Source organism: Dichotomicrobium thermohalophilum, assembly GCF_003550175.1.
Lineage (GTDB): Bacteria > Pseudomonadota > Alphaproteobacteria > Rhizobiales > Rhodomicrobiaceae > Dichotomicrobium > Dichotomicrobium thermohalophilum.
Genome location: NZ_QXDF01000006.1, coordinates 1 through 56,728, shown reverse-complemented (window position 1 = coordinate 56,728; position 56,728 = coordinate 1). Strand labels below are relative to the sequence as shown.

General features: G+C 64.9%; 52 protein-coding genes and 1 tRNA gene (1 of these 53 cut by a window edge). 40 read left to right on the top strand and 13 right to left on the bottom strand.

Annotated features, from left to right (window positions below; all coding sequences use genetic code 11):
- The 7 genes from hemC to BXY53_RS13860 all read left to right on the top strand — a co-directional run.
- A protein-coding gene (gene hemC, locus BXY53_RS13890; RefSeq protein ID WP_245410484.1) for a hydroxymethylbilane synthase crosses the window boundary here: on the top strand, window positions 1–361 show its 3' end. 572 nt of this gene lie to the left of the window's left edge; 361 of the gene's 933 nt are visible here — the last part of the coding sequence; its start codon lies off the left edge, out of view; its stop codon occupies window positions 359–361.
- The gene (locus tag BXY53_RS13885) at window positions 361–1,083 is read left to right on the top strand and encodes a uroporphyrinogen-III synthase (protein WP_119062648.1); all 723 of its coding nucleotides are present in this window, start codon (window positions 361–363) and stop codon (window positions 1,081–1,083) included. Before hemC ends, BXY53_RS13885 begins: the two co-directional genes overlap by 1 nt.
- A 135-nt stretch (window positions 1,084–1,218) precedes the next feature.
- Window positions 1,219–2,376 carry a COG4223 family protein gene (locus BXY53_RS13880; RefSeq protein WP_119062647.1) on the top strand — a complete coding sequence of 386 codons (1,158 nt, stop codon included), beginning with the start codon at window positions 1,219–1,221 and terminating at the stop codon, window positions 2,374–2,376.
- 39 nt (window positions 2,377–2,415) lie between these two features.
- Complete coding sequence (locus BXY53_RS13875) at window positions 2,416–4,113, top strand: heme biosynthesis protein HemY (protein WP_119062646.1); 1,698 nt, start codon at window positions 2,416–2,418, stop codon at window positions 4,111–4,113.
- Window positions 4,114–4,278: 165 nt separating this feature from the next.
- Window positions 4,279–5,121 (top strand): DUF3108 domain-containing protein, encoded by an 843-nt coding sequence (locus BXY53_RS13870; RefSeq protein ID WP_170144463.1) that lies wholly within the window; start codon window positions 4,279–4,281, stop codon window positions 5,119–5,121.
- A gap of 282 nt (window positions 5,122–5,403) precedes the next feature.
- On the top strand, window positions 5,404–8,355 hold the full coding sequence (locus BXY53_RS13865) for a helicase-related protein (protein ID WP_210209253.1): 2,952 nt from the start codon (window positions 5,404–5,406) through the stop codon (window positions 8,353–8,355).
- Window positions 8,356–8,838 (top strand): RNA-binding S4 domain-containing protein, encoded by a 483-nt coding sequence (locus BXY53_RS13860; RefSeq protein ID WP_342634980.1) that lies wholly within the window; start codon window positions 8,356–8,358, stop codon window positions 8,836–8,838.
- 196 nt (window positions 8,839–9,034) lie between these two features.
- Here the strand turns inward: BXY53_RS13860 and moaA are convergent, their stop codons facing one another.
- From moaA to BXY53_RS13845, 3 genes are all read right to left on the bottom strand, one after another.
- Window positions 9,035–10,063 carry a GTP 3',8-cyclase MoaA gene (moaA, locus tag BXY53_RS13855; RefSeq protein WP_245410483.1) on the bottom strand — a complete coding sequence of 343 codons (1,029 nt, stop codon included), beginning with the start codon at window positions 10,061–10,063 and terminating at the stop codon, window positions 9,035–9,037.
- A gap of 119 nt (window positions 10,064–10,182) precedes the next feature.
- Window positions 10,183–11,103, bottom strand: coding sequence for an oxygen-dependent coproporphyrinogen oxidase (hemF, locus tag BXY53_RS13850; protein ID WP_119062643.1), 921 nt, complete (start codon window positions 11,101–11,103; stop codon window positions 10,183–10,185).
- Entirely contained in the window at window positions 11,100–11,570 is a 471-nt protein-coding gene (locus BXY53_RS13845; protein WP_119062642.1) for a tRNA (cytidine(34)-2'-O)-methyltransferase, read from the bottom strand. Before BXY53_RS13845 ends, hemF begins: the two co-directional genes overlap by 4 nt.
- Window positions 11,571–11,768: 198 nt before the next feature.
- Between BXY53_RS13845 and petA the strand changes: the two genes are divergently transcribed.
- Genes petA through BXY53_RS13830 form a run of 3 tightly spaced genes read left to right on the top strand, consistent with a single transcriptional unit; the run spans window position 11,769 to window position 14,557 of the window.
- Window positions 11,769–12,341, top strand: coding sequence for a ubiquinol-cytochrome c reductase iron-sulfur subunit (petA, locus tag BXY53_RS13840; RefSeq protein ID WP_119062641.1), 573 nt, complete (start codon window positions 11,769–11,771; stop codon window positions 12,339–12,341).
- A gap of 12 nt (window positions 12,342–12,353) precedes the next feature.
- Complete coding sequence (locus BXY53_RS13835) at window positions 12,354–13,643, top strand: cytochrome b (protein WP_119062640.1); 1,290 nt, start codon at window positions 12,354–12,356, stop codon at window positions 13,641–13,643.
- A 20-nt stretch (window positions 13,644–13,663) separates the two neighbouring features.
- On the top strand, window positions 13,664–14,557 hold the full coding sequence (locus tag BXY53_RS13830; protein ID WP_119062639.1) for a cytochrome c1: 894 nt from the start codon (window positions 13,664–13,666) through the stop codon (window positions 14,555–14,557).
- An 81-nt stretch (window positions 14,558–14,638) separates the two neighbouring features.
- On the opposite strand, the gene BXY53_RS13825 is transcribed toward BXY53_RS13830, so the two are convergent.
- The gene (locus tag BXY53_RS13825; RefSeq protein ID WP_119062638.1) at window positions 14,639–15,688 is read right to left on the bottom strand and encodes a crotonase/enoyl-CoA hydratase family protein; all 1,050 of its coding nucleotides are present in this window, start codon (window positions 15,686–15,688) and stop codon (window positions 14,639–14,641) included.
- Window positions 15,689–15,991: 303 nt separating this feature from the next.
- Between BXY53_RS13825 and BXY53_RS13820 the strand changes: the two genes are divergently transcribed.
- Both BXY53_RS13820 and BXY53_RS13815 read left to right on the top strand, forming a co-directional pair.
- A complete protein-coding gene (locus tag BXY53_RS13820; RefSeq protein ID WP_119062637.1) occupies window positions 15,992–17,638 on the top strand; it encodes a hybrid sensor histidine kinase/response regulator in 1,647 nt (548 codons plus the stop codon).
- Window positions 17,635–20,172 (top strand): ATP-binding protein, encoded by a 2,538-nt coding sequence (locus tag BXY53_RS13815; RefSeq protein ID WP_119062636.1) that lies wholly within the window; start codon window positions 17,635–17,637, stop codon window positions 20,170–20,172. Before BXY53_RS13820 ends, BXY53_RS13815 begins: the two co-directional genes overlap by 4 nt.
- Here the strand turns inward: BXY53_RS13815 and BXY53_RS13810 are convergent.
- Together BXY53_RS13810 and BXY53_RS13805 are read right to left on the bottom strand one after the other, a co-directional pair.
- On the bottom strand, window positions 20,169–20,783 hold the full coding sequence (locus BXY53_RS13810; protein ID WP_119062635.1) for a TIGR04282 family arsenosugar biosynthesis glycosyltransferase: 615 nt from the start codon (window positions 20,781–20,783) through the stop codon (window positions 20,169–20,171). The two genes, BXY53_RS13815 and BXY53_RS13810, sit on opposite strands and share 4 nt — an antisense overlap.
- The gene (locus tag BXY53_RS13805; RefSeq protein ID WP_342634979.1) at window positions 20,776–21,495 is read right to left on the bottom strand and encodes a TIGR04283 family arsenosugar biosynthesis glycosyltransferase; all 720 of its coding nucleotides are present in this window, start codon (window positions 21,493–21,495) and stop codon (window positions 20,776–20,778) included. The genes BXY53_RS13810 and BXY53_RS13805 overlap by 8 nt, the downstream gene beginning before the upstream one ends.
- A gap of 67 nt (window positions 21,496–21,562) precedes the next feature.
- On the opposite strand from BXY53_RS13805, the gene BXY53_RS13800 reads away from it, so the two are divergent.
- From BXY53_RS13800 to BXY53_RS13780, 5 genes are all read left to right on the top strand, one after another.
- Window positions 21,563–22,687, top strand: coding sequence for a PA0069 family radical SAM protein (locus BXY53_RS13800; RefSeq protein ID WP_119062634.1), 1,125 nt, complete (start codon window positions 21,563–21,565; stop codon window positions 22,685–22,687).
- Between the two features lie 53 nt (window positions 22,688–22,740).
- On the top strand, window positions 22,741–23,358 hold the full coding sequence (locus BXY53_RS13795; protein WP_119062633.1) for a ribonuclease HII: 618 nt from the start codon (window positions 22,741–22,743) through the stop codon (window positions 23,356–23,358).
- Window positions 23,359–23,493: 135 nt separating this feature from the next.
- Window positions 23,494–23,682 carry a hypothetical protein gene (locus tag BXY53_RS13790; protein WP_119062632.1) on the top strand — a complete coding sequence of 63 codons (189 nt, stop codon included), beginning with the start codon at window positions 23,494–23,496 and terminating at the stop codon, window positions 23,680–23,682.
- A gap of 119 nt (window positions 23,683–23,801) precedes the next feature.
- Window positions 23,802–25,661 carry a hypothetical protein gene (locus BXY53_RS13785; RefSeq protein ID WP_119062631.1) on the top strand — a complete coding sequence of 620 codons (1,860 nt, stop codon included), beginning with the start codon at window positions 23,802–23,804 and terminating at the stop codon, window positions 25,659–25,661.
- A complete protein-coding gene (locus BXY53_RS13780; RefSeq protein ID WP_119062630.1) occupies window positions 25,658–25,993 on the top strand; it encodes a YbjQ family protein in 336 nt (111 codons plus the stop codon). The genes BXY53_RS13785 and BXY53_RS13780 overlap by 4 nt, the downstream gene beginning before the upstream one ends.
- Window positions 25,994–26,066: 73 nt before the next feature.
- Here BXY53_RS13780 and BXY53_RS13775 read toward each other — a convergent pair whose 3' ends face one another.
- Genes BXY53_RS13775 through BXY53_RS13760 form a run of 4 tightly spaced genes read right to left on the bottom strand, consistent with a single transcriptional unit; the run spans window position 26,067 to window position 28,658 of the window.
- Window positions 26,067–26,657, bottom strand: a complete 591-nt coding sequence (locus BXY53_RS13775; protein ID WP_119062629.1) for a thiamine phosphate synthase — start codon at window positions 26,655–26,657, stop codon at window positions 26,067–26,069.
- A complete protein-coding gene (locus BXY53_RS13770) occupies window positions 26,650–27,462 on the bottom strand; it encodes a thiazole synthase (RefSeq protein ID WP_119062628.1) in 813 nt (270 codons plus the stop codon). The genes BXY53_RS13775 and BXY53_RS13770 overlap by 8 nt, the downstream gene beginning before the upstream one ends.
- Window positions 27,463–27,484: 22 nt before the next feature.
- The gene (gene thiS, locus BXY53_RS13765; protein WP_119062627.1) at window positions 27,485–27,682 is read right to left on the bottom strand and encodes a sulfur carrier protein ThiS; all 198 of its coding nucleotides are present in this window, start codon (window positions 27,680–27,682) and stop codon (window positions 27,485–27,487) included.
- Window positions 27,666–28,658 carry an FAD-dependent oxidoreductase gene (locus tag BXY53_RS13760; protein WP_119062626.1) on the bottom strand — a complete coding sequence of 331 codons (993 nt, stop codon included), beginning with the start codon at window positions 28,656–28,658 and terminating at the stop codon, window positions 27,666–27,668. The genes thiS and BXY53_RS13760 overlap by 17 nt, the downstream gene beginning before the upstream one ends.
- Window positions 28,659–29,144: 486 nt before the next feature.
- On the opposite strand from BXY53_RS13760, the gene BXY53_RS13755 reads away from it, so the two are divergent.
- A tRNA-His gene (locus BXY53_RS13755) sits at window positions 29,145–29,221 on the top strand.
- Here the strand turns inward: BXY53_RS13755 and BXY53_RS13750 are convergent.
- The gene (locus BXY53_RS13750) at window positions 29,185–30,111 is read right to left on the bottom strand and encodes a LysR substrate-binding domain-containing protein (RefSeq protein WP_119062625.1); all 927 of its coding nucleotides are present in this window, start codon (window positions 30,109–30,111) and stop codon (window positions 29,185–29,187) included. The genes BXY53_RS13755 and BXY53_RS13750 overlap by 37 nt on opposite strands.
- A gap of 131 nt (window positions 30,112–30,242) precedes the next feature.
- Between BXY53_RS13750 and BXY53_RS13745 the strand changes: the two genes are divergently transcribed.
- The 15 genes from BXY53_RS13745 to BXY53_RS13675 all read left to right on the top strand — a co-directional run bounded on the left by BXY53_RS13745 (window position 30,243) and on the right by BXY53_RS13675 (window position 44,224).
- The gene (locus tag BXY53_RS13745) at window positions 30,243–31,865 is read left to right on the top strand and encodes a thiamine pyrophosphate-binding protein (RefSeq protein ID WP_119062624.1); all 1,623 of its coding nucleotides are present in this window, start codon (window positions 30,243–30,245) and stop codon (window positions 31,863–31,865) included.
- A 3-nt stretch (window positions 31,866–31,868) separates the two neighbouring features.
- A complete protein-coding gene (locus BXY53_RS13740; RefSeq protein WP_119062623.1) occupies window positions 31,869–32,618 on the top strand; it encodes a succinate dehydrogenase/fumarate reductase iron-sulfur subunit in 750 nt (249 codons plus the stop codon).
- 1 nt (window position 32,619) lies between these two features.
- Entirely contained in the window at window positions 32,620–32,955 is a 336-nt protein-coding gene (locus BXY53_RS13735; protein ID WP_119062622.1) for a succinate dehydrogenase/fumarate reductase transmembrane subunit, read from the top strand.
- Window positions 32,952–33,296, top strand: coding sequence for a succinate dehydrogenase, cytochrome b556 subunit (sdhC, locus tag BXY53_RS13730; RefSeq protein WP_119062621.1), 345 nt, complete (start codon window positions 32,952–32,954; stop codon window positions 33,294–33,296). Before BXY53_RS13735 ends, sdhC begins: the two co-directional genes overlap by 4 nt.
- A complete protein-coding gene (locus tag BXY53_RS13725) occupies window positions 33,296–35,026 on the top strand; it encodes an L-aspartate oxidase (RefSeq protein ID WP_119062620.1) in 1,731 nt (576 codons plus the stop codon). The genes sdhC and BXY53_RS13725 overlap by 1 nt, the downstream gene beginning before the upstream one ends.
- A gap of 14 nt (window positions 35,027–35,040) precedes the next feature.
- Entirely contained in the window at window positions 35,041–36,006 is a 966-nt protein-coding gene (locus BXY53_RS13720; protein WP_119062619.1) for a fumarate hydratase, read from the top strand.
- Window positions 35,967–36,647, top strand: a complete 681-nt coding sequence (locus BXY53_RS13715; RefSeq protein WP_119062618.1) for a fumarate hydratase C-terminal domain-containing protein — start codon at window positions 35,967–35,969, stop codon at window positions 36,645–36,647. The genes BXY53_RS13720 and BXY53_RS13715 overlap by 40 nt, the downstream gene beginning before the upstream one ends.
- Before the next feature lie 39 nt (window positions 36,648–36,686).
- Window positions 36,687–38,189, top strand: coding sequence for a CoA-acylating methylmalonate-semialdehyde dehydrogenase (locus BXY53_RS13710; RefSeq protein WP_119062617.1), 1,503 nt, complete (start codon window positions 36,687–36,689; stop codon window positions 38,187–38,189).
- Window positions 38,190–38,317: 128 nt separating this feature from the next.
- Window positions 38,318–39,298 (top strand): Bug family tripartite tricarboxylate transporter substrate binding protein, encoded by a 981-nt coding sequence (locus tag BXY53_RS13705; RefSeq protein WP_119062616.1) that lies wholly within the window; start codon window positions 38,318–38,320, stop codon window positions 39,296–39,298.
- Between the two features lie 42 nt (window positions 39,299–39,340).
- Window positions 39,341–39,850, top strand: coding sequence for a tripartite tricarboxylate transporter TctB family protein (locus tag BXY53_RS13700; protein WP_119062615.1), 510 nt, complete (start codon window positions 39,341–39,343; stop codon window positions 39,848–39,850).
- Window positions 39,847–41,385, top strand: coding sequence for a tripartite tricarboxylate transporter permease (locus BXY53_RS13695; RefSeq protein ID WP_119062614.1), 1,539 nt, complete (start codon window positions 39,847–39,849; stop codon window positions 41,383–41,385). Before BXY53_RS13700 ends, BXY53_RS13695 begins: the two co-directional genes overlap by 4 nt.
- 90 nt (window positions 41,386–41,475) lie before the next feature.
- Window positions 41,476–41,832 (top strand): ArsR/SmtB family transcription factor, encoded by a 357-nt coding sequence (locus BXY53_RS13690; protein ID WP_119062613.1) that lies wholly within the window; start codon window positions 41,476–41,478, stop codon window positions 41,830–41,832.
- Complete coding sequence (locus BXY53_RS13685) at window positions 41,825–42,355, top strand: arsenate reductase ArsC (RefSeq protein ID WP_119062612.1); 531 nt, start codon at window positions 41,825–41,827, stop codon at window positions 42,353–42,355. Before BXY53_RS13690 ends, BXY53_RS13685 begins: the two co-directional genes overlap by 8 nt.
- On the top strand, window positions 42,352–43,431 hold the full coding sequence (gene arsB, locus BXY53_RS13680; protein ID WP_119062611.1) for an ACR3 family arsenite efflux transporter: 1,080 nt from the start codon (window positions 42,352–42,354) through the stop codon (window positions 43,429–43,431). Before BXY53_RS13685 ends, arsB begins: the two co-directional genes overlap by 4 nt.
- A 115-nt stretch (window positions 43,432–43,546) precedes the next feature.
- Window positions 43,547–44,224, top strand: a complete 678-nt coding sequence (locus BXY53_RS13675) for a cupin domain-containing protein (RefSeq protein ID WP_119062657.1) — start codon at window positions 43,547–43,549, stop codon at window positions 44,222–44,224.
- Here BXY53_RS13675 and BXY53_RS13670 read toward each other — a convergent pair.
- A complete protein-coding gene (locus BXY53_RS13670) occupies window positions 44,221–45,273 on the bottom strand; it encodes a LacI family DNA-binding transcriptional regulator (RefSeq protein ID WP_119062656.1) in 1,053 nt (350 codons plus the stop codon). The two genes, BXY53_RS13675 and BXY53_RS13670, sit on opposite strands and share 4 nt — an antisense overlap.
- A gap of 114 nt (window positions 45,274–45,387) precedes the next feature.
- Between BXY53_RS13670 and BXY53_RS13665 the strand changes: the two genes are divergently transcribed.
- The 5 genes from BXY53_RS13665 to BXY53_RS13645 all read left to right on the top strand — a co-directional run bounded on the left by BXY53_RS13665 (window position 45,388) and on the right by BXY53_RS13645 (window position 51,458).
- Window positions 45,388–46,902 carry a tripartite tricarboxylate transporter permease gene (locus tag BXY53_RS13665; RefSeq protein WP_119062610.1) on the top strand — a complete coding sequence of 505 codons (1,515 nt, stop codon included), beginning with the start codon at window positions 45,388–45,390 and terminating at the stop codon, window positions 46,900–46,902.
- Window positions 46,899–47,372, top strand: a complete 474-nt coding sequence (locus BXY53_RS13660; protein WP_210209251.1) for a tripartite tricarboxylate transporter TctB family protein — start codon at window positions 46,899–46,901, stop codon at window positions 47,370–47,372. The genes BXY53_RS13665 and BXY53_RS13660 overlap by 4 nt, the downstream gene beginning before the upstream one ends.
- Window positions 47,373–47,413: 41 nt before the next feature.
- On the top strand, window positions 47,414–48,391 hold the full coding sequence (locus BXY53_RS13655; RefSeq protein WP_119062609.1) for a tripartite tricarboxylate transporter substrate binding protein: 978 nt from the start codon (window positions 47,414–47,416) through the stop codon (window positions 48,389–48,391).
- A 68-nt stretch (window positions 48,392–48,459) separates the two neighbouring features.
- Window positions 48,460–49,905 carry an acylating sulfoacetaldehyde dehydrogenase gene (sauS, locus tag BXY53_RS13650; protein WP_425359191.1) on the top strand — a complete coding sequence of 482 codons (1,446 nt, stop codon included), beginning with the start codon at window positions 48,460–48,462 and terminating at the stop codon, window positions 49,903–49,905.
- 41 nt (window positions 49,906–49,946) lie between these two features.
- Complete coding sequence (locus BXY53_RS13645; protein WP_119062654.1) at window positions 49,947–51,458, top strand: AMP-binding protein; 1,512 nt, start codon at window positions 49,947–49,949, stop codon at window positions 51,456–51,458.
- A gap of 2 nt (window positions 51,459–51,460) precedes the next feature.
- Here the strand turns inward: BXY53_RS13645 and BXY53_RS13640 are convergent, their stop codons facing one another.
- Window positions 51,461–52,951, bottom strand: a complete 1,491-nt coding sequence (locus BXY53_RS13640; RefSeq protein WP_119062607.1) for a sigma-54-dependent transcriptional regulator — start codon at window positions 52,949–52,951, stop codon at window positions 51,461–51,463.
- A gap of 280 nt (window positions 52,952–53,231) precedes the next feature.
- Between BXY53_RS13640 and BXY53_RS13635 the strand changes: the two genes are divergently transcribed.
- Complete coding sequence (locus tag BXY53_RS13635; protein WP_119062606.1) at window positions 53,232–55,127, top strand: M3 family oligoendopeptidase; 1,896 nt, start codon at window positions 53,232–53,234, stop codon at window positions 55,125–55,127.
- Window positions 55,124–56,545 (top strand): ABC1 kinase family protein, encoded by a 1,422-nt coding sequence (locus tag BXY53_RS13630; protein WP_119062603.1) that lies wholly within the window; start codon window positions 55,124–55,126, stop codon window positions 56,543–56,545. The genes BXY53_RS13635 and BXY53_RS13630 overlap by 4 nt, the downstream gene beginning before the upstream one ends.
- The last annotated feature ends 183 nt before the right edge of the window (window positions 56,546–56,728 follow it).

The following is a 56,728-nucleotide window of genomic DNA, read 5'->3' as shown; positions in this document are numbered from 1 at the left end:
CCCCGACGAAATGCTGCCCGCCATCGCGCAAGGGGCTATCGGCATCCAGATCCGCAAGAAGGATGATGAACGGCGCGAACTGCTTTCCGCCATCCATGACCGGCCGACCCATGTCCGCGTCATCGCCGAGCGCGCATTCCTCGCCGAGCTGGACGGCTCTTGTCGCACGCCGATTGCGGGGCTCGCTGACCTGGACGGCGACCAGATGCGTTTTCGAGGACAAATCCTGCTCCCCGACGGGTCAGAAGCGCATGCGACTGCGCGCAGTGGCCCGGTCAGCGACGCTGAGGCAATGGGCAAGGATGCCGCCCAGGAGCTGTTGCAGCGCGCCGGCCCGGACTTCATGGCGCAGATCGTGTGATGCGCGTCCTGGTCACGCGTCCGCTCGACGACGCCAAAGCCACGGCCGAAGCAGTGCGGACACGCGGGCATGAGCCGATCATCGCGCCGCTGAGCGTGATCCGCTACGAGACACCCGAGCCGCCAGGGCAGCGCCCGGCCGCAGCCATTTTCACAAGCCGCAATGCAGTGCGCGCACTGCGCGATGTGGAATGGGCGAAGACGCTACACCGCGTGCCAGCCTATTGTGTCGGCGCGGCGACGGCGGAAGCGGCGCGGCAGGCCGGTTTCCTGCACGTGATCGCAGGCGGCGGCACGGGCGCGCAACTCGCCGAGCACATCGCCTATACGCACAGCCCGGAAAACGGCCCCCTGCTCTACCTTACCGGTGATCACCTTGCCTTTGACATGGCGGCGGCGTTGGGCGCGCGCGGCTTCACCGTTCTCCGGCATATCGTCTATCGCAGCGAACTGGTTACCGCGCTGCCCGAGCAGGCAGAGCGCGCACTGGGCGCCGGGCGGGTCGACGCGGTCATCCTGATGTCGCCGCGCACGGCAGGACATTTTGTTGACCTCGTAAAGCAGGCGGGCATAAGCGAACAGGCTGCGCGCCTTCGCTTTCTCTGCTTGTCCACGCGGGTTGCAGAGCGGCTGGCGCCGCTCCGGGCAGAGCAGATCAGGATTGCAGCCCGGCCCACGCAACGGGCGCTCCTCGACTTGTTGGGGCCATCAACGGCCGCGTAGATCGCGACACCGCTTGCGACCTTCTCGCGAAACGTTAACCAAAGCCGGATATGGCGGTGATCAGGCAGCATTTGCGCGGCGCGGTCTTTCCGGCGATCATGTTACCAGGGCCTGCGGCCTGGCATGGAGAAAGCAATGTCTGACGAGACGAAATCCGAGACCGGAGGTAGCGCGCAGCGGCCGCACGCGACGCTCGATCTGAAGGCCGAGCGCATCGACGAGCCGTCCGCGGAAGAAAAGTCCGACAACCAGGCCGAAACCGGCGCCGATGACACCGAAGCCCCGGAACAAACCCCGCCCCCGCGTGAAGGAGGCAGCGCAGCCGGTTTCCTGACGCATCTGGCGGCTGGCCTTCTGGGCGGGCTGATCGCGCTCGTGGTCGGCTATTATGCAATGGGAACTTTCCGCGACCGTCTGCCGTTCGTTTCCGAGACCAGTGCCGAGCAGATCAAGGCGGCCCAGGACAGGCTCGAACAGCGTATCTCGGCGGTTGCCGAAAATAGCAGCGAAGCACGCGCACAACTTGCCGACCGCGTTTCCGCGCTTAACGCGCGCACCGAGGGGCTGGCCCAAACGGACGAGGAGGCCGTGGCCTCGTTGACCGCGCGCGTGGACGCGCTGGAGCAGCAGCTCCAGACGGCAACCGAAGCGACGGACGAGACGGCGCGCGCCGAGCAGATCGCCAGCGTCCGGGAACGACTCGCCGGACTGGAGGAAAGCCTGAACACGGTGCGTGCCTCACTCGAAGAGGTGCGTGCCCAGAGCCAGAAAAACGTCGCCGCCGCGCGAGCTTCGGCTCTTGCGGTTGCCCTGAACAATCTCCAGCGCGCGGTGGACAGTGGCACGGCCTACGCCACGGAGTTGCAGGCCGTCCGCGACCTGTCAACCGAGGCGCTGGAAGCCGAAACGCTGGCCGCCGCGGCGCAGGATGGCGTGCCGACCTTGCGCGACCTCCGCGAGAGCTTCCCGCGCTTCGCCAACAAGGCACTGGACGCCGTCGGGGCAACCGGCGACGACTCGATTATCGGGCAGATCGTCGAAAGCGCGCGCTCGGTCGTGAATGTCCGGCCGGTCGGCGAGATCGAAGGCGACTCCCCCAGCGCCATCATCGCGCGCATGGAAAACCGGCTGAAGGCGGGCGACCTGCCGGGCGTCGTTGCGCAGAGTGACCAGCTCTCGGGCGAAGCGGCGGTCCAGCTACTGCCATGGATCGAACAAGTAAAGACGCGGATCAACGCGAACAAGGAACTGGACGCCATGGAGTCCCGCATGCTCGCCGCCATCCAGCAATAGGACGCGCCGCGCCCGACGAAGCCCGGAAGAGAGACCGTCATGCTGAGACTGCTACTTTATCTGATCGTTGTCGGCGTTATCGGTGCGGGCGCCGCCTGGCTGGCTGGAAATCCGGGCGAGCTGGCGATCACTTGGCTGGGCTACCGGATCGAGACGAGCGTGTTCATCGCCATCGCGGTTGTGCTGCTTGGCTTCGCGGTGGCGCTGTTGCTGTGGAGCGCACTGCGCGGCATCTTCGGGGCGCCCGCGCGGCTGCTTGCGCGGATGCGCGAACGCCGAGAGGAGCGCGGCCGCGATGCGCTGCGCCAGGGCATCTTCGCCGTCGGCGCGGGCGACGCGCAGCTCGCCGCGCGTTATGCCAGTGAGGCGCGGCAGGTTCTGGACAATGAACCTCTGACGAAGCTGTTGCGCGCGCAGGCTGCGCAGATCAGCGGCGACCACGCCACCGCCAAGCGCATCTTCGAGACCATGCTCGATGACGACGAAACGCGGCTTATGGGGCTGCATGGTCTGTTCCTCGAAGCCCGGCGCGAAAACAGGATCGAGGCGGCCGAGCAGCTTGCCGCCGGCGCCGTCGAAATCAAGCCCGCCCTTCCCTGGGCTGCCGAGGCGCTGTTCGAACTGCAGTGCCGCAAGGGCGATTGGGCCGGCGCGCTCAAAACACTCGGCTCCATGCGCCAGAACAAGCTCGTCGATCGCCAGACCGCCGACCGCCGCCGCGCGGTGTTGCTGACCGCGCAGGCTCAGGCCATCGAACTGACCGATCAAGAACAGGCCGGCAAGCTGGCGCAGGAAGCGCACAGCCTCGCGCCTGATCTGGTCCCGGCGGCGGAAATCGCCGGGCGCGTGCTGGCGGCACAGGGCTACGTCTCGCGGGCGGCGCGCCTGCTGGCCAAGACCTGGGAGCTGTCGCCGCATCCAGACATCGCCCTCACCTACGCCTATGTGCGACCGGGAGACTCCCCGCGCGACCGGCTGAACCGCGTGCGGGCGCTGACGCGGAACAACCCGGATCACGTCGAAAGCCGCGTGGCCGTGGCAGCCGCCGCAGTCGATGCGCATGAATGGGACGAGGCCCGCAAGGCGCTGGAACCGCTGCTGGCCGAGCGGCCCTCCCGCCGGGTCTGCACGCTGATGGCGCGGATCGAAGCGGGCGACACGCGCAACGCCGGGCGGGTGCGCGAATGGTTGGCGCGGGCGCTTCGGGCCCCGCGTGATCCGGCTTGGGTAGCTGACGGCGTGGTGTCCGACCGCTGGGCGCCACTCTCGCCGGTGACCGGCCAGCTCGACGCGTTCGAATGGCGCATTCCCATGGAGCGGATCGCCCCGGCTGATCAGGATGCGCTTCCGCTGGAGATCGCCGAGCTGGATCGACTCGAACGGCTCGAACAGGCCGAGGACGTTCATGTCGAGCAGCCGGACGAGAGCGTGAGCCAACCGGCCAGGCTGGCGGCCGTGGATTCGTCCGAACCAGCGAGCGAGACCGCCGAGAAGAGCAGCCACGCGGAAACGGACGAGCAGACGGCCCCCGACAACGGAAAGGCCACCGGAAAGGCCACCGCTGCAGCCACGCAGCCCGACGCCAGTCCACAACGCGCCGAAAAGCCAAGCGCATCGGGTGGCGAAACTGTGGTTTTTCCGCTACGCGCCCCCGATGATCCCGGCCCGCACGGCGGTGAAATCGATGAAGACAGGACATCGCCACTCTACGGCGTGCCGGCGAAAAACACACGTTAAGATTTAGCGTGTATGAATGCTTTCAACGCAGGCACGATTGCGGGTTGCAATGCCTTGGAATTGACGTATAGCGGGTATTGGCTGGTCAACGGCTGAATGCTTCAGACCGGCAGTGTCGCGAAACGCTCAGGCGGTCCGCGGCGGAGGATCATGGAGTCGAACGAGATGTCTGTCAGGTTCATGCGTTACGCAATCCCGGCCCTGGCGCTGCTCCTCGCGGCGGGCGGGCTCAGCGGCCCCGCGACGGCCGGCGACTCCAAGATTTTCGCCCGCTACGACATCGCCTACAACGGCCTGAGCATCGGCACCTTCCGCTTCCACTCAAACTGGAACGGCACCGGTTATCACCTGCGCGCCGGCGCCCGCATCAGCCTGCTCAACGGCATCCTGTTCGAGTGGAATGCCCGGACCGAGAGCGCCGGCCGCCTCACCTCGAAGGGCCCCAAGCCCGAGCGCTACAACTTCGGCTACGAGTCGGGGGACAAGGCCGGCTCCGTGCGCCTGCGCTTCAATGGCTCGGGGGTCAGCGACGTCAACATCGACCCGCCGCCCAATAGCAACCGTGTACCCATCGAGAGCCATCACATGCGGGGGGTCATCGACCCGCTGAGCGCGGTGATCGGCCTTTCGAAATTCCGTCGGCCGGCCCGGGGTGCGCAGTCCTGCAACGAGGAGCTTCAGATCTTCGACGGAAAGATGCGGTATGATATCACGCTGCGCTACAAGACCACCCGCCGGGTCACCAGCGCGGGGTATAATGGCCCCGCCTATGTCTGCCGCGCGAGCTTCCGCGCCATCGCCGGCCACAAGCCGAACAAGGAAGAGACCGGCTTCCTGGAGCGTACCAACGACATCGAAGTGTGGCTGATCCCGGTGAGCAAGGCGCAGCTTTACGTGCCCTACCACATTCACCTGCCGCTTCCGATCGGTTCGGCATCCATGACCACCGAAGAGTTCCGGCTGGAATCGGCCCGCGAAGGCGAGCTGACGGTTATCGGGTCCAGCTAAACGCCCGCGAGCGGTCAATCTGCGCAGACTCCGTGCTAATGGGGTCGATTTCACATTGCCATCATGTTTTCCTGCTCCTAATTGTGTGAATGGGCGGCGCGCTGTTTTAAGGGCTTTTCCTTGCCGCAGCGGCCGCCATATCTGTCTTGCGCTTCGGAGCTGATGTACCGTGCGCAGCGTCTTCGCCCGCGCTGGCGGCTTGCGAAGACCATTGAGACCGAAATTTTGGAGCGCGCCCGCGGCGCGGATGCGCTCTAGCGACCCTCCGGCAATGGGGAAAACATGCCGCAGACCTCTCCCGCCTCCGCTTCCGCCCCCCGTGCCGTTTCCAGCCGACCGGACTGCGCCCGCAACGTCTCTGCGGTGCTCGGCCCGACGAACACCGGCAAGACGCATCTCGCGATCGAGCGGATGCTGGGCCATGAGACGGGCGTGATCGGCCTGCCGCTGCGCTTGCTGGCGCGCGAGGTCTATGAAAAGGTCGCCGCCCGCGCAGGCGCCGAGAATGTCGCGCTGATCACCGGCGAGGAAAAGATCAAGCCCGCGGAACCGCGCTATCATGTCTGCACCGTCGAATCGATGCCGCAGAACGCCGATGTCGATTTCCTGGCCGTGGACGAAATCCAGCTTGCCGGCGACCCGGAACGCGGGCATGTGTTCACCAATCGGCTTTTCCACGCCCGCGGACGCCTCGAGACGCTGTTGCTTGGCGCACAGACCATGCAGGGCGCGATCCGCGATCTGCTACCCGAAGCGAATTTCATTTCACGCCCACGCCTGTCGAAGCTGACCTATGCCGGGCAGAAAAAGATCAGCCGGCTGCCGCGCCGCTCGGCCATTGTGGCGTTTTCCGCGAGTGACGTTTACGCCATCGCCGAACTGATCCGCCGCCAGCGCGGCGGCGCGGCGGTCGTCCTCGGCGCGCTGAGCCCGCGCACGCGCAACGCTCAGGTTGAGCTTTATCAGTCTGGCGACGTCGACTTCATGGTGGCGACCGACGCGATCGGCATGGGCCTCAACCTGGAGGTCGATCACGTCGCCTTCGCCGGCCGGCGCAAGTTCGACGGCCGGGTCCACAGGATGCTGACCCCGGGCGAAACCGGGCAAATCGCCGGACGCGCTGGCCGCTACATGAATGACGGCACCTTCGGCGTGACGGGTGAGTGTGATCCGTTCGACGCTGATCTGGTGGCCAAGCTGGAAGACCACGACTTCGAGCCGGTCAAGATCCTCCAGTGGCGTAACAGCAATCTCGACTTCTCGACGCTGGAAGCGCTGCAGAACAGTCTGAACGAAATCCCGGCCTCCCATCGGCTGCAGCGCACGCGTGAGAACGATGACGTAGCCGTGCTGGAGCGCCTCGCCGGCGATCACGAGATCATTGATCTGACGACCACGCCCGAGCACGTCGCACGGCTTTGGGATGCCTGCCAGGTCCCCGACTACCGCAAGATTTCTGCGGCTACCCATGCGGAGCTGGTCGCCAGCCTTTACCGCTTCCTCATCAGCGACAACGGCCTGATCCCCGAGGACTGGATCGAGAAGCAGGTCCAGCAGGCCGCCTCGACCGAGGGCGACATCGACACGCTGGCTAACCGCATCAGCCTCATCCGCACCTGGACCTTCGTGTCGAATCGGCAGGGCTGGCTCGCCGACCCGGAGCACTGGCAGGCGCGCACGCGAGAGATTGAGGACAATCTGTCCGACGCGCTGCACCAACAGCTTGCCCAGCGCTTTGTCGACAGGCGCACCAGCGTGCTGATGAAGCGCCTGCACGACAAGAGCGCGCTCGACGCCGAGATCGAGGACGACGGCAAGATCTTTGTAGAGAACCACTACGTGGGGCAGCTCCACGGTTTTCGCTTCACGCCCGACACGCACGCCTCGGGCGCTCAAGGCAAGGCAGCGCGGCACGCGGCCTCAAAGGTGCTCGCGCAAGAGCTTGCGCGGCGCGCCGACCAGCTTGTCGCGGCAAAGCCGGAAACGCTCGCGCTCACGCGTAACGGTGCGATCACGTGGAACGGCGAGGAGGTGGCGCGTCTCGAAGGCGGTGAGGATGGTCTGAAGCCCGGCGTCCAGCTTCTCGCCGATGAGCACATGAACGCGCCGGACCGGGACAAGGTCATCGCGCGGCTGCGCACCTGGGTCGACCATCACATCAGCCAACGGATCAAGCCGCTCGTCGACCTGGCGGCCGCAGCTGATCTTGACGGTATCGCGCGGGGAATCGCCTTCCGGATGGTTGAGAATTTCGGCTCGTTGAAGCGCGATACGGTCGCCGAGGAGGTGCGCGGGCTGGACCAGACCGCCCGGGCGGGACTGCGCAAATATGGCGTGCGCTTCGGCGCCTATAACATCTTCTTCCCGGCGCTGATGAAGCCGGACGCGGCAGAGTTGCTTTTGCTGCTCTGGGGGCTGAAACACGGCGCGGAAGGCGGACTCGACCCTTATGCGCTGCCCGAGATGCCGCGGCCGGGCCTGACCTCGGTGACGGCAGACCTGACGCTGCCGGAAGCCTTTTACCGCGCCTGCGGGTTCCATGTTTGCGGCGGCCGCGCGGTGCGCATCGATATTCTCGAGCGGCTCGGTGACCAGATTCGGCCGCTGGTGTCCTGGAAGCCGGACGGCGAGAATGCTGAACCGCCGGCCGGCGCGCTCGGCGGCGGGGCCTTCAAGGTGCAGCCTGACATGATGGCAATCCTGGGCTGCTCCCAGGAGGAACTGAACGGCGTCCTGAAGGCGCTCGGCTACCGCCTGGAACGCCGGCCTGTGACGCCCCCGTCGGCGAACGCGCCGGCTGCGCCGGAGAATGGTGAAAAAGCGCCAGGCGAAGCGCCACCGGCTACGGACGGCGAAGCGCCACAGAAGGAGATGGCGGCCGAAGTCTCCGATGGCGAAACACAATCGACCGAGCCGGAATATGAGGAAATCTGGCGCCCGCGACGCCGGCCAGAACGGCGCAAGCGCCCGCGCCAGCAGGACCGCGCCGCACATAGCGAGTCGCACGGTGCGCAGCGCAAGTCCCGCCAGGCCGACCGCGAACAGGCTGGCAGCACCAAGCCGGCCAACGACAAGCGCGGTCCGAAGAAGAAACGCGCCGCGCCGGGCAAGGCGCAACCGAAGCCCGCAGCAAATGCCGGCAAGCGTCAGCCCGCCGTGGATCCTGACTCGCCCTTCGCCGCGCTGCAGGGGCTGAAGGAGAAAATGGAACGCGACATGCAGGAGCGCGCCTGAGTGCCGCGTCAGGGCCGAAAACGCTCAGCCCGGCAACAGCCAAAGCCGGAGGCGGCGGCTCCGCAGCACGCGGACGCTGACGAGGTTCCCATCCAGAGACTGGACAAGTGGCTATGGTTCGCCCGCTTTGCGCGGACCCGGAGCCTTGCCGCGCGGCTGGTGGAGGATGGCAAGGTTCGCGTCAATCGTGAGAAAATCCTGAAACCCGCGCAGAGCGTGCGCCCCGGGGACGTGATTACAGCCGCGATCGGCGGTCGCGTGCGTATTGTCAGGATCGCGGACCCTGGTGCGCGCCGCGGCCCGGCACAGGAAGCGCGAGCCCTCTACGAAGATCTGACACCACCGGCCGAACCTCAGACTGGCGGGTCAGAGAGAACGGCGACCGCCCCGACGCGCGCGCCAGGTGCCGGCCGCCCTACGAAGCGCGAGCGGCGCAAGCTGGATGCTGCCCGCGCCCAGACTGACGACGGCGACAGCCCATAAACCAACCCGTCCGCAAACGCGACGCAAAACGCGCCGACTTTAACCTTCCGTCAACACGTGTAGGGCACAAAGGATACAACCGAAACGCGCATTGTCTCGCGAACGGGTCGCGTTTCGGCCTGCTCCCGCACCCGAAGGAGCCCCGGCATTCCCCGTGTCGGGGCTCCGCCCCTTTCTAGGGGGGCCTTCCGAGCCATCACCCCCCGGTCACGCTCATGTGCCGGCTGACGGCGGGCTGGTTGTTGCGCCGGTCGATGACGAAGTCATGTCCCTTGGGCTTGCGCGAAATGGCTTCGTCGATTGCGGCGTTGAGCAACTCGTTGCCCTCGCTGGCGCGCAACGGCGCACGCAGATCCGCCGCGTCTTCCTGACCGAGGCACATATAGAGCGTGCCCGTACAGGTCAGGCGCACACGGTTGCAGCTCTCGCAGAAGTTATGCGTCAGCGGGGTGATGAAACCAAGCCGTCCGCCGGTCTCGGCCACCTGCACATAGCGCGCCGGACCGCCCGTCTTGTACGGGATGTCCTCCAGAGTGAACTTTTCGGCCAGCCGCGCGCGCACGGTTGAAAGCGGCAGATACTGGTCGGTGCGGTCGCCGTCGATGTCGCCCAGCGGCATCGTCTCGATGAGCGTCAGGTCCATGCCGCGGCCATGCGCCCAGCGCAGCATCTCCTCAATTTCGTGCTCGTTGACGTCCTTCAGCGCGACGGCGTTGATCTTGACATGGAGACCCGCCTCCTGCGCGGCATCGATACCCGCCATGACCTGCTCCAGCCGGCCCCACCGCGTGATCTGCTGAAACTTTTCGGGGTCGAGCGTGTCCATCGAGATATTAACGCGGCGCACGCCGGCGTCGGCCAGTTCGTGGGCGAAGCGGGTGAGCTGGCTGCCGTTGGTCGTCAGGGTCAGCTCATCCAGCGCGCCGCTTTCCATGTGCCGGGACAGCGAGCGGATCAGCCACATGATGTTGCGGCGCACGAGCGGCTCCCCGCCGGTCAGCCGGAGCTTGCGCACGCCCTTGGCAATGAAGGCCGTGCAGACGCGGTCCAGTTCCTCCAGCGTCAGCAAGTCCTTTTTCGGCAGGAAGGTCATGTTTTCCGCCATGCAGTAGACGCAGCGGAAATCGCACCGGTCCGTCACCGAGACCCGCAGATAGGTGATCTTGCGCCCGAACGGATCGATCATCGGGCTTTGTCCGCTAGCCATGTGAGCGTCAATATCCATGCTTCGCGCCTCCTCCCATGCGCGGTGTGCTTATTCCTGACCTTTGCGGTCTGACATTGGACTGTAACACCCGTGCCCGATCATGCAAGAGTTTGCCGGGACAAACAGCTTTTCGGATATCACGGCCATTTCACGACCGGCGGCATCGAAGACAGGATTGCATCGACATTTCCGCCGGTTTTCAGCCCAAAGATCGTCCCGCGGTCATAAAGCAGGTTGAACTCGACATAACGCCCGCGCCTGATCAGTTGTTCCTCGCGCTGCTCATCAGTCCAGGGCGTGTGCATGTTGCGGCGGACCAGTTCAGGATAAATGTCGAGGAAGGCGCGTCCCACATCCTGTGTGAAGGCAAAGTCGGCCTCCCAGTCGCCGCTGTTCAGATAGTCGTAGAAGATGCCGCCGATGCCGCGCATCTCGCCGCGGTGCTTGAGGTAGAAGTACTCGTCACACCACTGCTTGTACCGGTCATAATCGGCGACCTCATGCGCCTCGCAGGCCGCGCGCATCGCGGCGTGAAACGCCTGCGTATCCGGGTCCTCCTGCGTTCGGCGCGCTTCGAGCACTGGGGTCAGGTCCGCACCGCCGCCGAACCAGCTTTTCGTCGTGATGACAAATCGCGTGTTCATGTGGACGGCCGGCACGTTCGGATTCTGCATATGGGCGATCAGCGAAATGCCGGAGGCCCAGAAGCGCGGGTCCTCGGCCGCGCCGGGGATCTGGTCGGCGAATTCCGGCTTGAAGGTGCCGAACACGGTGGAGGTGTGCACCCCCACCTTCTCGAACACCCGTCCCTTCATGATCGACATCACACCACCGCCGCCCGGCTCGCCCGTGTGGTCGGTGCGGTTCCAGGGCGTGCGCTCGAACCGGCCCGGCTCCAGGTCGGAGAGCGGCCCGTCCCTCAATTCGTCCTCAAGCTGCTCGAACGCCGCGCAAATCTGGTCGCGCAGGTCCGAGAACCAGGCGCTGGCACGTGCGCGCTCCTGTTCCAGCGCGTCACGGATTGACGGGTCTTCAGGCACCGCGGGCTGCAGGCTCATGGCATTTCCCGTGTTGGAAAACTGTTAGTCTGCCGTAGTCCTTCACCTAACACCATCGCAGCCGCAACCGCAACGTTCAGCGAGCGCAGCTCCGGGCGCATCGGAATTGTGACGCGGGCCGCGGCGGCGTCGTGAACTGCATCGGGCACGCCCGCGCTCTCGCGGCCGAGCAACAGGACATCGCGCGACTGGAAGGCGAAATCCACATAGGCGCGATCAGCTTGACGGGTCAGCAGCACGATTCGCGCGCCCTGTATCTGCATTTCTTCCTGGAACGCCTCGAAGCTCGGATGCCTGTCGATCGTCACGTGCTGCAGGTAATCGAGCCCGGCACGGCGCAGCGCCCTGTCCGACATGTCGAAGCCGGCCGGCGCGATGATGCTCACCGGCACGCCGACGCAGGCCGCCAACCGGAGGATTGTCCCCGTATTCTGAGCGATATCCGGTTGATAGAGAGCGAGCCTCATGTCCTGACCTGTCCGCCGTCGATACGCCCAAGACAACCTCAACGGTGTGTCCTATGCGCCACTTTGTCACCGCATTTGACCTAGACTCGCCGCGGCCTCTGACAATATAAGGCCGTGCTGGTATCCAGCAGCCGCGCATGCGCTGTCACGGGCGCGCGCGTCATATCCGGATAAAAGGTAAGCGCGAAAGGACGATTCATGGCAACTGTCGCCGACGAGCCGAACAGGCGTGACTTCATCCACATCGCGACGACGGCATTCCTTGTGATCGGCGGGGCAGCGGCGCTCTGGCCGGCGATCGACCAGATGAACCCGAGTGAGGCGACCCTGGCAACCGGCACGATCGACGTCGACATCGCGCCCATCGAGCCTGGTCAGGCCATCACGGTCATGTGGCGCGGCAAGCCGGTCTTCATCCGCCACCGCACGCCGGAGGAGATCGAGGCGGCCAAGTCGGTCGACGTGGCCGAGCTGAAGGATCCCAACGTCTTCGCCATGGGCGACAACGCCGGCCTGCCGGCGACAGACGAGAATCTCACGCGCCCCGGGCACGAACAGTGGCTCGTCGTGATCGGCATCTGCACGCATCTCGGCTGCATCCCGAAGGGCAACAAGCCGAGCGAAAACCGTGGCGAATACGGCGGCTGGTTCTGCCCGTGCCATGGCTCGCACTACGACACCGCCGGACGCATTCGCAAAGGGCCCGCAGCGCGTAATCTGCAGCTTCCCCTTTATTCGTTCACGTCCGACACCTCCATTCAGCTCGGTTAAGGACCTGCGATCATGAAGCCAGAGACCTCCTACCAGCCGAATACCGCCTTCGAGCGCTGGCTCGACGAGCGCCTGCCGATCCCGCGGCTGCTACATGACCAGATCACCGCGTTCCCGACGCCGCGCAACCTGAACTATCTGTGGACGTTCGGCGGCATCCTCACCTTCGTGCTGATGATCCAGATCATCACCGGCATCATTGCCGCGATGCACTATGTGCCGGATGTCGAGATGGCCTTCGAGTCCGTCGAGCGACTGATGCGCGACGTGAACTACGGCTGGCTGATGCGCTACACGCATGCCGTTGGCGCGTCGATGTTCTTCCTCGCGGTCTACATCCATATTTTCCGCGGTCTGTATTACGGCTCGTACAAGGCGCCGCGCGAGGTGCTCTGGATTCTCGGCGTCATCATCCTGATCCTGATGATGGCAACCGCCTTCATGGGCTACTCGCTGCCGTGGGGGCAGATGAGCTACTGGGCGGTGACGGTGATCACCAACCTGTTCTCGTCACTCGACCAGATCATTCCGGGCCTTGGAACGACGATCGTCCAGTGGATCTGGGGCGGCTTCTCGGTCGGCGATCCGACGCTCAACCGCCTGTTCAGCCTGCACTACCTGTTCCCGTTCCTGATCGCGGCCTGCGTGGGGCTGCACATCTGGGCGCTGCATGTGCCGGGCAACAACAATCCGACCGGCGTGGCCGTGAAGGACGTGAAGAAGGATACGGTGCCGTTCCACCCGTACATCACGGTGAAGGACGGTTTCGCCCTGTCGATCTTCGCGATTATCTTCGCCTACTTCGTCTTCTATATGCCCAACTACCTCGGCCATGCGGACAACTACATCCCGGCCGATCCGCTGGTCACGCCAGCGCACATCGTGCCTGAGTGGTATTTCCTGCCATTCTATGCCATCCTGCGCGCGATCCCTGACAAGCTCGGTGGCGTGATCGCCATGTTCGGCGCGATCTTCGTTCTGTTCCTGATCCCGTGGCTGGACACTTCACGGGTGCGGTCGACGAGCTATCGCCCGCTGTACCGGCCGTTCTTCTGGCTGCTGGTGTTCACCTGCATCGCGCTGGGCTACCTTGGCGCCAAACCGGCCGAGGGCGGCTATGTGATCGCGGCGCGGTTCTTCACCGCCTACTACTTCATCCACTTCCTGGTCGTCATGCCGCTGATCGGCATCATCGAGCGGCCGAAGCAGCGCCCGGGGAGCATCGCTGAGACAATCTACGGCCCCCAAGAAGGCCGCGGCGCCGCGCCTGAAGCGGTTCCGGCCGCGCCAGAGAAGCGATAGGGAAGCGAGGGATTCCGGCCATGACATACAGCTTGACGCGTTTCATCTCGCCAATCCGCGCCGGTCTGGGCGCCACGGCCCTCGCAGTCACGCTCGCCGTGGCAGGCGCTCCGGTCGATCGCGCCTTCGCCGCCGCTGGCGGGGGCGCAGACATCAAGAAGCAGGATTGGACCTTTGCTGGGCCGTTCGGCTACTACGATCAGGACCAGCTGCGCCGCGGTTTCAAGGTCTATCAACAGGTCTGCTCGTCCTGCCACGGCATGGACCTTATTTATTACCGCAACCTGTCGGATGAGAGCGGGCCGAACCTCCCGGAAGAGCAGGTCGAGGCGATCGCATCGGAATACACCGTGGTCGACGGGCCGAACGATCAGGGCGAGATGTTCGAGCGCCCGGCAACACCGAACGACCCGTTCGTGAACCCGTACAAGAACGACGAGGAAGCGGCGCTGGTGAACAACGGCGTCGTACCGCCTGACCTTTCCGTGATTGCAAAGGCGCGCAACGTCTCGCGCGACCCGGCCTGGTACATGTCGCCGGTGGTCATCGCCGAGGACCTGCTGACCATGTATGCGGAGGGCGGACCGGATTACATCTACGCGCTGCTGACCGGCTATGGCCAGCCGCCTGAGGACGCGGAGATACAGCCCGGCCTGCACTATAACGCCGTCTATCCCGGCAACCAGATCGCGATGCCGCGAGTCCTGTTCCCGGACATCGTCGCGTATAATGACGGAACGCCGACGACCGAAGAGCAGTATGCCAAGGACGTCACGGCATTCCTGATGTGGGCCGCAGAGCCGAAACTGGAGGAGCGCAAGCAGATGGGCGCGAAGGTGATGCTCTATCTCTTCATCCTCGCAGCGCTGCTCTACATGTCAAAGCGCGTGCTCTGGAAGCGGCTCAAGCACTGAGACGCACGGAATGTCTGAATGCAAAGTGGCGCGGCCTCTCGGGGCCGCGCTTTTTCTTTGAGGCGGTTCGAGCCGACGGTCCTATGCAGAGCCCCGGCGGCGCATGCGCAGGCGCTGCGCCTGCGCGAGCTTCGCCATCTTGCGCAGGCGCGCCTCGGGCAATCGCAGCGCCAGCCGCACCCAGCGTTCGCCGATCTCTTCCATCTCGGTGCGTGAGACTGGATGCGCGATGCGCCGTGCCTCGAACACGTTGAAGACGGCCTCGAACCGTTCGGCCATCCACGCCAGCTGCCGGTCCATCGCCGCGACGCCCTCGCCATCCGGCGCGATCGCGTTGACCAGTTCGAGATCGTAAAGCTGCTGCGCGCTGAGCACCGGGCTATCGAGAATCGCGCGCTCCGCCCGCGCCTGGCCCAAACGACGCGACAGGAAGGTATAGGCCCCCATCCCCGGAAACAGCCCATAGCTGATTTCCGGCAGAGCGAAACGGGCCTGCTCTTCCGCAACAATGACGTCGCACGCCATGGCGGCTTCAAACCCGCCGCCCAGGGCGTCGCCGCACACGAGCGCGGTCGTGACCATGCCCGCCTCGCAGGCGTGATAATTGCGGTAGCAGATATCGATGCTCGCCATCGCATACTCGCGCAGCGCCTGCTCGTCCCCCGCCTCAACGCATGAGACGAAGAACTGCAGATCGCCGCCGAGATTGAACACGCCGGGGGTGCGCGAAGCGAGCACGGTGAAGCGCGCCGCCAGCGCCGCATCGCGCGGGCTTTCGCGGTAGAAAGTTCGCAGCGCCCGCTGCACCGCCTGAATGTCCCTCAGCATTTGTGGCGTGTAGGACGGCCGCTCGCGATGCGTCTGGAAGCCCCAGACGGCACGGGTCGCCGGGTCGTATTCCAGCTCCAGTTCACGCAGATCCAGCGCCTGAAGCCGCGACGCCAGCCGGGCCGCCGCTGCACGCTGCGCCTCGCTGGGCTCGGTCTGATCCGCCTCAAACGCCGGCATCTGCGGCTGCGGAACCGGGTCTTGACCGTTTCGCCCGCCGGATCTGGCAAACGCCTCGGTATCAAAACGGATGGACGAAGCGCGGGCAGGCTCGCCCTGCACCAAGTGGATGGGCAGTCTCATTTTGGTCTACTCATTTACTGTTATGCAACTATGGGTAGCACGCTTTGGTGAGATGCGCCAGAGGCAGCGGAATGGCGCCGGGACCCAGTCGAGCGGGAACCGGACAAGGGCTTCGCGTTGTGGTGAGAGCGGTCGCCAACATTTTCACCACAATTGAGACGAGTTTTTCACTTCCCCGCAGGAGAAATTTAAGGAAGGCCGGATTGACGGCAAGGTCATGACGCCGGTGGCGTGTATGCTCGTTCACGCCAATTAAACAACTGTGTGGCAGCGTTCCCGGGATTACGCAGCCATAAGTAGGTTATGCCGGACAGCCCTTATATCGCAATCATCGACGATCTGTCGGCCAACCGCGCATACATGGAACGGCTTGCACGGTCGGTCGAAGATGTCGGGCGGGTGGAGAGTTTCGCCGGCGCCCCCGAGGCGTTGCGTGCATTTGCCGCAGATCCCCCGGATCTCATCATCACTGATTTCAACATGCCGGAGATGAACGCCGCCGAATGTCTCACGGCCCTGCGCAAGATCAAGGGGCTGGAGGATACGCCGGTTATGGTCGTCTCCGGCTACGAACAGCGCGACATACGCTATCAGGCGCTGGAATGCGGCGCGACGGACTTTCTCGTCACGCCCGTCGACACCATCGAGTTCCGAACGCGCGCCCGGAACCTTCTGATGCTCGGAATGCATCAGAAGCTGCTTCGCAGCCGCACCTTCGCGCTGCAGGACCGGCTCGTCAACGACCGCCTGCGCTCTCTGGAGACGCTCAAGCGCACGCGCCAGCACATGCTCGGCGTGATCGACTCGGTGCCGGCCATGGTCTACGCCGTCGACCAGAACGGCACCTGCATCTTCGCCAATCAGTTCTGCTTCGATTTTGCCGGCATCGGTGACACCGGAACCCCAAGCGATCTGAACGATACGTTCGAAACGATCGCGGCGACGGGCGTCCTGGAGAACCTTGCGCGGGGGGCGCCGCAACAGGCCGAGGTGACACTCACCGACGCAAGCGGGCAACCGCGCGAGTTCTTCGTCGTCGCCCGCGAGACGGGCGCGGCCGAGGACGGTAGCCTGACCAAGGTCGTCTCCGCGCTCGACATCTCCAGCGTCAAGGCGGCCGAGCGCTCGCTGCGCATCGCCAAGGAGGAGGCGGAAGCCGCCAACCGCGCCAAGAGCAACTTCCTCGCCAATATGAGCCACGAACTGCGTACGCCCATGAACGCAATCATCGGCTTCGCGGACATGATGCGCTCCGGCCTGGTCGGCGAGGTGCCGAACGAGAAATACAAGCAGTATCTGGACAGCATCCTCTACAGCGCGCGCCACCTGCTATCGATCATCAACGGCATCCTCGACTTCGCGCAGATGGAAGCCGGCAAGACACGGATCGAGGAGAACGTGTTCTCGCTGAACAACTGCCTGCGCCAGGTCGCGGAAATGCTGAATGCGCAGATCACCGAGCGCGGTAACACGCTCGTGCTGTCTGAGGAACCGGAAGTGACGCTCTGGACCGATGAGCAGAAGCTGCGGCAGGTGCTCATCAATATCGTTTCCAATGCCAACAAGTTCACTGAAGGCGGCGAGATCGCAGTCGAGATCTGCCTTGCCGCTGAACAGCCTGAATGCGCGCATCCACCCTACCAGGGCATCGAGATCCGCGTGCACGACACCGGGCCGGGCATGAGCGAGGAGGAGAAGCGAACGGCCCTCACGAGCTTTGGCCAGATCCTCGAGCACACGTTCGAGAAACCGCAGAACGGCACCGGGCTGGGGCTGCCTATCTCGTCCGGCTTCATGAAGCTGATGGGCGGGCATCTCGACATCGACAGCCAGAAGGGCGCCGGAACGACCGTTCGCCTGTGGCTGCCGCCGCGCTGCATCTTGCGACAGGATCGTACGGTGTCGCCGGCCCAGGATCCTCAGCCTTGCCACGCCGGCGCTGAGCCATGACAAGCCAGCCAATGCTCTCTGCGCCGATCCAGCACGCGGCGCGACTGCACCAGGCGCTTGCGGTTGCAAGGCATGCCGAGCCCCTCGAATTCGAGCAGCTCGTGGTCCGCTATCTGATCGGCATCTTCACCACGAGCTGCGCAATTCTGTCGTGGTATTTCGACCTGCTCGCCCCTTGGCAGGTCACCGCGCTGGCGATCTTCATTCCCGCCGCGTGGGTCGTGGCCGGCGGCTTTATGCTGCATTTCGCCATCTGGCCGAAGCGCCGGATCGCGCGTCGCGCGGCCGCAATTTCATTCGACGCGCTCACGCTGTCCCTGTTCATCTATTTTGGCGGCGAAGCGGCGTCGATCTTCTTCCCGGTCTACTTGTGGGTGATTCTGGGCAACGGCTTCCGCTTCGGCCTGGCTTACATGTACGCCGCCATGGTCGCCAACGGCTTGTGCTTCGCGTTCGTGGTCGCCTACACGCCGCACTGGCAAGCCGACTGGGCCTTCGCCGGCGGCGTTCTGCTGTCTCTTTTAATGATCCCGCTTTACGTCTCGCGGCTGATCCGCGCGCTACGTAGCGCCATGGCCGAAGCCGAGGCGGCGAACCGGGCCAAGAGCGAGTTTCTTGCGACAATGAGCCATGAATTGCGCACCCCGCTCAACGCGATCATTGGCCTGTCCCAGGTGCTCGATCGGACCGCGCAAAGCCCGCAGGACCGCATGTCGGCCATGTCGATCAACAGCGCAGCGTCGCGGCTTCTGGAAATGGTCGACACCATCCTCCACTTCCAGAAGGTCGAAAGCCAGGCCGTCACCGTGAGCGATGCCCCTTTCAACGTGACCGAGCTGCTGCACGAGGCAGAGACGCTGCTCCGCCCGCTGGCCCAGCGAAAAGGTCTGGTGCTGCATATCCGCTTCGCCACGCCGCTGCCTGCCTGCATCCGGGGCGACCGTGAGCATCTCAAGACAGTGCTGCTCAACCTCGGCGGCAATGCTGTGAAGTACACCGACGAGGGGCATGTGTGGATCACCGTCGCGCACGCCATGCACAGCACAGGCCCGACCTTGCGCATCGAGGTGCGCGACACGGGCCAAGGCATCCCAGAAAGCGAGCACGCCCGGCTGTTCGACCGCTTCGCCCAGGCCGAGGAGAGCCGGCGCGGCAAGGAAGGCGGCGTCGGCCTCGGCTTATCGCTCGCCCGCTCTCTCGTTGACCTTATGGGTGGCAGGATCGGTTTTTCCAGCGCCCAAGGGGAAGGCTCGATCTTCTGGTTCGAGGTGCCGGCACCTGCCATCGAACGCCCCGACGAAACCACGCCAGTCTCGGAAGTTGCCCTGCTCGTCCGTTTGCAGGATCGCCAGCGTCTGCTGCCGGGCCTGCGGGCCTACGGTCTGGATGCCGGCAAGACCATCGCCAACCCCCGCGATTTCGTTAAGGCGCGCGCTGCCTCGGGGGATCTCTGGCGCTATGTGTTGGTGGTCGATGAGCTTGAGCTCGACGACCGCGCGATCGCCGATATCCGGGAGGCGTTGAGCGCTGCGTCGATCCCCCCGGCGCTCGTGGTCACCGAGGACAGCAACGCCCTGGATGCCTGGGCAGCCGCCCGCCTCGACAATGACCGCAGCCATGATGCCATGCTGATCACCACGGTTGCCGCCTGGCACGGCCTGAAGCCCCAGCCCCAGGCGCCTGTCCAGGAGGACGAACCGACGCACAGCGTGGCGCCGCTGAGTGTGCTGGTCGCCGATGACAACCCGTTCAACCGGGAGGTCGCGAAGAAGCTGCTCACGCTGGACGGCCACCGTGTCGTCCTCGCCAACACGGGCGAAGAAGCACTCGACGTGCTCCTGCGCGGCGGCGTCGACATCGCCTTTCTCGACATCAACATGCCGGGCGGCGACGGCGCCGAGATCTGCAAGGATTATCAGCTTGCCGTTGAGCCGGAGGCGCATATCCCGATCATTGCCATGACGGCGGACACCTCCGCGCCGACGCGGGAAAACTGTCTGCGCGCGGGCATGGTGGCGGTGCTACACAAGCCGGTCCAGCTCAACGAACTGCGCGAGACGATCCGTGCGCATGTGCATCCCACACCGCTGGCCCCTGCGGCGCGCGGAAAGCGCGGAAACGCGACCGACCCGGCGGAGAGCCCGTCGGTGGACACGCGCCGACTCGACGAGATGATCGCGTTGTTCGGCCCTGAAGCCTTCCGCACCGAGATGGCTACCCTGTTCGAGACCGATTTCGAAAAGCATCTGGAGGCGCTGCACGCCGCGATCAGCGAGGGGCATCAGACAGCCGCGCGTGACGCGCTTCACGCGTTGAAAAGTTGCGCCAACACCATCGGCGCGGCCCGGCTTGCGGCGCTGTGCAGCGAGAAGCGCGAAGCAAACGTTGCGCCAGATGCTGGTCTGGCCGCCCGGATCGGCGCCGAATATGCGGCGTTCCGGCAGGTGCTTTATGCGCATCTCGGAGAAGCCGCTGAACAGCCAAGCCCTGCGGAGACCCAAGAACCCTCCGACGCCGCAAGCCAGTCTCGCTAAGGTCGAATGACTCGCGCGTTGGCCGCACCCGCCGCTCTGTAGCTCGCCGCGTCGTCCACGTCTCTCAGTTCATCGGCAAGCGCCACGTCCAACCCCTGCGCGTCGAGATTGGCGATGGTGTCCGCCCGTGCGTGCGGCCCCGACCAGCGCACGCCGTCGAACAGCCCGCGCGGTGCCGGCCCGCGCCGCAGCCCGATCAGCCAGTAGCCGCCGTCAGGCGCCGGGCCGATCACCGCCTCGGCTCCGCGCAGCGCCTGAAACGCCGCCGCGACCCGCGCGGCCGTGATGTCTGGTATGTCGCTCCCGACAATCAGCGCCGGCGCCGCGCCGGCCTGCGCGAACACCTGCGCCATGCGCGCACCAAGATCGCCATGCCCTTGAGAGATGCGCGGCAGATCGCCGGGCCACCAGTGCACATTGGTCGCCGCTTCCGGCGCAACCGCCAACACCAGCCGCCAGCGCGGATCACGCAGCCGACGGATCACCGCTGCGGTATTGTGCCGGTGAAAACGCACCGCGGCCATCTCGCCGATCTCGCGCGCAAGCCGGGTCTTGACCTGGCCGGGCCGCGGCGCCTTGACCATGAGGAAAACGGTTGGCCGTTCAGCCATAGAGCTTGACGATATAACGCGGCGGCACGCGCAGGAAATAAAGCGTCAGGCAGGACAGATTGCGCAACATACGGCGGAAATAGCCGTCGCGCTGATAGCGGTCAGCACTGGTCGTGGCCCGGCTGCGCAGGAAGCACAAGTCACGCCGGCCGATGCGCCGGACAAGGTCGACGTCTTCCATCAGCGGCAGGTCACGAAAGCCGCCGAGCCGCTCATAATGCGCCCGCGAGATCAGCAGCCCTTGATCGCCGTAAGGCAGGCGCAAAAGCGCGCATCGCAGGGAGACCATCGCCTCCAGGTAGCGTGGCCGCGCACCGCGATCATCCAGCGCAAAGCGAAAGGCAGCCGCCTGTGGCCGTCTAGCGCGCGCAGATTCGTCGATGAAGCGTTCGGCTTCCTGATACCAGCCATGTTCCAGCACTGTGTCGGCGTGAAGAAACAGCAGCCAGTCCCCCTTCGCCGCCCGTGCGCCCTCGGCGAGCTGTGGTCCTCTTCCCTTCGCCGCGCGCACGAAACGCGCGCCGACAGCCTCGGCGATCTGCGGCGTGTCGTCCTGCGAGCCGCCATCCGCGATGATCACTTCGCGCACCACGCCCTCGACCACGCCGGGAACCAGTGCGGCGAGGCTGCGGGCCAGTTCGGCCTGTGAATTCAGCGTCGGGATCACCACCGAGATCATGGCGGGGATGATACGGCTGGCGCACTTGTCCACAAGCGATTTTTGCGGCGCGCAAGCCAATGTTCTTTATCTGTTCGCGTCTTCCCGTTAAGCTTGTGGCATGACTGCGCGATCCTCGAAACCACCTGTGCCAAGCCCGCAGGACGCGGAGACCACGGAATCCGACCGCCGGCGCGGACGCGGCGCCTGCTCCAATGCCGCAGGACGCTACGAGAGCGAGCGCCGGGATGTCTTCGACGACGGCTGGGAAAGCCTCGCGGATCTCGACAGTTTCAAGACAGAGGTTCGCGCGGAAATGGCGCGCAGCATCATCGCCACCAATGACAGCCCCGATATCGGCTTCGACCAGTCGATCAACGCCTATCGCGGCTGCGAACACGGCTGCATTTACTGCTTCGCGCGGCCGACGCACTGCCATCTGGGCTACTCGGCCGGCATCGATTTCGAAACCAAGCTGACCGCGAAGGTCAATGCCGCCGAGCTACTGGAAAAGGCGCTCAGCACTCCGCGCTACCGGGTGAAGCCGATCATGCTCGGCACGAACACAGACCCCTACCAGCCGATCGAGCGGGAGCGGCGCATTACCCGGTCCATCCTGGAAGTGCTGGCGCACACCCAACACCCGGTCGGCATCGTGACGAAATCGGCGCTGGTGACGCGCGATCTCGACATCCTCGCGCCGATGGCCGCGCAGGGGTTGGTGCATGTCGGCATTTCGGTCACAACGCTGGACAATCGGCTATCGCGATCAATGGAGCCGCGGGCGAGCGCGCCGGCCAAGCGTCTGGAGGCAATCCGGGTCCTGAGCGAAGCCGGCGTGCCGGTGCGTGTCATGGCCGCGCCGATGATCCCGGCGCTGAACGATCCCGAGCTTGAGCGCATCCTTGAGGCGGGCGCGGCGCGCGGCGCGCAGACGGCGAGTTATATTCTCCTGCGTCTGCCGCTGGAGGTCGCGCCGCTGTTCCGGGAATGGCTGGCGCAGAACTATCCGAACCGCGCCGAGCGGGTCATGGCGCTGGTACGCGACACACGCGGGGGAAAGGATTACGACTCCCGCTTCGGCGTGCGTAAACGCGGCGAGGGCCCCTATGCGCAGCAGCTTGCCGCCCGCTTCGCCATCGCGCTGCGCCGCATCGGGCTGAAGCGCGATCATCCGCCGCTGCGCACCGATCTCTTCCAACCGCCCGCGCGGTCGGGCCAGCTCGACCTGTTCGCGCCGTCTTGATCCCGCCACCAGAATCGGCGTTGCTATGGTCGCTTGGATCAGGCGGGTGGGCGATGCCGGATTTCACACTGGAAGAAGCGGCAGAAAGGGACTGCGGCGGGCTCGTCGCCGGACTGGATGAAGCGGGGCGCGGTCCCTGGGCCGGGCCCGTGGTTGCGGCCGCAGTGATCCTCGACAAGGCTATGCCCCTGGACAGGCTCGACGACTCCAAGCTCGTCGCGGAGGAGGCGCGCGAGGCGCTGTTCGAGGAGATTTGCGAAAGGGCCATCGTCGGCGTCGGGATCGTCGATGTGCCAGAAATCGACAGGCTCAACATACTGCACGCCAGCCTGCTGGCGATGCAGACCGCTTTTGCAAGGCTCCGGGAGCCGGCGCAATCCGCCCTCGTCGACGGCAACCGTGCGCCCGACCTGCCCTGCCCCGCGAGAGCCGTGGTTGGCGGAGATGCACGCTCCGCCTCAATCGCTGCGGCCTCCATTGTCGCCAAGGTCACGCGCGACCGCCTTATGCGCGATCTGGACGCCGATTTCCCCCAATACGGCTGGGCACGCAACAAAGGCTACGGCACGCAGGAACACGCCGCCGCCCTCGTGGAGCATGGCGTGACCATCCATCACCGCCGCTCGTTCGCGCCTGTCGCCCGCCTGCTGGAGCCCCACGCAAGCCGCTGATGCCTGCACTGTGCCGCATTGGCCACGCCAACGCGCGAAATCTGCCGCGTCCCTGTGAATGTCCGCTGCTTGCAGGTGAAAGCTGAAGCGCCGGCTGCTATCAGCCGGCATTAATGCCAAACAAGGGGTTCGGGTATGATGAGACTGAGCGCACCCTCGCGCCTGATTTTCCTTCTGTCGGTCATTCTCGTGGCGCTGGTGATCCTGTCGCGGTATTTCGGCGTCGAGATCCCCGTGCTGACCACGATCGTCGCCCGCAGCCCATTCGAGATTCTGCTCGTGGCGTGGGCGCTTCTGTTCCTCGGCGTGACATTCCGCCTCTAGAGCACGGCGCGGCCCGCCCGACCGGTTAACATTGTGAGCCCCCGCGCTTTCGCTTAGGCTCAACACTGTCGCGCCGCGCCTGTCTGCGCGCTCATCATGTCATGAGGCCGGAGCCCGTCATGCGCCGTCTTTTCAGGTCCGCCACCGCCCTGGTCACGGCCTCCGCGATTGCGCTGACGGCGGTGCTGCCCCGGCAACCGGCCATCGCGCAGACGAGTGGCGACGCCCCCGTCGCCGGCACGCTCAGCCCTTCCGAATGCCGCCAGCTTGACGACGAAAACGTGCGCGCGGCGATCGGGTCGATCACACAGCAGCGCCTCAAGGCGGAGTTGAGCGGGCTGAACTATGCCGCCCTGGTCCAGCAGCAATGGACCGAGACCCGAATGGATGCGCGTATCGATGAGCAGATCGACATCGCCATCCAGGAAGTCCGCGCCGATACGGATTGGTTCGACCGCGCCTATTCCACCATCAGCCGAGATCAGGCGGAGGAATTCGCGATCGCCGTCGCGGAGAAGACCTACACCTCCGAGGCCTTCCGCAACGCCATGTCCGACCTGACAACGGCGATCGGCAAGGATATCGGTGCGCGACTCGAAACGGCGGCCGCGGCCGCCTCCGGCCCGGCGGTCTCCTGCATGCGGCTGGCGCTTGAAGCACGCTATGGCGGCGCGATCGCGCAGTCGTTCGTTCAACAGACGGAAACATCGCTGGATGTCGCGGCGCAGTCCGGCACACCCGCCATCACAACGGGCGATCTGGTCTTTCAGGGCAGCGAGGCGATCGGCGGCTTGCTGCTTGTGATGACGCGGCGCATGATCGCGCGCATGGTGGCCCAGATGGGCCGGCGGCTGGCCGGCGCAATCGCCACGCGGATCGTCTCATCCTTTACCGGGCTGATCGGGCTGGCGCTGATCGTGAAGGACCTGATCGACGCGGGCGAAGGCGTCTTTCCGCTTATCGAGGAGCGGATGAAGTCGGACGATTCCAAGCAGCTCATCAAGACCGAGATCGCCGAGAGCATCTCCGGCTTTGTCAACGAGAACATCGAGACTATCTCGCAGGAAACCGCTGCCAACATGTTCGCGATGTGGCAATCGTTTCAGGATCGCTATGATCTTCTGCTCTCCTTGGCGGACCAGAACGCGGCCTTCAAGGACTTCCTCCGCGAGCGCGAAGCGAAAGAGCTGGCGCGGCTGGGCGAGATCGTCGAGCTGATCGTCCAGCAGGAGGGCGAGCCGGCGGTGTTCGAGCGCCTGGAAGGCAGCTCGCTCAAGACCGCGCTGGACACGCTCAGCCTGGACGGCATCGAGATCGCGCGCCAGACACGCTCGCTCGAGAGCGGGATCGCCTGGTCAAAACTGGCGGGTGATCGCGTTGACGAGGTGCTGCGCTTTGACGTCTACAGCCGCATCCGGCCGGAGCAGATTTCACAGCCCGAGCTGAACCGGCTGCTTTCCGTGGATGACAGCACGGCCGTATACCGGCTCGCCGCCCTGCCGAGCGTAGCGCGCGAACGGCTGTTGGCGCTGCCTCCGGCCAAGGTTCGCAGCCTCGCCACGCGGCTGGATGAAGAGGAACTCGCCGCGCTGGCGCGCTATGAAACCGAGTTGCCGGAGAAATCGGCCCGCGCGCTGCTCGACTCGGTTTCCGAGAATCCTGCACGGATGGAAAAACTGGCGCGCTTCGGGCTGCAGGAGGCGGTGCTGGCGAGCGCAGATGAGGACGCGGCGATCGACATGTTGCTCAACCCCGGCGGCACGTTCAGCCTGTTCGGCATGGTCAATGATTTCGGCAAGGTCCGCGCAGGTCAGGTCGAGCCACGCGTGTTCGTCGAGGCCTACACCTGGACGCTGGCCGTCACGGCGCTGGCGCTGCTGATCTTCATCATCCTTGTGGCACGGATGATCCGCGGGCGGCGAACGACGATCATCGTGAAGGATCAGCACGGCCGGGAAATCGGGCGCGGGAAAGAATGACGCTCTACACGGTCGACAGGCTTTCCGGGCGGGAAGTGCGCGAAGGCGGGCTGGTGACGGCCTATGCCGTGACTGCGGCCAACCTCATCAAGGACGTACGCGAGAAGATCACGAACACCTTCGGCGGGCGCATGGCGCGCTATGAGGCGCTGGTGGAGGACACGGTGGAGCGCGCGCTGGAACGGCTGGACGAGAAGGCACGCGAACAGGGCTATGATGGCTGTCTCGCGGTGCGCATTGCCCATCCGAACCTCGTCGACGGCGGGGTCGAGGTGGTCGTCTACGGCACGGGCTTCAATTTCGTCGACGGCGCGACCTCCGCGCTTGAGTGAGTGGCCCCGCATCTGACCGTCATCGCGAGCGTAGCGACGCGACCCAGCCAAGTTCTTCGTCGCCGGGTCGCCGCTAACGCGTGACGTCCAGCCATTGGCGTGTCCGCGCTTCGGGGTCGGGGTGCGTGACGAGATCGGTGACGACCGCGATGCTGTCCGCGCCCGCCGCCAGCACGTCCGGTGCGCGCTCAACCGTGATTCCGCCGATGGCCACGAGCGGACAGGGTAGGGCTTCCTTCCATTCCCGCACACGATCAAGGCCCTGCGGCGCCCACTTCATCTTCTTGAGCTTGGTCTCATAAATCGGCCCGAGCGCCACATAGTCCGGCTCTACGGCCAGCGCCTTGGCCAACTCGTCGTGATCATGCGTCGAAACGCCGAGGCGGATGCCCGCTTCGCGGATGGCCGAGACATCCGCTGCGGCCAGGTCTTCCTGTCCCAGGTGCACGAAATCCGCGCCGAGGTCGATCGACTCGCGCCAATAATCATTGACGACGAGCTCCGCCCCGTGTTCCGCGCACAGCGCCATGGCCCGGCTGATCTGGCTGCGCACTTCATCCTCCGGCGCCTCCTTCAGCCGGAGCTGCACGAAGCGGACACCAAGCGGCACCAGCCGCTCCAGCCAGTCGATGTCGGGCAGGACGGGATAAAAGCGATCAATCATCGTCAGGCTCGAAGAACGGCGTTCCGGCAACCGGCGTGGAGGGGCTCGCCATCTCGCGCGGCGGCATGATCCCGGCCTTGTACCCCAGCCGGCCAGCTTCGATCGCGCGGGCGAAGGCGGCGGCCATTTGCTCGGGGTCGCCAGCCTTTGCGATGGCGGTGTTCAGCAATACGGCATCATAGCCGAGCTCCATCGCATGCGCGGCATGGGATGGCGCGCCGATGCCCGCATCCACGATGAGCGGCACATCAGGGAAATAGGCGCGCAGCATCCGCAGGCCGAAAATGTTGTTCAGCCCCTGCCCCGAGCCGATCGGCGAGCCCCACGGCATGAGCACATCGCAGCCGGCTTCGATCAGCCGCTCGCCCACGCTCAGGTCCTCCGTCGTGTAGGGGAAGACCTGGAACCCTTCCTCGGTGAGGATGCGCGCAGCCTCGACAAGACCGATCACGTCGGGCTGCAGCGTGTCGTCGTTGGCGATCACCTCCAGCTTGACCCAGGGCGTCCCGAACATCTCCCGCGCCATTTGCGCGGTCGTCACCGCCTCCTTCACCGTGCGGCAGCCGGCGGTATTGGGCAGGACGCGCACGCCTTCAAGCGACTCGATGAAGCGCCAGAACTGTTCGCCCGCACGCTCCGAGGAAGACTCACGACGCAGTGAAACCGTGACGATCTGCGCAGCGGAGGCCTCGAAGGCTGCCCGCAGCATCTCCGGCGAGGGATAGAGCGCCGTGCCCAGCAACAGCCGCGAGGTGAGTCGCGTACCGTAAAGCTCCAGCGCGTCTTTCGTGTCGATCATGTTCATGGCGGTCTCGCTTCGCGCGCCGTCAGCCGCCCTGGCGCGGCGCAACGATCTCGATCCTGTCATTGTCGTGCAGGCGCGTCTTCGGCCGCTCGTCCGCGGGGACGAATTCCCCATTCACGGCTGTCGCAATGCGCTGCTCACCGTAACCCAGCGCGGCACACAACTGTTCCAGCGTGGCGGCCTGCGTCTCCCGTTGTTCGCCGTTAACCGTTATCCTCAACGATAATCTCCGAATTCGGCCGGCGCCCCTCCACGTAGTCCGCTGTCATCGCCGCCAGCGCGGGCGCCGTAAGGTAGCCGTGCCGATACATGCCGTTCACGTAGATGCGGCTTCCCCGGAAAATAATGCGCGGCACGTTGTCGGAAAAGGCCGGACGGACATCCGCAGCGAGTTGGACAATCCGTGCCTGGCCGAATGCCGGGTGCAGCGCATAGGCAAGCCCAAGCAGGTCGAGCCCCGAGCGGAGCGTCACCGGACCGCGATCGTCGCTTTCCAGCACGGTCGCACCAATCATGTAAGTGTCGCCGCCCCAAGGAACCACATAGAGGGGAAACCGGGGATGCAGGAGGCGAACAGGCCGGTGCAACGTTATCTCCGAGGTCTCGACCAATGCCATTTCTCCGCGCACGCCGCGCAAGCCTGGAAGATCGTCGCGCGCGGCGAGGCCACGGCAGTCAATCGTGAAGTCCGCGTAGCCTTCGATCCTTTCAGCCCCGAAATGCAGCTCAGCGCCGGCAGCCCGGATTCCCTGCAGAAGCGCGGCAAGCGCGCTATTCGGTGGCACATAGGCCTCATGCGCGTAGAAAAGACCGGTACGGAAGCGTTCTTCGAGTGCCGGCTCCAATTCGGCGACGCGGGCGCTGTCGACCGTCTCATGGGCTTCGGTCTGCGCGGCGAAGCGGTTGAGCTCCGCGCGGTCGCGCGGCTGGGCGACGACGAGCGTCCCTGTCTGCTGGACGCAGTCGAGCTTGTCCTGCCAAATGGTCATGGCGTGCAGGCCGAGGTCGCGAACGATCGCGGGTGCGGCTTCGGCCTCGCAGTAAGGCGCGAGCATCGCCCCGCCCAACCGGCTGGCCGCATCGGCAAATGGCTCGCGACTGCGCTCTAGCAGGCGCACATGATGGCCGCGCTCGGCCAGCGTAAAAGCCTGCCACAAGCCAGTGATCCCGGCCCCTATTACATCAATGCGCGCCATCGTGCTTCGCCCCGAAAGGAACTTGAGCTCGCGGATAGCTTATCATTTGGGCCGGCAAACGATACGATGCCAACCCCGGCAAAACGCCGCGCATGAGAAAGAAAAAAGCGCAGACGGGCGCCGCAGCCGACCGAACCATCCTTCGGTGGGGGCGGGGAAGGGTCGATGGCCGGGGCCTGAGCGCGCTCACGCAGCAACCTGAGTGCAGCGCGCCCGCTGCGGCAACCCGCCTGCGCTTGAATGACGCCGTTCCGTGGGACGCTGTGCGGCGGCAATCGCACAGTCGATACCCTGAGCGGCGCGGGGAACGTTGGGACTCTAGCGGGGGCCCAATGTTCACTTTATGTTCTAACTTCTCGCGCAATGCGTGTCAATTCCAAAATGCGAACATAGGAAGAACATTCCGGCTGCCGAGAAGCCGGCGCGCGCCCGCCCGACCCTCTTGCATCGTGGCGTGTGACGCACTAGCCTTATGGTCATCCGAGGGCCGCTGTAGCTCAGTTGGTTAGAGCGCTAGATTGTGGATCTAGAGGTCCCCCGTTCGAGCCGGGGCAGCGGTACCATTTTCTCCTTTCCTCTCCTGATCCCCAGACGCCAGGGCTTCAAGCTCCTCAAAGAGCAGATCGCAGAAGTGCGCGCGCGCATTTACCGCCGGCTCGATCAATCCGAGTTCGCGCACGATCGGCGGGGCGCCGAACGGCACCGTGCGAATCTCCGCAGGGAACTGGAAGCCGACGCGCGGCACTGGCACGACGGAAACGCCTAGCAGGCTGCCGACCAGCCGAACCACGCCCTCCAGCGTATCCACCTCCATCCGGGAACTTATGACAATGCCGCGCCGGGCGAACTCGGCCTCCACCTGCCGCGCGACGCGCGCAAATCGGTTGAAACGCACATAGGGATGGCGCTCCAAGAGCTCGCGGTCGCTGGCCCCTTCCAGGCTTTCATGCGCGATGACGGCCAGCGGCTCTTCGACAACCGGCCGGTAGCGGAGCGCCGGATCGACCGAAGCCGGTCGCGAGAGTATGGCCGCATCCAGCGTGCCGCGCTTCAGCGCGTCTTCCAGTTCATGCGACAGCGCCGTCATCAGGTGAATGTGCAGGTCCGGCGTCCGCGCCTGCAGCCGGGCGAGCGCGGGCGGCACGATGCTCGAAACCGAGGTGTGGACCGCCCCGACCCGGAGTACCCCGCGCGTGGCGTCGCGCTTCAGGCTCTCGCTCAGATTCTCCCAGGCGGCGATCACCTCGCGGGCGCGCTGGACAAAGGCGCGGCCTTGGTCGGTCAGCCGCGGCGGCCGGGTGCTGCGATCGAAGAGCGTCATGCCGAGCTCGTCCTCCAGCGCGCGGACCTGCAGGCTCACGCCCGACGTGGACAGACCGACCGCCCGCCCGGCATCGCCGAAACTGCCGTGGTCGGCAATCGCGATGAGTGTATAAAGGGATTTCACGTCCATCGGCCTGCTCCGGCGCCTTGTTGCGTTTAGCCGCGCTCAAGAGGAAAGGGGCTTGATTGAGTCAGTAAAAACTTTTAGCGTTCCTGGCAACGAAAGCAAAGCCCTCGAAGGGGGTGCAGGGAGGACAACGCATGAGAGGCGCCGACATAGTCGCACAGTCTCTGGCCGCCTGCGGCGCCAAGACCGTTTTTGCGCTGTCCGGCAACCAGATCATGTCGATCTTCGACGCTGCGCTCGACACCGACCTGCGTCTCATCCACACGCGCCACGAAGCCTGCGCCGTCTTCATGGCGGAGGCTTACGCGCAGCTCACCGGCGACGTCGGCGTAGCAATGGTGACTGCCGGGCCCGGCTTTGCCAACGCCCTCTCAGCAATGTATTCGGCCAAGACGTCGGAAACGCCTGTCATTCTGCTAAGCGGCGACTCGCCGCTTGTACGCGACGGCTACGGGGCCTTTCACGAACTTGACCAGACCACAATGGCCGGGCCGGTGACGAAGGCCTCCGTGCGTGTCATGAGCGAGCACACCCTCGGAGAGGACCTGGCGCGCGCGATCAGTCTTGCGCGCTCGGGTCGTCCGGGGCCGGTGCATGTGGCGTTGCCTGCCGACGTGCTGACGGCGCAGACGAATGCGACCGTGCCGCCCGCTGACGCGTTCGCCCGCCAGCCCGCACTGCCGCGTGAGAGCGACATCGAGACGCTTCTTGAGGCTTTTGCCGCATCGGAGCGCCCCGTGATCCTGACCGGCCCGGCGATGACGGAGACGCGTGCGGGAGACTTGCTCGCCGCGCTGACCGACGCCATCGACGCCCCCGTCGTGCCGATCGAAAGCCCGCGTGCGCTCCGCGACCCGGCGCTCGGCCAATTCGCCGACTCCCTGAAACACGCGGATCTGATTGTAAGTCTGGGCAAGCAAATCGACTACACCGTGAGATATGGCGAGGAGGGCGTGTTCCCCGCTGATGCCAACGTGTTTGCCGTTGCGCCGGATGAATCGGCGCTGGAGCAGGCCGAACGCGCGCTCGGGTCGCGACTCACCGGCCGGATCAAGGCCGACGCCGACCTGTGCGCCGAGCGCCTGATCGAGGGGGCGAGCGTCGGCAACCCGCGCGATGCCTGGCGCGCTGAAGTGGCCGAGGCGCTGGCCAATCGCGAGATGGAAGCGCTGCCGCCGACTGGTGACGGCGTTGTGCCGCTCGATGTCGCGCAGGCGCTGCAGGAGGTGGTGGAAAGCGCGGGCAACGCGATCTACGTCGCCGATGGCGGTGAATTCGGGCAGTGGATGCAGGGCTTTGTCAATGCGTCGCGCCGGGTGATGAACGGCGTCTCCGCCGCAATCGCCAGCGCGATGGGCAACGCCATCGGCGCGCAGATCGCCGACCCCGATGCGACCGTCATCTGCACGCTCGGGGACGGGACCGCCGGCTTCTACCTGGGCGAATTCGACACCGCCGTCCGCGAGGGCGCGAACGCCATCTTCGTCATTGGCAACGACGCCTGCTGGAATGCCGAGCGAATGCTGCAGATTCGCGAGTTCGGCGCGGACCGCCAGACGGGCTGCGATCTGCTGCCGACGCGCTATGACAAGGCCGCTGAAGGGCTGGGCGCACACGGTGAATACGTCACCACCGCCGAGGAACTCGGGCCAGCCCTTGCGCGTGCCCGCGCGAGCGGCAAACCAGCCTGCATCAACGTCAAGCTGGACGCGCAGCCCGCGCCGGTTTTCGCGAAGGACGCGCCAGGAGCACACTAGGCTATGCAAGAGGCACTGCAAAAACCCACTGAGACCGAGGAAACCCGCAATCTCCGCGTGGATGTCTGGCGCGGCGGCAAGGATGGCGCGTTCGCGACTTACACCGTGCCGTGGCGCGAGAACCAGACTGTGCTCGACGTCGTCACAGAGATTCAGCGCCACCACGAACCGGCGCTCGCCTATCGCTTTGCCTGTCGCGTAGGCGTTTGCGGCTCCTGCGCGATGACCGTGAACGGTGTGCCGCGCTGGACCTGCCGCACGCATGTGCGCCGCGTCGCCGGCGACGGTCATATCACCATCGAGCCGCTGCGCAACATGCCGGTCATCAAGGACCTCGCCTGCGACATGAGCGAGTTCTTCGACAAGTGGCAGAAGGCCGGTGGCCGCTTCGAGGGCGCCAAAACGCGCAACGAGGCGCCAGCGGCGGTTAACCCCACCAGCAAGAAGCGGCGCAACGCCGATCGCGGCATCGAATGCATCAACTGCGGCATCTGCTACGCCGCCTGCGATGTCGTCTCCTGGAACGACGATTATCTTGGCCCGGCCGCGCTCAACCGCGCCTGGACGCTGATGAATGACGAGCGCCACACCGCCCAGCGCGAGACGCTGCGCAAGGTCAGCGAGGCGGGCGGCTGCGGTGCCTGTCACACGCAGGGAAGCTGCATGAAGCACTGCCCGATCGGCATCAGCCCGACCGAGAGCATCGCCGGGCTGCGGCGGATGACCCTGCTCGACTTCCTGGGAGTGCGGTGAAATGGAGCGCAATCTCTATATCGCGCAGCGCCTGTCAGCCATGCTGCTGGCCCCGCTCGTGCTCGTGCATCTGCTGCTGATCATCTACGCCGTGCGTCAGGGCCTGACCGCCGACGCGATCCTCGGGCGCACGCAAGGGAGCATCGGCTGGGCGGCATTCTATTCGTTGTTCGTGCTCGCCGCCGCTGTGCACGCGCCCATCGGCCTGCGCAACGTGCTGATCGAGTGGACGCCGCTGTCACGCAGGCTGGTGGACTGGGCGATGGTGTTGTTTGCAGTCGTGCTTGTCGCGATGGGCGCGCGGGCCGTGATCGCCGTGATCGGAGGGCCGGTATGAGAAGCTCGCCGCGCCGTCACCGCAGCTATTGGGCCTTCATCGGCCACAGGATTTCGGGCATCGCGCTGGCGCTGTTCCTGCCGTTGCACTTCCTGGTGCTCGGCTTGGCGCTGGAGGGGGCGGCGGAGCTGAACCGCTTCCTGGTGCTCGCCGATACGCCGCTGTTCAAGGTCGCGGAGTGGGGCCTTGTGGTGCTGCTGACCATTCATCTTTTTTTCGGTCTTCGCCTGCTCGCGCTGGAGCTGCTGCCGTGGCGCGATGGTGCGCGCGAAGGCTGGATCACGGCCGGCATTGGCGCAGCGGTCGTCGCAGGCGGCGCCTTCTTGCTGGGAGCTTTCTGATGCAGATTGAACGCCACCGCACGGATATTCTGATCATCGGCGCGGGCGGCGCGGGTCTCTTCGCGGCGCTGCACGCCAAGCAGGCGAACCCCGATCTCGACGTAACGATCGCCGTCAAGGGCCTGATGGGCAAATGCGGCTGCACGCGGATGGTTCAGGGCGGCTACAATGTCGCGCTGGCGGCGGGCGACTCCATCGAGCGGCATTTCATGGACACGATCGAGGGCGGGAAGTGGCTGCCCCGGCAGGATCTCGCCTGGAAACTCTGCGTGACCGCGATCGAGCGCATCCGCGAACTGGAAAACGAGGTCGGCTGCTTCTTCGACCGCAATCCGGACGGCACGCTCCACCAGAAAGCCTTTGCCGGTCAGACCTTCGACCGCACAGTCCACAAGGGCGACCTGACGGGCATCGAGATCATCAACCGGCTGATGGAACAGGTCCGTGCGCGCGGCGTCAGCGCGATGGAAGAACACCGCGCGCTCGACATCATCCCGGCGAAAGACGGCTCGGGCGCGGCCGGCGCGCTGCTGATCGACATGCGTCAAGGCGTCTACCGCTTCGTACAGGCCAAGGCCGTGCTGCTGGCAAGCGGCGGCGGGCCGACGATGTATCTCTATCACACGCCTTCGGGCGACAAGTCCTGCGACGGGCTGGCGATGGCGCTGCGCGCCGGGCTGAGCTTGCGCGACATGGAGATGGTGCAGTTTCACCCCACCGGCCTGCTCGGCGGGCCAGACACGCGCATGACCGGCACCGTGCTGGAAGAAGGCCTGCGCGGGGCGGGCGGCTACCTGCTCAACGGGCGCGGCGAGCGCTTCATGCACAAATATGACGCGCGCGGCGAGCGCGCCACACGCGATATCGTCAGCCGGTCGATCTATAAAGAAATGCGCGACGGCCACACCACGCCAATGGGCGGGGTCTACATCGAGATGGCGCATCTCGGCCCGGAGAAGGTCGCCAAGATGTTCCCCGGCATGGTCAAGCGTTGCGCGGACTGCGGCTTCGACCTGGCCGGCGGGCGCGTCGAGGTGGTACCGACGGCGCATTACCTCATGGGCGGCGCGGAATTCGAACCGGACACCTCCACCGCCCTGCCCGGCCTGTTCGCCGCGGGCGAGGACTGCGGCGGCGTGCACGGCGCCAACAGGCTGGGCGGCAATGGCGTGGCGAACTCGACCGTCTTCGGCGGCATCGCGGGCGACAGCATGGCAGCCTTCGCTGCGCGCGAGGGCTGGCGGGAAGCGGATGAGGCGGCTATCGACGCAAGCGTTGCCCGGGCGGAATATCCGTTTTCGCAGCCCCCCGGCGATCTTCTCGGCCTGCGCGAGCGCGTGTGGCAGACGATGTGGGACGATGTCGGGGTGATGCGCGAGGAAGCGGGCGTCAAGCGCGGGCTGTCGAAGCTGGCCGACTATGAAGCCGAGCTGGACCACACCGGGCTCGCCGACGGCGACCGCCGCTTCAACCTGACCTGGCATGACTGGCTCAACCTGAAGAGCCTGTTGATGGCCAGCAAGGTGATCGCCACGGCCGCGCTGGCGCGCGAGGATTCGCGCGGGGCGCATTACCGCGAGGATTTCCCGGAAACCGGCGATCTCGACGCAACGCGTTACACGCGAATTTCGCTGGAGGGCGACGAACTGAAATTGGAAATGGCACCGGTGAGCTTTGATATCGTCCAGCCCGGACAGACGCTGCTGGACCCATCGGTCGCCGCGGAATAGCGAGGAGACTTGCCGTGATCGCCAACGAAACGATCGAAAAAGCGGCCTACGACGTCATGACCAAGGCCGCGATCGACATCCCGGAGGACTATCTCAACGGGATCAAGGGCATGGTCGACATGGAAAAAGGCGACCTGTCCGCCTTTGTCCTCAAGGCCATGATCGACAACTGGGAAGCCGCGACCGAAGACCGCCGTCCAATGTGCGCCGATACCGGCCTGCCGCGCTACTTCATCAAGGTCGGCAACGAGGCGAAATTCGACGGCGGGTTTGTCGGCTTCGAGCGCGCGCTGCGCTCGGCCACGGCCCGCGCCACCCACGACGTGCCGCTGCGCCCGAACCGCGTCCACCCGCTCTGGCGGCACGACCACAACAACAATGTCGGCCTGAACGCGCCGGAGGTCGAATGGAGCTTCGAGCCGGATGCCGACTGGATCGACATCACCACCGTCCACAAGGGCGGGCTGTTCGGCACCGACTACCGGATGCTGTTCCCAGGAGACGGAATCGACGGCATCAAGCGTTTTTTCCTCGACACGCTGATCGCCTTCGGCAAGCGTGGTCTGGCGTGCCAGCCGGCCATCGTCGGCGTCGGGCTCGGCGGCTCGAAGGATATCTGCATGGTGCTGGGCAAGCAGGCGGCGTGCCTGCGCCCTGTCGGTGACAAGAACCCGGACCCGAAGGTCGCCGAACTGGAGGACGAGCTGAAGGAACTCGGCAACAATATCGGCATGGGCGCGATGGGCTTCGTCGGCTCGTCGATGTGTGTGGATGTGCACGTCGAATGCGGCTTCACCCACACGGGCGGGATGCCGATGAGCGTACACACCTTCTGCCTGTCGTCGCGCCGCGCGACCGCCCGCATTCATGCTGACGGGTCGATCGAATATCGCACCGACCCGAAATGGTTTACCCCTTACATGCGCAGGGAGACGATCGGATGGGACAGTCAGGAAGCGGCCTCAAGCAAGTCAGCCTGAACCTGCCGGCCAAGCCGGAGGACATCGCCGCGCTCGAACTCGGCTCCGTCGTCTATCTGAACGGCGTCGTCTACACCGCGCGCGAGGGCGTCTACCAGAAGGTGATCGGCGAGGGGCAGCCGCTGCCGGTGGATCTCACCGGCCTGAGCAACGTCAACTTCCACTGCTCGCCCGCCGCGGCACAGACGGATGACGGCGGCTACCGTATCGGCGGCGTTACGGCGACCGCCAGCTTCCGCTTCTCCAAGTGGATGAAGCAGTGGCTGGAGCTGACCGGCACCAAGATCGTCATCGGCAAGGGCGGCATGCCCAGCGAGGACTACAAGAAGACGCTGGCCCCGATGGGGGCCGTCTACCTCACGACCGTCGGCTACGGTACCGGCGCGCTGCTCGGGCGCGGCATCAAGGGGGTGCGCGACGTGTTCTGGATCGACGAACTCGGCATCGCGCAGGCCATGTGGCTGTTCGACGTCGAGAATTTCGGCCCGTTCATCGTCGACAGCGACCTTGCGGGGAACTCGCTCTTCGCGCAGCATGGCGAGCAAGTTAACGCCAACATCGACCAGCTCTATGAAGGGCTGAAGCCGCCGGCCCTGCACCGCTACGGCGAAACCGGGGACCGCACCGACGAAGTGATGTAGCGCAGGTAAGGCTGCGCCAAAAACAAGGGCGAGGAAGCGATCATGGACCAGATCAAGCACTATATCGGCGGCCAGCGCGTGGACGGCACAGGCGGACGCACCGCCGACGTTTACAACCCGGCCACCGGAGAGGTTGTTCGGCAGGTTCAGCTTGCCAGCATCGATGACGTGGCACGCGCCGTCGCCGCAGCCAAGGAGGCGTTTCCCGCCTGGGCGCGCACGCCCGTGCTGCGCCGGGCGCGCATGATCGACCGCTTCAAGGAGCTGGTGCGCGCGAACGCCGACAAGCTCGCGGAGGCGATTTCCGAAGAGCACGGCAAGACGCACGACGACGCGCTGGGCGAGGTGCAGCGCGGGCTGGAGGTCGCCGAGTTCGCTGCCGGCATGCCGCAGCTTCTGAAGGGCGAAGTCAGCGAGGAAGTCGGCAGCGGCGTGGACAGCCATGCAATCCGGCAGCCGCTCGGCGTGGTGGCGGGCATCACGCCGTTCAACTTCCCCGCCATGGTGCCGATGTGGATGTATCCGGTGGCCATCGCCTGCGGCAACACCTTTGTCCTGAAGCCCTCTGAGCGCGACCCTTCCGCCTCGCTCATGGTCGCCGATCTGCTGGCGGAAGCGGGTGCGCCGGAGGGCGTGTTCAACGTTGTCCAGGGGGACAAGGAAGCCGTCGACGCGCTGCTGACCCACCCCGACGTCCAGGGCGTCAGCTTCGTCGGCTCCACGCCGATCGCGAAATACATCTATGCGACCGGCACGGCGAACGGCAAACGTGTCCAGGCGCTCGGCGGCGCGAAAAACCACATGGTCATCATGCCCGATGCCGACCTCGACATGGCTGTCGATGCGCTCATGGGCGCAGCCTACGGCTCGGCGGGCGAGCGCTGCATGGCCGTCTCGGTCGCGGTTCCGGTCACGGACAAGGTGGCCGACGCGCTGGTCGAGCGGTTGGCGCCGCGTGTGCGCGATCTGAAGATCGGCCCGAGCGTGGACGATGGCGTCGAGATGGGTCCGCTGGTCACGGCGGAGGCGCTTGAGCGGGTGCGCGGCTATATCGACAAAGGCGTGGCCGAAGGCGCGGAACTCGTTGTCGACGGGCGCGCATTCAAGATGGAGCGCCAGGGCTATGAGAACGGCTTTTTCATCGGGGGCTCCCTTTTTGACCGTGTGACGTCCGACATGTCGATCTGGCAGGACGAAATTTTCGGTCCGGTGCTGTCCGTGGCACGCGCCCACGACTATGATCAGGCCGTGGATCTGGTGCACAAGCACCCCTATGGCAACGGCGCAGCGATCTTTACGCGCGACGGCGATGCGGCGCGCCAGTTCACGCAGGACATCGAGGTCGGCATGGTCGGCGTCAACGTGCCCATCCCGGTGCCAATGGCATTTCACAGCTTCGGCGGGTGGAAACAGTCGCTGTTCGGCGATCACCACATCCATGGCCCGGAAGGCGTACGCTTCTACACAAGGCTCAAGACCATGACCACCCGCTGGCCCAAGGGCGTGCGCGGCTCGGAATACACGATCCCCACGCTCGGCTGAGGCCGGGCGTGCCCTTCATGGTTCGTGGCGCGGCCATGGAGGTTCCTCACGTCGCGCCAGTCAGAGGCCGTTGCAACGGCCCATAATCACAGACTCGGAGAGAACCCCTAGGAGGAGTAGATCCAACGATGAAAATACTTGCAAAGTTCCTGGCCGCAGCCTTCGCCCTTGCCTGTTCGGCGGTGGCTGCGCATGCGCAATATCCCGAGCGTCCGATCACGCTCGTGATCCCGTATGGCGCTGGCGGCGCGACCGACATTGCGGGCCGCAACCTGGCCTCGGTCACCCCGAAATATGTGCCGCAGCCGGTCCTGCCCGTTAACCGCACCGGCGCCGGCGGCGTTACGGGCACGGCCTCGGTCGCCAACGCCGAGCCGGATGGTTACACGATGATGGTCGCGCGCGTCGGCTCGCACACCGTCAACCCGGCGATGAAGGCCACGCTGCCCTACAGCATAGAAGACTTCGACTACATCGGCGTTTTCGAGATCAATCCGGTGGTCTGCGCCGTCTCGGCCGAATCCGACATCGAGTCGATGGATGACCTGGTCTCCAGGATCAAGGAGAACCCGGGCTCCGTCAGCTACAGCTCGTCCGGCGTCGGTTCGCTGCTTCACCTTTCCTCCCCCTTGGTGATTGATGCCTATGGCGTGGAAAAAGCCAACGAGGCGCTCATCCATCTGCCCTTCCGCGGCGGCGGCGCGGCGGCAACCGCCGTAATCACCGGTAACGCAGACTTCATCTGCACGAACTCCTCGGCACTTGCCGGTCACATCAAGAACGGCGTGCTGCGCCCGCTGCTGGTGACCACCGAAGAGCCGGTTCCGGGCATTGATGCCCCCACGGTAAACGAACTCGGCCACCCGGAACTGAACGCGCTCGTCGGCTGGAGCGGCATTGCCGGGCCGAAGGGGCTGCCTGAAGAGGTCAAGACCAAATGGGGCGAATGGCTTCAGAAGGTTGGCGAGGACGAGGACTTCCTGAAGAAGGCGCGCGACCTCGGCTCGGTCCCGGTTCAGATGTCGGTTCAGGAGTCCATCGACTTCATCAATAACCAGTACGAGGTCTTCCGCGAACTGGTCGTCAAACTCGGCATGGAAGTCGAGTAAGCGTTGCGCATGCATCGCGTTTGAAAAGGCTGGAGTCATTCGATGACATATCGCGATCTCTGGCTTGGTGCAGGGCTGGCCGTGCTGTCGGCCCTGCTCTATCTGGTCGTCATTCCCGCCGGCATCACGATCCCCTCCGGCGTGCGCTCACCAGTGATGTCACCGGCCTTCTGGCCGAACATCATCGCGCTGTTTCTGCTGGCCATGTCGGCGCTCCTGTTCGTGCGCGCGGCAATCGCCTGGAATAGAGGCGAAATCGTCCCGCACAAGTCCGCCGATGTCGATGAGGAAGAGAAGCAGGCCGGCTGGAATGGTCAGATCCGGGCGATTGCGGTGATCGCCATCATGTTCATCTACTACTGGCTGATCATCAAGATCGGCCTTGTTCCCGCCTCGATGGTCACATTGCTGGCTGTCGGACTGACCGCGGCACGGCCCAAAATCTGGCTGTTGATCATCGCGACACCGGTGCTGCCGATGCTGCTTTATCTATTCTTCTACAAGGTCGCCAATGTCCCGATCCCCGGCGGTGAATGGCTGATGTTCCCATGAGCACGATTGACGCCCTCCTCCAGGCAATTGGCCTGCTTGCCAACGTTACGAACATCATGGCGCTTGCCGGCGGCGTCGCCATTGGCGTGGTCGTGGGCGCGGTTCCCGGCATGAGCGCGACCATGGCCGTCGCCCTGGCGCTGCCGTTTACCTTCGCATTGGACCCGATCGTCGGCATCCTGTTGCTTCTGGGGGTCTACAAGGGCGGTATCTTCGGCGGCTCGATCCCCGCCATTCTCATCAAGGCACCCGGCACGCCCGCCTCCAGTTGCACCGTGCTGGACGGCTATCCGATGTCGCAGAAGGGCGAAGCGGGCAAGGCGCTGCAAACCGCCTTGTATACCTCGGCCATCGCGGATTTCGTCTCGAACCTCTCGCTGATCGTCTTCGCCAGTTGGCTCGCCGCGCTGGCGATGAATTTCGGACCGCCCGAATACTTTACGCTGATGCTGTTCTCACTCACGGTCATCGCGGGCGTGTCCGGGGACTCGCTGCTCAAGGGCATGATCTCCGCCGGGCTGGGGCTGCTGCTCGCCACGGTTGGGCTTGATCTCGTCTACGGCACGGACCGCTTCATCTTCGGCGAAACCAACCTGATGAGCGGGCTGAACTTCATCCCGGTGCTGATCGGCCTGTTCGCCATCCCCGAGGTGATCGTCTACGCGCAGCGCTCGGTGCTGAGCGACGGCAAGGTCATGTCGCTCGGCAAGGCGGGGCTGAAGTTCGCCGAGTTCCGCCGCATCCTGAAGACCATCTTCAAGAGCAGCGGCATCGGCGTGATCATGGGCGCGATCCCCGGCATCGGCGGCGCGCCGGCGGCTTTTGTCGCCTACTCCGAAGCGCGCCGGACCTCCCCGAACCGAACCAATTTCGGCAAGGGCGAGATCGAAGGCGTGGCCGCGTCCGAAGCCGGCAACAATGGCGTTGCAGGCGCAACCCTGATCCCGCTGCTGGCGCTCGGTATCCCGGGGGACGTCATCACAGCCGTGATTCTCGGCGCGTTCATGGTACACGGACTGCAACCCGGCCCCATCCTGTTCCAGACGAACGCGGTGCTGATCTATGCATTGTTCGTCGGCATCATGCTCAGTTCGATCTTCCTGCTGATCTTCGGTTCGATCGCGATCCGCATGTTCCGGCGCATCGCCGAAGTCCCGAAATCTGTCCTGATGCCGTCGGTTCTCGTGCTGTGCGCCTACGGCAGCTTCGCGATCAACAACTCGCTGTTCGATGTCCTGGTGATGATGTGCGTGGGCATCCTCGGCTATTTCATGTGGCTGACGAACATTCCGGCCGCGCCGTTCCTGATCGCCTTCATTCTCGGACCGCAGGTCGAGGACAACTTCCGTCAGTCGATGCTGATGTCCCAGACCAATATCGAGATCTTCTTCCGCAGCACCATCACGTGGGTGTTCTGGGGGTTGACCGTACTCAGCATTGCGCTGGCGGCATTCCGCGGCTGGCAGGACCGGATCGCGCTTAAACGCGAGGCCGAGGAGGCTGCAAAAGCCTCGGAGGCACTGGAACACAAATAGCCGGCCTGCGCTATCCTCAGGCCGCCGCGGCGACGCGCGGCGGCCATTTTTTTGGTTTGATATTTCAATAATTCATGTACTATATACTCTATGGATGACAGGAAAGCGGTGCAGGCGCTCGCGGCGCTTGGGAATCAACATCGCCTGCGGATTTTTCGCAATCTGGTGAAAGCGGGGCCGACCGGAATGCGGGCAGGCGAACTGGCCGAGCGGCTCGGCATCGGCGCGACCAGCCTCTCGTTCCATCTGAAGGAGCTGGACCGCGCAGGCCTGCTGGTTTCAACCCGTCAGGGCCGGAACATTATCTACGCGGTACACATCGACGGAATGCGCGACCTGCTCGCCTTCCTCACGGAAGATTGCTGCCAAGGCCGTCCCGAACTCTGCGGTGATCTGGCGACGGCGGCCCGGCTTTGTCCAACTCCGCCAGAGGCCCCCGATGATTGACGCGCCATTGAACGTCCTCTTCCTCTGCACACAGAACTCCGCGCGCTCGGTAATCGCCGAATGCATCCTCAACAGGCTCGGCGCCGGCCGCTTCCGCGCCCACAGCGCCGGCAGCCGCCCGCGCGGCGAAATCCACCCATTTGCCCGCGACATGCTCGCGGAGCTCGGTTACGACGTCAGCGGCCTCCGCTCGAAGTCGTGGGATGAATTCGCCGCGCCGGACGCGCCCAATCTCGACTTCGTTTTCACCGTCTGTGACAGCGCCGCCGCCGAGCCGTGCCCGATCTGGCCCGGGCAGCCAATCACCGCGCATTGGGGCATCCCCGACCCCGCCGCCGCGACCGGCACGGATGCCGAGCGCCGTCTCGCCTTCGCCGATGCGCACCGGATGCTCTATCAGCGCATCAGCATCTTTACGAACCTGCCGCTGGATTCGCTCGACAAGCTGAGCCTCCAGCAACGCGTGGACCAGATTGGCAGAACCGCACGCGACGCCTCCATGCAGAAGACGCAACAGACATGAGCGCAATCGCACAGTCTCGGCCCCGACTCGGCTTCCTCGATCGCTTCCTCACGCTCTGGATCTTCGCCGCGATGGCGCTGGGCATTGCGCTGGGAAGCGCGCTCCCCTGGCTCCCGCCGCTTCTCGACAGCGCCTCGGTCGGCACGACGAACATTCCGATTGCCGTCGGTCTGATCCTGATGATGTATCCGCCGCTGGCAAAGGTCCGCTATGAAGAACTGCCCCGCGTATTCTCGGATTGGCGTGTGCTGTTGCTCTCGCTCGTTCAGAACTGGCTGATCGGGCCGGTACTGATGTTCGCGCTGGCCGTTCTGTTCCTCGCGGATTACCCGGCCTACATGACCGGCGTCATCCTCATCGGACTGGCACGCTGCATCGCGATGGTGCTCGTGTGGAACAAGCTGGCGCACGGGAGCAACGAGTACGTCGCCGGGCTGGTGGCGTTCAACAGCATCTTCCAGCTTCTGTTCTTCCCGGTGTATGCGTGGCTGTTCCTGACGATCCTGCCCCCGCTCGTGGGCCTTGAGGGTCAGGTGATCGACGTCCAGTTTGCCACCATCGCCGAGGCGGTGGGGATTTATCTCGGCATACCGTTCGCCGCCGGCGTGATCTCGCGCTATGGTCTGATCCGGCTGAAAGGCGAGACCTGGTTCAACACCGCGTTCGCTCCGCGCATCGGCAAGATCACGCTGATCGCGCTTCTGTTCACCATCGTGGCGATGTTCTCGCTCAAGGGCGGGATGGTCCTGAAATTGCCGATCGATGTGCTACGCATCGCGGTGCCGCTGGCGATCTACTTCTTCATCATGTTCCTGATCTCGTTCGCGATGGGCAAGGTGATCGAAGCGGATTACCCACGTACCGTTTCCATCGCCTTCACGGCCGCGAGCAACAATTTCGAGCTGGCGATCGCCGTCGCCGTCGCGACGTTTGGGCTGGCCTCCCCTGTGGCCTTCGCAACCGTGATAGGCCCACTCGTCGAGGTACCCGTCCTGATTACGCTGGTGAGCGTCGCGCTCTGGTTCGGGCGGCGTTACTTCCCGCGGACCTTGCCGGCAGATGCACGCGCCTCTTGACGGCTCCGCCGGCGGACAAGAAGTGTTGGAAAACTGGGCGCGGCTGCCCACAGGCGCGCGCTCGCGCGCTAGAATGCGCGCCGATCGGGCAACACTGACGCATGAGGTTCGCAGTATGAGCTACATGGAGCCGAAGCCGGTCAACGAAGACCTGACCGCGCGCGCCGTGGTTGACAGCAACGAGCTGGAATGGCTGGCATCGCCGGAAGACGGCGTGGAGCGCCGCCCGCTTGAGCGCGACGGCGGCGAGGTCGCGCGCGCCACGAGCATCGTGCGCTATGCCGCGGACAGCAGCTTTTCAGAGCACACGCACGGGGGCGGCGAGGAGTTCTTTGTCCTGAGCGGGACCTTCTGCGACGAAACGGGCGAGTTCCCCGCCGGCAGCTATGTGCGCAATCCGCCGGGGTCGAGCCACAAGCCGTTTTCGCGCGAGGGCTGCACAATCCTCGTTAAGCTGCGGCAGATGCGCGACGACGATACGCAGCGGGTGGTCGTTGACTCGAACCAGGCCGAATGGCAGGCGGGCGAGACGCCGGCGCATCATATCATTCCGCTGTTCGAGGGACCGGATGAGCGCGTCACGCTCGAAAAGCTGGATCCCGGCGGCTCCATCGAGCCGGCCGAAATGGAAGGCGGGGACGAGATCTTCGTTATCGCCGGCAGCTTTCAGGACGAAAACGGGACCTATGGCAAGGGCACCTGGGTCCGCAATCCGGCCGGGACTCGCCACGGCATCGAAAGCCCCGAAGGCTGTCTGCTCTGGATCAAGCGCGGGCACCTGCCGCGCCGCTAGCTGACGGCGCGGACCGCGCTTTCCCGTGGCGCGCAGGTTGAGTTGCGCAGCATCAACTCTGACGGCAAGAGCACCTGCGGCGGCTCGGGTGAGCGGCCGTCAATGAGCGCGGCAATCATGTCCGCTGCGCCGCGTCCGATTCGCTTCGCCGGCAGCCGCACCGTGGTCAGCCCCGGTTCGATCTCCGCGGAGCCCTTGAAATCCCCGATCCCCACGATCGAGAGGTCGCGCGGCAGTTCGAGCCCGAGAGCCTGCCCCGCATAAATCGCGCCGTGGGCAATGATATCATTGCCGCAGATCAGCGCAGTCGGCGGGTTCGGCGCATCGAAAATCGCCTTCACTTTCGCCTTGGCCTCGGTGATGTTGTACGAGCAGTCGATGATCCGGTGGTCCGGGATGTCAATCCCGGCCTTTTCCGCCTCGTCGCGGACGGCATTCATACGGTCGCGCGCCCTGTCGTTGATGTTCACGTCGGGGAACATCAGCGCAATATCCCGATGGCCAAGGTCCAGCAAATGCCTTGCGGCGGTACGCCCCGCCTGGTCGTTTTCGGTGCCGATACAGGGAATGTCGGAGTCGGCGCGGTAATTCCACATGGACAGGAACGCCGTGCCCTGGCCTTTTAGCATCTTGAAGATTTCCGCGTCGTGATCGAAACCGACGAGCGCCACACCGTCCACGCGGTGCTCCAGCAGCGAGCGCAACAGTTCGACTTCCACATTCAGATCATAGCCGTGCGCGGCAATGAGCAAAGTGCGCTCGGAAGCGCGCAAGCGCGTGGCAAACGCCTGAATCACCTCCGCGAAGATGGCATTGTCGATGGTCGGCACGATCAGCCCCACCGCACCGGAGCGCCGGTTCTGCAGCGCGCCGGCGGCCCGATTGCGGATATAGCCGAGTTCGGCGGCGGCCCGCTCGATCCGCTCGCGCGTCGGCGGCCGGACCACCGACGGCGAGTTGTAGAAGCGCGAAACCGTCGCCGGCGAGACCCCCGCCGCCCGCGCCACCTGGACGATGCCTGGCGCCGTGCGTTTCGACTTCTTCCTCATGCGCTCGTTTGTATCGGATATGAAAACATTTGCAAACAAATTTTCATCTGCTACGCTAAATCGTCATAAGGCCGGGCTAAACCGGCCAGCGGAGGAAACGTCAAGGGCTGACATATGGAATTCGTCAATTATTTTGGCGCGGTGTTCGAGCCCGTCGCCTTCATGCTCCTGCTCGGCGGTACGATAGGCGGGCTCATCCTGGGCGCAACGCCGGGGCTTTCTCCGACAATGGCGGTCGCCCTCCTGATTCCGTTTACCTTTCATCTCACGCCCGTGCAAGGTCTTATTCTGCTTGGCGCAGCCTATACTGCGACAGTCGCGGGCGGAGCCGTTAGTGCAATACTTCTGAAAATTCCCGGTGCGCCGGCGAATATCGCGACCGCTCTTGATGGCTTTGAAATGGCCAAGAAGGGCGAGGGCGCGCGCGCCTTGCAGATGTCGTTTCTGGCCTCAGGGGTCGGCGGCATCGTTGGCGTTATGCTATTGATTTTTCTTACCCCAGTCTTGGCGCAGTGGGCGCTTGCTTTCGGGCCTTCGCATCTTTTCTGGCTCGCCATTCTCGGTGTCACGGTGATCGGCTCACTGGACACCAAATCGACCATCAAGGGCCTGCTTTCCGGCGCGCTGGGCATATGGCTTTCCACGATCGGCTACGACGATATCCAGGGCGCGCAGCGCTTCGTCTTTCACGACGCGCTGACGGGCGGAATCAACATCATCGCCGCGCTGATCGGCCTGTTCGCTATCCCGCAGGTCCTGGAAATGCTGACGCAGGGCCGCACGCCGCGGAAGATTTCCGTGATTGAAGTGCGTCCGAACAAGGTGTTGCACTCCGTGCGCGAGATGTTCTCCAACCTCAAACCGCTGGGGCTGGGAACTGTTTTCGGCTCCATCATCGGGCTGATCCCGGGCGTCGGCGGCCAGATCGCGGGGCTTGTGGCGTACGACCAGTCCAAAAAGTGGTCGTCTCGGCCCGAGAAATATGGCACCGGCCATCCCGAGGGCGTGGTCGCCGCGGAGTCGGCCAACAACGCGATGGTCGGCCCCTCGCTGGTGCCTCTGCTGACGCTCGCCATTCCAGGCAGTCCAACGGCGGCGGTGCTCCTCGGCGGGCTGCTGATCCACGGCATCTTTCCAGGGCCGATGCTGTTCACGAACTACCCCGATGTCGCCTGGACCTTCATCAACTCCATGCTGATCGGCCAGATCCTGATGGTGCTCTTCGGGCTGTACGTCGCCAGCCTGGCCGCGCGTGTGGCGCGCATCCCGACGCCGATTCTGGCCTCGGCGGTCCTGATCCTGGCCGTGTTCGGCTCCTACTCCGTCCAGCAGTCCATGGGCGATGTCTATGTTATGCTGGCCCTTGGCGTGGGTATGTATTTCCTTGAGCGGTTCGGCTTTTCCGCCGCACCACTGGTGCTCGGCCTGATCCTCGGGCCGATCGCGGAGAACAACTTCCTCCAGGGCAGCATGATCGCGGATGCCACGGTCGGCCGCACCCACTACTTCCTGAGCGGAACACTGAACCTCGTGTTGATTGGCCTGGTGATTGCATCCGTCGCCTTCAGCTTCTGGTCAACCATGGGACCGCGCGCGCGCCGCGCGCGCACGGCGGAGGTACAGACATGAGCCAGATGTCGACCGCGAAACGCCTCCAGCACCTGGCACCGAATGTCATCGTCACGGCGCTGGCGGCGATCGTCACCTGGATCAGCTTCACGCAGGAGCCCGCCGGGGCCTACCTGTTCCCACGCCTGATCTCCGTGTTCATGCTGGTGCTGGCGCTCTGGAGCCTGGCGCGCGCCGTGCTTGGCATCTCGCGTGTCGGCACGGGCCTGAGCGCGGAGACCGCGCTCAACCTTGCTCCCGGGGTGGCGCTGATCCTGATCTACGTGTTCTGGGCGGCGAAGACGCTGGGCTTCTACACGGCCTCGACAGCCGCATTCCTTCTGCTATTCACGATCTACGACCCGACCCCGATCACCAGTGTCCGGGGCTGGATCAAGCGGATCGTGATCTCGGCCGCCTTCATGGCGGTCATCTATGCCCTCTTCACGCTTCTGCTCAAGGTACAGATGCCCCGAGGGCTCTATCTCTAAACCACCAGTACAACAGCAACCCAACTAGGGAGAGACGACCCATGAGAAGACTCCTAGCGACCCTCGCGACCGCCTCTGCGGCCGCACTCATGGCATTGCTGCCTCTGTCGGCCTCCGCCCAGGACTATCCCGAACGGCCCGTCTCGCTGATGGTCGCCTATGGCGCAGGCGGCGCCACCGACTTCCAGGCGCGCATCGTGACCATGGTCTCGGCGAACGAGGACTTCCTTGGTCAGCCGACCGTGATCGTGAACAAGCCCGGCGCTGGCGGCCGCGTGGGCTGGAACTGGATGGCCACCGAGGCCGAGCCGACTGGCTACCAGCTCGGCGCCTACAACGTGCCGCACTTCATCGCGCAGTCCATCAAGGGTGGCGTGAAATACTCGATCGACAGCTTCGAGCCGATCGCCAACTGGGGCGCTGACCCGGCGGTCGTGGTCGTGGGCGCCGACAGCGAGTTCGACGACATGACCGAACTCGTGGACTACATGAAGGAGAACCCCGGCAAGCTAACGGTTTCCGGTGCGGGGCTGTTCGTCGGCCACCACATCGCTGCGCTTCAGATTGAAGATGCCACGGGCGCTGACATGGCCTACATCCCGAACGACCAGGGTGGCGCGGCCGCGATGAAGGCCGTGATCGCCGGTGACGTGATGGCCGGCATCAACAACCTGTCCGACGCCTACCGCGCCCGCGAAGCCGGCCAGGTCAAGATCCTGGGCGTCGCCGACGTGCAGCGGAACGAGAAGTTCCTGCCCGACGTTCCGACCCTGATGGAGCAGGGCATTGAAGTTGATGACTCCTCGGTGAACTTCCGCGGCATCATGGTGCCAAAGGGCACGCCGCAGGACCGCATCGACTTCCTCGCCGCGCGCATCCCGGAAATGTTCAAGCATCCGCGGGTGCAGAAGCGTATGGAAGCCGGTGGCTCCCCGTTGCGCATCATGAGCCGCGCCGAGGTCCAGGAGATGTGGCAGAAGCGCCAGACCTATCTGGAGGACCTGCTGGCGGGCCTGTAAACCTGACAACCAGATCCGCAGACGGGGCCAATGCCCCGTCTGCATCCCGATGCACCTGTGAATGGTTGATTCCAATGACTGCCCAGACCGCACTGCACCAGACGGACACCACCTCCGAGGAAATCCGCGCCGTTGATGAAACGGTGGCGCGCGCCCGCGCCGCTCAGGCCCGCTTTTCGGCGAAGCCGACGCAAGCGCGATATGATCGCGCCGCGCTCGCCGTCGGTTGGGCCATCATGGAACCGGCGCGAAATCGCGAGATGGCCGAGCTGGCCGTCGCGACGACCGGTCTCGGCAATGTCGAGGACAAGGTCGCCAAGAACCACCGCAAGACGCTAGGCCTGCTGCGCGATATCCGCGAGGCCAAAAGCTGTGGAATCGTCCGAGAGGTTCCCGAGCTGGGCCTGACCGAGATCGCGCGACCCGTGGGCGTGGTCGGTGCCGTGACGCCTTCGACCAATCCCGTCGCGACGCCGGCGAACAACATCATCAATGCGCTCAAATGCGGCAACGCCATCATCCTCTCGCCTTCGCCCGCGGGCGCTCAGGCCTGTGAGCGGCTGATCGGCTACATCCACGCCGAGTTTGCCAAGATCGGCGAGGACCCGGATCTCGTGCAAATGGTCCCGGCGCCGCCGTCCAAGGTCAAGACCCAGAGGCTGATGGAAACGGTCGATCTGATCATCGTCACCGGCAGTCAGGACAACGTGCGCCGCGCCTACACCTCCGGTACGCCCGCGATCGGCGTAGGCACCGGCAATGCGACAGTCATCGTCGACGAAACCGCTGACATAGAGGAGGCGGCCAAACGCATCGCAGCTTCAAAGACTTTCGACTACGCCACCTCGTGCTCTTCGGAAAACGCTGTGATCGTCCTCGACGCGGTCCGCGACGCGTTCCTGAAAGCCGCGTACGCGGCCGGCGGCCGGCTGCTTGATGCGGCGCAGACGCAAAAGGTCAAGGAAGCCCTCTGGCAGAACGGCAAGCTCAGCCGCGAAATGATCGCGAAGGACGCCGCTACCGTGATGCGCGTGGCGGGCATCGAGGTCCCGGAGCCAGAAACGGCGCGCTTTTTCCTCGCGCCCGCCGATGCCATCGGGCCGGAAGAGCCGCTTTCGGGCGAAAAGCTCTCGCTGATTACCGCGCTCTACACCGCCAGGGATTTCGCTGACGCCAAGGACAAGGCATGGCGCATCCTCCTGCATCAGGGCGCGGGGCATTCCGTCGGCTTGCACAGCACGCGCGATGACCGCGCCGTCGAGCTTGGCCAGGACCTTCCGACCACGCGCGTCATCCTCAATCAGCCGCACTGCTTCGCCACCGGCGGCTCGTTCGAGAACGGCCTGCACTTCTCCCTCTCCATGGGCTGCGGCACCTGGGGCGGCAACTCGATCGACGACAATCTCCACTACCGGCACTTCCTCAACATCACAAAGGTTGCGCGCCCCATTCCGCCGCGTGCGCCCACGGTGGACGAGATTTTCGCGGACTACTGGGCCGAGGCCGGAAAATGAGCCCGCTTGATGGATTGACATCGGACAACGTTTTCGCGCGGATGAAAACATTTTCGATCCGCGACCTGATCGACGCGCGTGCCGCATATCAGCCGGACAGCACCTATCTGATCGAGCCGGAAAGCGGCGTGGAGATCACCTTCGGGGCGCTGAAGCGACACACCGCCGCGCTGGCCGCGCGGCTCGCCGGTGCGGGAGTGAAGCCCGGCGAAAGTGTCGGCTACGCCATGGCTAACGGTCCCGGCACGGCAATCGCGATCCTGGGGGCGCTGTACGGCGGGTTTCGCGCAACGGCGATCAATCTCGTCGCCGGACAGCAGACGATCTCCTATGTGCTCGACCATTCGGAGTGTCGTCTGGTGCTGGTTTCGCCCGAGCAGCGTGGGCTGGTCGAGTCGGCGCTGAGCGAGACCAGTGCGCCGCGGCTGATGGAGATGAGCGAGACAACACCGCCAGACGGTGTGCCCGCGCCGGCCCCCGAGGCCGCTCTCGGCCCGGACACCGACGGGCTTCTTATGTATACCTCGGGTACAACGGGCAAGCCCAAGGGCTGTCTGCTCAGCCACGCCAACCTCATCTCGGGCGGCGCCTGCGCGACTAACGCGCACCATCTCGGACCGCGTGACCGGGCGCTGTGCGTGCTGCCGCTCTATCATATCAACGGGCTCTGCGTGACCGTCATGGGCCCGCTGGTCTCCGGCGGCTCTGTCGTGATGCCCAAAAGGTTTTCGGCGAGCAAATTCTGGGATCAAATCCGCCAGTACGACTGCACCTGGTTCAGCGTCGTACCGACCCAGATTTCCTACCTGCTGCACGAGAGCCAGGAAGCGAATGGCCCCGAGGAGAAACCGCCGCATCTGCGTTTCGGGCGCTCGGCTTCTGCCCCACTGGCGCCGGAGGTGCAGCGCGCCTTCGAGTCCCGCTTCGGCGTGCCGATCATCGAGACGATGGGCCTCACGGAGACGGCCGCGCAAATCCTCTCCAACCCGTTGCCGCCCGGCACGCGCAAGATCGGCTCGCCCGGCATCCCCTTTGGTTGCGATGTGCGCATTGTTGACGCCGAGATGAACGAGTTGCCACCAGGCGTCGAGGGCGAGGTTGCGGTGCACGGCCCCAGCGTGATGAAGGAGTACTTCAAGAACCCGGAAGCCACGGGCGAATCCCTCACGCCCGACCGCTGGTTCCGCACTGGCGATCTGGGCCGCAAGGATGAGGACGGATATGTCTACATAACCGGGCGCTCGAAAGAACTCATCATCAAGGGCGGCGAAAACATCGCCCCGCGTGAAGTCGACGAGGCGCTTTACGCGCATCCGGCGGTCATCGAGGCGGCGGCCTTTCCGCGCCCCTGCCCGAACTACGGCCAGCGCGTCGAAGCCGGCGTGAAGGTGGAGCCCTCAGCCGGGGTATCCGAAGAAGAGCTTATCGCCATGTGCCGGGAGACACTGGGCGCTTTCAAGGCACCGGACCGGGTGCATTTCCTGCCCGAACTGCCGAAAGGCCCCTCGGGCAAGATCCAGCGGCTCAAGCTGGCGGAAATCACCGAAGCCTGAAGTCAGCGCGACCCGCCCCGGCTGTCGAGACCGAACTCGCGGATCTTGCGATAGAGCGTGGAGCGGCCGATCCCGAGCCGCCGCGCTGCCTCGGTCATGGAACCGCGATAACGCCCGAGGGCGAGGCGGATCATGTCAGCCTCGACCTCTTCCAGCGAGCGTACCTCGCCACGCTCGGTGAGGGCGGGTATGCCGACCGAGACGCCGCCACCTTCGCCAGTGAGTGTGGTCGTCGGCATCCCTTCGACCAACGCCCCGCCGCCCTTTCGCGCAGGCGCCCTGCGCTCCGGTGTTCGCATGCGCTTGGCCGCCACCCGCGGTCGTGCTGCCTGCGGCTCCGGCAGCCCGGCAAGCGCCTGCACGCGCGGGAAATGGCGCGGTGCGAGCTCGCGCTCATCCGCCAGCAGCACCGCGCGCAACATCTCGCGCTCGAGTTCGAACAGATTGCCCGGCCAATCATAACGGCCCAGCAGGTCCACCGCGTCCTGACTGAGCGACTCGATGCGCCGGCCTGTTTCCAGCGCGAAGGCCCGCATGAGCCCGCGCGCCAGCCCGGCGATGTCCTCGCGCCTTCGGCGCAGCGGCGGCAGCCAGATCGGGCAGATGTTCAGGCGATAGAACAAATCCTCGCGGAACGCCCCCGCTTTCACCAGCGCCAGCATGTCCCGGCTGGCCGAGGCCAACAGGCGCACTTCGGGCTTGTTATCGTGAAAGATTTCGCGCGCCGTGCGGTCCGGCTCCTCCATCAAGGTGGCGATGCGCACCTGCGCGCCCGGCGGCAGCACCTCGATCTCGTTGAGAAAAAGACTTCCGCCGCGGGCCTGCCAGTAGAGCCCCTGCCGGCGATCGAACAGCACGGCCTCCGCGTCATTGCCAGCGATGCGGGCGCAATCCACCTCGATGAAGGGGCGCGCGGCCCGGTCGCTGCCCGCGTGGATGGCGCGGGCCATCAGCCGCTTGCCGACCCCAAGCTCTCCTTCGAGAAGAACATGCATCTGCATCCGCGCGGCGCGTTCCCCCAGCGCGACGGCCCTATCCATGTCATCGCCAGCCCCCCTGAGATCATCGAGCCGTATCGCGGCGGCGGAATGGCCCTTGATGCGGCTGAGATCGCTTTGAACATGCGCAACATCATCCACACGCCGGATCGCTGCACAGATCGCTGTGTCCCCCGCCGACATGGGCAGGACCTCGGACGCACCGGCCCGCATGAGTTCAGTGGTCGTTTCCGGATGCTCTTCCTCCACCAGAGCAAGCGCGGGCGGCGCATCGGGCTCCTGCCGCAGGCCCTCCAGCAGCGCGGACACACCCGCCACGGACAGCCCCGGCCCCAAAATCATCAGGGAAAATTCGAGAAGGCGCTCGCGCACCCGCTCCAGAGCCTTGTCGTCCGTTCCCGCCACTTCGGAGGAGAACCCCGCGCGTTCAGCGCACGCCACGAGCGCGGCGACGCGTGCGGCGTCCCCCTCGAAGATCAGCACGTTTTCGCTCATTCACGCATACTCTTGTCGCAAACCGGCCGCGAACGGCCGCCACACCCGTAACCCTCAACTGTCGAAAGGAGGTGTAAAGGAGCGATTTACCCGCACCGGGACGTGACGTCCTTTCTGAGATGCTGCTTAAGTCTGCGTGAACGGATGTGCCAGTTGATGCCGCTGGCCGAGCCTCTTGCGGGCGCGCCCGGCGCAGCGCACATTACAGGTCAGCCCGCGCTGACAACCTTTCCGCGCGTCAAGAACCCTCAGACCGCTTGAAAACAAGGCTTTATCGCTCATGAGAGACTGGTTTGACGCCTTTGCGGCCCATACCGCACCCTTCGACCGCCCGACTCATTCCGCGGACGGCGCCCAGCAGGAGGCGAGCACCACACTCGGTGATCTGCCGCGCTGGGACCTCAGCGCGCTGTATTCCGCGCCTGATCAACAGGATTTGTGGAATGACGTGGCGCGCGCGGAGACCGAAGCGACAGACTTTGCGCGTGACTACCAGGGCAGCATCGAGGCTATTGCTGCGGCGACGGGCGCCGGTACCCGGCTAGCCGAGGCCGTGCGGCGCTACGAGGCACTCAACGATCTGATCGGGCGCATCGCCGCCTACGCGCATCTGAACTATGTGACCGACACCGCCGATCCGGCCCGCGCCAAACTGCTGGGTGATATTCAGGACAAGCTGACCGCCATCACCTCCAAGCTCGTCTTCTTCACGCTTGAACTGAACCAGCTCGACGACGCGACGCTGGAGCGCGCGCTGGGTGACCCGGCGCTCGCGCATTACCGGCCTTGGCTGGAGGACATCCGCAAAGACAAGCCCTACCAGCTCGCCCAGGAACTGGAGCTGCTCTTCCACGACAAGTCGGTCACCAGCCGCAGCGCCTGGAGCCGGCTGTTCAACGAGACGATCTCTGCCCTTCGCTTCGAGGTCGACAGCGAGCAGCTCTCGCTCGAGCCGACACTGACGCTCCTGACCAACCCGGACGAGAGCAAGCGTCGCAAGGCCGCGCACGCGCTTGCCAAGGTCTTCCGTGAGAACAACCGCCTGTTCACCCTCGTGATGAACACACTGGTCAAGGACAAGGAGATTTCCGACCGCTGGCGCGGCTTTGAAGATGTCGCCGCCTCGCGCCACCTGAGCAACCGGGTCGAGCCCGAAGTCGTTGACGCGCTGGTCGAGGCAGTCCGTAGCAGGTATGCCAATCTCTCGCACCGGTACTACCGGATGAAGGCGCGCTGGCTCGGCAAGGATCGGCTGGACTACTGGGACCGCAACGCCCCGCTACCGCACACGCCGGATCGCGTCTACAACTGGGACGAGGCGCGGGACATCGTGCTCGGCGCGTACAACGGGTTTTCGCCGGAATTCGGGGGTATCGCCGAGCAGTTCTTCGACAAGAACTGGATCGACGCGCCGGCCACGCCGAGCAAGGCGCCGGGCGCCTTCTCGCACCCGACCGTGCCGAGCGCGCATCCCTACATCCTGCTGAACTACCTTGGGAAACCGCGTGACGTCATGACGCTGGCACACGAGCTGGGCCACGGCGTGCATCAATGGTTGGCGAACGACCAGGGCGCGCTGATGGCGCGCACGCCGCTGACGCTTGCCGAAACCGCCAGCGTGTTCGGTGAAATGTTGACCTTCCGCGCGCTCCTGGAGCGTACACCGAGCCCCGAAGAGCGCCACGCGCTGCTGGCGCAGAAGGTCGAGGACATGCTCAACACCGTCGTGCGCCAGATCGCATTCTACATCTTCGAGCGCCGCGTGCACACCGAGCGCCGCGAGCACGGCGAACTGACGGCCGAGCGCATCGGCGAGATCTGGATGGAGGTCCAGGGCGAAAGTCTGGGCGACGCCGTTCATCTGGGTGAGGGGTATGAAACGTATTGGTCTTACGTGCCGCATTTCATCGGCATGCCATTCTACGTTTATGCCTATGCGTTCGGAGATTGCCTGGTGAACTCGCTCTATGCCGTCTACGAAAACGCCGATGCCGGCTTCCAGCAGCGCTACATGGACATGCTGCGCGCCGGTGGAACCAAACACCACAGTGAGTTGCTGGCCCCCTTCGGCCTCGACGCCCGCAAGCCCGACTTCTGGGAAATGGGCCTTGGCGTCATCGAAGGCATGATCGACGAGATCGAGAGAACCGAGGCCAGCGTTGGAACCCGTGCATGAGTGACATCGACGAGACCCGTCCGCCCGCCCCGCGCGACGAGGAGGCCAACCGCTTTTCGCGCCGGATGCGCCGCTATGCGCAAGTGAGCACCGGCGTCAGCGGCACCGCCGCGCGTCTGGCGGGCAATGCCCTTTTCGGCTTCAGCCTCGATCGCGACAAGAACGCGCAGCAGCTCGCGAAGGCGCTCGGCGGGATGAAGGGGCCGATCATGAAGGTCGCCCAGCTTCTGTCCACGATCCCGGACGCGCTGCCGCCAGAGTACGCTGCGGAGCTCTCGCAGCTTCAGTCGCAGGCGCCGCCGATGGGCTGGCCGTTCGTCAAGCGGCGGATGGCCGCCGAGCTTGGGCCGGACTGGCAAGAAAGGTTCGCCGAATTTTCGCGCGAGGCGGTCGCCTCGGCCTCGCTCGGGCAGGTGCACAAGGCGCGCTCGCATGAGGGCGAGGCGCTCGCGTGCAAGCTGCAATACCCGGACATGCAGTCATACGTGCAGGCCGACCTCAACCAGTTCCGCTGGCTTTTGCGTATCCACAAGCAGATGGACCCGGCGATCGACACCTCGGAGATCGCCGCAGAGCTGGAAGCCAGGCTCTATGAGGAGCTCGATTACGACCTCGAAGCGCGTCATACCAAGCTCTATGGGCTGATCTTCGACGGTGACGATCTGATCGAGGTGCCGAAGGTCTACGATTCGCTGACGACCAAGCGCCTGCTCAGCCTGAGCTGGATGCAGGGCACGCCCCTCATGCACTACAAGGCCCACCCGCAGGAGGATCGGAACCAGATGGCGCGGGCGATGTTCCGCGCGTGGTGGTATCCGTTCAGCCATTACGGCGCGATCCACGGCGACCCGCATCTGGGCAACTACACGATTTTCGAGCAGGACGGGCGGCCCGCCGGCATCAATCTCCTGGACTACGGCTGCATCCGCACCTTCGCGCCGCGCTTCGTCGAGGGCGTGATCAATCTCTATCGCGGGCTCCTGCACGACGACCGCGACCTGATCGTCCACGCCTACGAAACCTGGGGTTTTGTCGGCCTGTCCTACGAGGTCATCGAAATCCTGAACATCTGGGCGCGGTTCATCTACGGGCCTCTACTGGACGACCGGACCCGCCGCATTGCCGAAGGCGTTTCACCGGGACAGTACGGCCGGCGCGAGGCGTTCACGGTGCACAAGGCGCTGCAAGAGAAAGGACCGGTGCGCGTCCCGCGCGAGTTCGTCTTCATGGACCGCGCGGCGATCGGGCTGGGCGGCGTGTTCCTGCATCTGGACGCGGAGATGAATTTCCACCGTCTCTTCAACGAGACGATTCAGGATTTCGATATCGACGAGGTGGGCGCGCGACAGAAGGAGACGTTCGAGCAGGCAGGCGTGCCGCTGCCGGTGCATGGCGGCGAAGGCACGATGGTCGTCTAGCCCTTCCGGCGATTCGCCGCCGACATATCACCCGAGGAATGCCATTACGAGCGGAGCGACGCACTCCAGTAAAGTGGACCCAGCGGGCTGGATCTACCATGTTTTGAGCATGGCGTGATCGCGCAGTTTGGCGTTGGCAATGGTGATGAGTTTGCGCATGACGGCGGTCAGGGCGATGAGCGG

Bases quoted from the DNA above. Each gene is read 5' to 3' on its own strand.
- arsB (WP_119062611.1), top strand. From the start codon at position 42,352: ATGAGCGCAATCGCACAGTCTCGGCCCCGACTCGGCTTCCTCGATCGC.
- BXY53_RS13785 (WP_119062631.1), top strand. From the start codon at position 23,802: ATGCGCCGTCTTTTCAGGTCCGCCACCGCCCTGGTCACGGCCTCCGCG.
- BXY53_RS13715 (WP_119062618.1), top strand. From the start codon at position 35,967: ATGGGACAGTCAGGAAGCGGCCTCAAGCAAGTCAGCCTGAACCTGCCG.
- BXY53_RS13875 (WP_119062646.1), top strand. From the start codon at position 2,416: ATGCTGAGACTGCTACTTTATCTGATCGTTGTCGGCGTTATCGGTGCG.
- BXY53_RS13640 (WP_119062607.1), bottom strand. From the start codon at position 52,951: ATGAGCGAAAACGTGCTGATCTTCGAGGGGGACGCCGCACGCGTCGCC.
- BXY53_RS13695 (WP_119062614.1), top strand. From the start codon at position 39,847: ATGAGCACGATTGACGCCCTCCTCCAGGCAATTGGCCTGCTTGCCAAC.
- BXY53_RS13830 (WP_119062639.1), top strand. From the start codon at position 13,664: ATGACATACAGCTTGACGCGTTTCATCTCGCCAATCCGCGCCGGTCTG.
- BXY53_RS13705 (WP_119062616.1), top strand. From the start codon at position 38,318: ATGAAAATACTTGCAAAGTTCCTGGCCGCAGCCTTCGCCCTTGCCTGT.
- BXY53_RS13655 (WP_119062609.1), top strand. From the start codon at position 47,414: ATGAGAAGACTCCTAGCGACCCTCGCGACCGCCTCTGCGGCCGCACTC.
- BXY53_RS13665 (WP_119062610.1), top strand. From the start codon at position 45,388: ATGGAATTCGTCAATTATTTTGGCGCGGTGTTCGAGCCCGTCGCCTTC.
- BXY53_RS13815 (WP_119062636.1), top strand. From the start codon at position 17,635: ATGACAAGCCAGCCAATGCTCTCTGCGCCGATCCAGCACGCGGCGCGA.
- BXY53_RS13880 (WP_119062647.1), top strand. From the start codon at position 1,219: ATGTCTGACGAGACGAAATCCGAGACCGGAGGTAGCGCGCAGCGGCCG.
- BXY53_RS13790 (WP_119062632.1), top strand. From the start codon at position 23,494: ATGATGAGACTGAGCGCACCCTCGCGCCTGATTTTCCTTCTGTCGGTC.
- BXY53_RS13810 (WP_119062635.1), bottom strand. From the start codon at position 20,783: ATGGCTGAACGGCCAACCGTTTTCCTCATGGTCAAGGCGCCGCGGCCC.
- BXY53_RS13775 (WP_119062629.1), bottom strand. From the start codon at position 26,657: ATGATTGATCGCTTTTATCCCGTCCTGCCCGACATCGACTGGCTGGAG.
- BXY53_RS13760 (WP_119062626.1), bottom strand. From the start codon at position 28,658: ATGGCGCGCATTGATGTAATAGGGGCCGGGATCACTGGCTTGTGGCAG.
- BXY53_RS13885 (WP_119062648.1), top strand. From the start codon at position 361: ATGCGCGTCCTGGTCACGCGTCCGCTCGACGACGCCAAAGCCACGGCC.
- BXY53_RS13700 (WP_119062615.1), top strand. From the start codon at position 39,341: ATGACATATCGCGATCTCTGGCTTGGTGCAGGGCTGGCCGTGCTGTCG.
- BXY53_RS13780 (WP_119062630.1), top strand. From the start codon at position 25,658: ATGACGCTCTACACGGTCGACAGGCTTTCCGGGCGGGAAGTGCGCGAA.
- BXY53_RS13690 (WP_119062613.1), top strand. From the start codon at position 41,476: ATGGATGACAGGAAAGCGGTGCAGGCGCTCGCGGCGCTTGGGAATCAA.
- BXY53_RS13725 (WP_119062620.1), top strand. From the start codon at position 33,296: ATGCAGATTGAACGCCACCGCACGGATATTCTGATCATCGGCGCGGGC.
- BXY53_RS13865 (WP_210209253.1), top strand. From the start codon at position 5,404: ATGCCGCAGACCTCTCCCGCCTCCGCTTCCGCCCCCCGTGCCGTTTCC.
- moaA (WP_245410483.1), bottom strand. From the start codon at position 10,063: ATGGATATTGACGCTCACATGGCTAGCGGACAAAGCCCGATGATCGAT.
- BXY53_RS13870 (WP_170144463.1), top strand. From the start codon at position 4,279: ATGTCTGTCAGGTTCATGCGTTACGCAATCCCGGCCCTGGCGCTGCTC.
- BXY53_RS13735 (WP_119062622.1), top strand. From the start codon at position 32,620: ATGGAGCGCAATCTCTATATCGCGCAGCGCCTGTCAGCCATGCTGCTG.
- hemF (WP_119062643.1), bottom strand. From the start codon at position 11,103: ATGAGCCTGCAGCCCGCGGTGCCTGAAGACCCGTCAATCCGTGACGCG.
- BXY53_RS13770 (WP_119062628.1), bottom strand. From the start codon at position 27,462: ATGAACATGATCGACACGAAAGACGCGCTGGAGCTTTACGGTACGCGA.
- BXY53_RS13795 (WP_119062633.1), top strand. From the start codon at position 22,741: ATGCCGGATTTCACACTGGAAGAAGCGGCAGAAAGGGACTGCGGCGGG.
- BXY53_RS13750 (WP_119062625.1), bottom strand. From the start codon at position 30,111: ATGGACGTGAAATCCCTTTATACACTCATCGCGATTGCCGACCACGGC.
- BXY53_RS13745 (WP_119062624.1), top strand. From the start codon at position 30,243: ATGAGAGGCGCCGACATAGTCGCACAGTCTCTGGCCGCCTGCGGCGCC.
- BXY53_RS13835 (WP_119062640.1), top strand. From the start codon at position 12,354: ATGAAGCCAGAGACCTCCTACCAGCCGAATACCGCCTTCGAGCGCTGG.
- BXY53_RS13845 (WP_119062642.1), bottom strand. From the start codon at position 11,570: ATGAGGCTCGCTCTCTATCAACCGGATATCGCTCAGAATACGGGGACA.
- BXY53_RS13645 (WP_119062654.1), top strand. From the start codon at position 49,947: ATGAAAACATTTTCGATCCGCGACCTGATCGACGCGCGTGCCGCATAT.
- BXY53_RS13800 (WP_119062634.1), top strand. From the start codon at position 21,563: ATGACTGCGCGATCCTCGAAACCACCTGTGCCAAGCCCGCAGGACGCG.
- sdhC (WP_119062621.1), top strand. From the start codon at position 32,952: ATGAGAAGCTCGCCGCGCCGTCACCGCAGCTATTGGGCCTTCATCGGC.
- BXY53_RS13825 (WP_119062638.1), bottom strand. From the start codon at position 15,688: ATGAGACTGCCCATCCACTTGGTGCAGGGCGAGCCTGCCCGCGCTTCG.
- BXY53_RS13740 (WP_119062623.1), top strand. From the start codon at position 31,869: ATGCAAGAGGCACTGCAAAAACCCACTGAGACCGAGGAAACCCGCAAT.
- BXY53_RS13630 (WP_119062603.1), top strand. From the start codon at position 55,124: ATGAGTGACATCGACGAGACCCGTCCGCCCGCCCCGCGCGACGAGGAG.
- petA (WP_119062641.1), top strand. From the start codon at position 11,769: ATGGCAACTGTCGCCGACGAGCCGAACAGGCGTGACTTCATCCACATC.
- BXY53_RS13635 (WP_119062606.1), top strand. From the start codon at position 53,232: ATGAGAGACTGGTTTGACGCCTTTGCGGCCCATACCGCACCCTTCGAC.
- BXY53_RS13685 (WP_119062612.1), top strand. From the start codon at position 41,825: ATGATTGACGCGCCATTGAACGTCCTCTTCCTCTGCACACAGAACTCC.
- BXY53_RS13675 (WP_119062657.1), top strand. From the start codon at position 43,547: ATGAGCTACATGGAGCCGAAGCCGGTCAACGAAGACCTGACCGCGCGC.
- BXY53_RS13820 (WP_119062637.1), top strand. From the start codon at position 15,992: ATGCCGGACAGCCCTTATATCGCAATCATCGACGATCTGTCGGCCAAC.
- BXY53_RS13670 (WP_119062656.1), bottom strand. From the start codon at position 45,273: ATGAGGAAGAAGTCGAAACGCACGGCGCCAGGCATCGTCCAGGTGGCG.
- BXY53_RS13660 (WP_210209251.1), top strand. From the start codon at position 46,899: ATGAGCCAGATGTCGACCGCGAAACGCCTCCAGCACCTGGCACCGAAT.